At 38.2% G+C, this 50,817-nt stretch carries 44 protein-coding genes, 2 tRNA genes and 1 rRNA gene (1 of these 47 only partly in view); 25 read left to right on the plus strand and 22 right to left on the minus strand.

What is annotated here, in order from left to right; all coding sequences use genetic code 11:
• From miaB to BUA72_RS23720, 8 genes are all read right to left on the minus strand, one after another.
• Window positions 1-590: the start of a tRNA (N6-isopentenyl adenosine(37)-C2)-methylthiotransferase MiaB gene (gene miaB, locus BUA72_RS23685; protein ID WP_072925819.1), read on the minus strand. 847 nt of this gene lie to the left of the window's left edge; only the first 590 of its 1,437 coding nucleotides appear in the window; it begins with the start codon at window positions 588-590; the stop codon falls past the left edge of the window.
• 115 nt (window positions 591-705) lie between these two features.
• Window positions 706-1,446 carry a hypothetical protein gene (locus tag BUA72_RS23690; protein WP_139259673.1) on the minus strand — a complete coding sequence of 247 codons (741 nt, stop codon included), beginning with the start codon at window positions 1,444-1,446 and terminating at the stop codon, window positions 706-708.
• A 117-nt stretch (window positions 1,447-1,563) separates the two neighbouring features.
• Window positions 1,564-2,049, minus strand: coding sequence for a hypothetical protein (locus tag BUA72_RS23695; protein ID WP_072925736.1), 486 nt, complete (start codon window positions 2,047-2,049; stop codon window positions 1,564-1,566).
• 232 nt (window positions 2,050-2,281) lie between these two features.
• Window positions 2,282-3,520 carry an MFS transporter gene (locus tag BUA72_RS23700; RefSeq protein ID WP_072925739.1) on the minus strand — a complete coding sequence of 413 codons (1,239 nt, stop codon included), beginning with the start codon at window positions 3,518-3,520 and terminating at the stop codon, window positions 2,282-2,284.
• On the minus strand, window positions 3,520-5,253 hold the full coding sequence (locus tag BUA72_RS23705) for a thiamine pyrophosphate-dependent enzyme (protein ID WP_072925741.1): 1,734 nt from the start codon (window positions 5,251-5,253) through the stop codon (window positions 3,520-3,522). The genes BUA72_RS23700 and BUA72_RS23705 overlap by 1 nt, the downstream gene beginning before the upstream one ends.
• A 339-nt stretch (window positions 5,254-5,592) precedes the next feature.
• Window positions 5,593-6,792 (minus strand): diaminopimelate decarboxylase, encoded by a 1,200-nt coding sequence (gene lysA, locus BUA72_RS23710; RefSeq protein ID WP_175548931.1) that lies wholly within the window; start codon window positions 6,790-6,792, stop codon window positions 5,593-5,595.
• Between the two features lie 236 nt (window positions 6,793-7,028).
• The gene (locus tag BUA72_RS23715; RefSeq protein ID WP_072925743.1) at window positions 7,029-8,252 is read right to left on the minus strand and encodes a 3'-5' exonuclease; all 1,224 of its coding nucleotides are present in this window, start codon (window positions 8,250-8,252) and stop codon (window positions 7,029-7,031) included.
• Window positions 8,253-8,646: 394 nt separating this feature from the next.
• Window positions 8,647-10,173 (minus strand): helicase HerA-like domain-containing protein, encoded by a 1,527-nt coding sequence (locus BUA72_RS23720; RefSeq protein WP_047452836.1) that lies wholly within the window; start codon window positions 10,171-10,173, stop codon window positions 8,647-8,649.
• Window positions 10,174-10,552: 379 nt separating this feature from the next.
• Between BUA72_RS23720 and BUA72_RS23725 the strand changes: the two genes are divergently transcribed.
• The 3 genes from BUA72_RS23725 to BUA72_RS23735 all read left to right on the plus strand — a co-directional run bounded on the left by BUA72_RS23725 (window position 10,553) and on the right by BUA72_RS23735 (window position 12,702).
• On the plus strand, window positions 10,553-11,962 hold the full coding sequence (locus BUA72_RS23725) for an MBL fold metallo-hydrolase (RefSeq protein ID WP_072925746.1): 1,410 nt from the start codon (window positions 10,553-10,555) through the stop codon (window positions 11,960-11,962).
• Window position 11,963: 1 nt separating this feature from the next.
• The gene (locus BUA72_RS23730; RefSeq protein ID WP_072925748.1) at window positions 11,964-12,341 is read left to right on the plus strand and encodes a rhodanese-like domain-containing protein; all 378 of its coding nucleotides are present in this window, start codon (window positions 11,964-11,966) and stop codon (window positions 12,339-12,341) included.
• Window positions 12,342-12,402: 61 nt separating this feature from the next.
• Window positions 12,403-12,702, plus strand: coding sequence for a thioredoxin family protein (locus tag BUA72_RS23735; protein ID WP_034726850.1), 300 nt, complete (start codon window positions 12,403-12,405; stop codon window positions 12,700-12,702).
• A 60-nt stretch (window positions 12,703-12,762) separates the two neighbouring features.
• On the opposite strand, the gene BUA72_RS23740 is transcribed toward BUA72_RS23735, so the two are convergent.
• A complete protein-coding gene (locus tag BUA72_RS23740; RefSeq protein ID WP_072925751.1) occupies window positions 12,763-13,515 on the minus strand; it encodes a nitrilase-related carbon-nitrogen hydrolase in 753 nt (250 codons plus the stop codon).
• A gap of 105 nt (window positions 13,516-13,620) precedes the next feature.
• Between BUA72_RS23740 and BUA72_RS23745 the strand changes: the two genes are divergently transcribed.
• The 7 genes from BUA72_RS23745 to BUA72_RS23775 all read left to right on the plus strand — a co-directional run bounded on the left by BUA72_RS23745 (window position 13,621) and on the right by BUA72_RS23775 (window position 23,729).
• Window positions 13,621-14,061: a DUF6646 family protein gene (locus BUA72_RS23745; RefSeq protein ID WP_072925753.1), complete on the plus strand. Its 441-nt coding sequence runs from the start codon at window positions 13,621-13,623 to the stop codon at window positions 14,059-14,061.
• 103 nt (window positions 14,062-14,164) lie between these two features.
• Complete coding sequence (gene rseP, locus BUA72_RS23750) at window positions 14,165-15,646, plus strand: RIP metalloprotease RseP (RefSeq protein WP_072925756.1); 1,482 nt, start codon at window positions 14,165-14,167, stop codon at window positions 15,644-15,646.
• Between the two features lie 81 nt (window positions 15,647-15,727).
• A tRNA-Asn gene (locus tag BUA72_RS23755) sits at window positions 15,728-15,804 on the plus strand.
• A 116-nt stretch (window positions 15,805-15,920) separates the two neighbouring features.
• Window positions 15,921-19,091, plus strand: coding sequence for a S41 family peptidase (locus BUA72_RS23760; protein WP_072925758.1), 3,171 nt, complete (start codon window positions 15,921-15,923; stop codon window positions 19,089-19,091).
• A gap of 136 nt (window positions 19,092-19,227) precedes the next feature.
• On the plus strand, window positions 19,228-19,947 hold the full coding sequence (locus tag BUA72_RS23765) for an AAA family ATPase (protein ID WP_072925760.1): 720 nt from the start codon (window positions 19,228-19,230) through the stop codon (window positions 19,945-19,947).
• 136 nt (window positions 19,948-20,083) lie between these two features.
• A tRNA-Asn gene (locus BUA72_RS23770) sits at window positions 20,084-20,160 on the plus strand.
• Window positions 20,161-21,200: 1,040 nt separating this feature from the next.
• Window positions 21,201-23,729, plus strand: coding sequence for a DUF5686 family protein (locus BUA72_RS23775; RefSeq protein WP_228407941.1), 2,529 nt, complete (start codon window positions 21,201-21,203; stop codon window positions 23,727-23,729).
• 430 nt (window positions 23,730-24,159) lie between these two features.
• On the opposite strand, the gene BUA72_RS24870 is transcribed toward BUA72_RS23775, so the two are convergent.
• The 4 genes from BUA72_RS24870 to rplU form a co-directional block, all read right to left on the minus strand.
• On the minus strand, window positions 24,160-24,327 hold the full coding sequence (locus BUA72_RS24870; protein ID WP_165571884.1) for a bacteriocin-like protein: 168 nt from the start codon (window positions 24,325-24,327) through the stop codon (window positions 24,160-24,162).
• A 42-nt stretch (window positions 24,328-24,369) separates the two neighbouring features.
• Complete coding sequence (locus BUA72_RS24580; protein ID WP_175548932.1) at window positions 24,370-24,534, minus strand: bacteriocin-like protein; 165 nt, start codon at window positions 24,532-24,534, stop codon at window positions 24,370-24,372.
• Window positions 24,535-24,734: 200 nt separating this feature from the next.
• Window positions 24,735-24,992, minus strand: coding sequence for a 50S ribosomal protein L27 (gene rpmA, locus BUA72_RS23780; protein WP_034726841.1), 258 nt, complete (start codon window positions 24,990-24,992; stop codon window positions 24,735-24,737).
• 12 nt (window positions 24,993-25,004) lie between these two features.
• On the minus strand, window positions 25,005-25,580 hold the full coding sequence (rplU, locus tag BUA72_RS23785; protein ID WP_072925762.1) for a 50S ribosomal protein L21: 576 nt from the start codon (window positions 25,578-25,580) through the stop codon (window positions 25,005-25,007).
• 373 nt (window positions 25,581-25,953) lie between these two features.
• On the opposite strand from rplU, the gene BUA72_RS23790 reads away from it, so the two are divergent.
• The 8 genes from BUA72_RS23790 (at window position 25,954) to BUA72_RS23825 (ending at window position 35,890) form a co-directional block, all read left to right on the plus strand.
• On the plus strand, window positions 25,954-26,841 hold the full coding sequence (locus BUA72_RS23790; RefSeq protein ID WP_072925764.1) for a neutral zinc metallopeptidase: 888 nt from the start codon (window positions 25,954-25,956) through the stop codon (window positions 26,839-26,841).
• Window positions 26,842-26,957: 116 nt separating this feature from the next.
• Complete coding sequence (locus tag BUA72_RS23795; protein WP_072925766.1) at window positions 26,958-28,046, plus strand: acyltransferase family protein; 1,089 nt, start codon at window positions 26,958-26,960, stop codon at window positions 28,044-28,046.
• Between the two features lie 75 nt (window positions 28,047-28,121).
• On the plus strand, window positions 28,122-28,700 hold the full coding sequence (locus tag BUA72_RS23800) for a MiaE family protein (RefSeq protein ID WP_034726838.1): 579 nt from the start codon (window positions 28,122-28,124) through the stop codon (window positions 28,698-28,700).
• Between the two features lie 23 nt (window positions 28,701-28,723).
• The gene (locus BUA72_RS23805) at window positions 28,724-29,341 is read left to right on the plus strand and encodes a DUF502 domain-containing protein (protein WP_034726837.1); all 618 of its coding nucleotides are present in this window, start codon (window positions 28,724-28,726) and stop codon (window positions 29,339-29,341) included.
• Between the two features lie 91 nt (window positions 29,342-29,432).
• Complete coding sequence (locus BUA72_RS23810) at window positions 29,433-30,809, plus strand: tryptophanase (protein WP_047452799.1); 1,377 nt, start codon at window positions 29,433-29,435, stop codon at window positions 30,807-30,809.
• A 243-nt stretch (window positions 30,810-31,052) separates the two neighbouring features.
• The gene (locus tag BUA72_RS23815; RefSeq protein WP_072925767.1) at window positions 31,053-32,132 is read left to right on the plus strand and encodes an FAD-dependent monooxygenase; all 1,080 of its coding nucleotides are present in this window, start codon (window positions 31,053-31,055) and stop codon (window positions 32,130-32,132) included.
• A gap of 5 nt (window positions 32,133-32,137) precedes the next feature.
• Complete coding sequence (locus tag BUA72_RS23820; RefSeq protein ID WP_072925769.1) at window positions 32,138-33,295, plus strand: pyridoxal phosphate-dependent aminotransferase; 1,158 nt, start codon at window positions 32,138-32,140, stop codon at window positions 33,293-33,295.
• 162 nt (window positions 33,296-33,457) lie between these two features.
• Window positions 33,458-35,890: a TonB-dependent receptor plug domain-containing protein gene (locus tag BUA72_RS23825; RefSeq protein WP_072925770.1), complete on the plus strand. Its 2,433-nt coding sequence runs from the start codon at window positions 33,458-33,460 to the stop codon at window positions 35,888-35,890.
• Window positions 35,891-35,935: 45 nt separating this feature from the next.
• Here the strand turns inward: BUA72_RS23825 and BUA72_RS23830 are convergent, their stop codons facing one another.
• Window positions 35,936-37,153 carry a PQQ-dependent sugar dehydrogenase gene (locus BUA72_RS23830; RefSeq protein WP_072925772.1) on the minus strand — a complete coding sequence of 406 codons (1,218 nt, stop codon included), beginning with the start codon at window positions 37,151-37,153 and terminating at the stop codon, window positions 35,936-35,938.
• A 106-nt stretch (window positions 37,154-37,259) separates the two neighbouring features.
• Between BUA72_RS23830 and BUA72_RS23835 the strand changes: the two genes are divergently transcribed.
• The 3 genes from BUA72_RS23835 to uvrB all read left to right on the plus strand — a co-directional run bounded on the left by BUA72_RS23835 (window position 37,260) and on the right by uvrB (window position 41,550).
• On the plus strand, window positions 37,260-37,631 hold the full coding sequence (locus BUA72_RS23835; RefSeq protein ID WP_072925775.1) for a BlaI/MecI/CopY family transcriptional regulator: 372 nt from the start codon (window positions 37,260-37,262) through the stop codon (window positions 37,629-37,631).
• Between the two features lie 2 nt (window positions 37,632-37,633).
• A complete protein-coding gene (locus tag BUA72_RS23840; RefSeq protein ID WP_072925778.1) occupies window positions 37,634-39,406 on the plus strand; it encodes a M56 family metallopeptidase in 1,773 nt (590 codons plus the stop codon).
• 152 nt (window positions 39,407-39,558) lie between these two features.
• Window positions 39,559-41,550, plus strand: a complete 1,992-nt coding sequence (uvrB, locus tag BUA72_RS23845) for an excinuclease ABC subunit UvrB (RefSeq protein ID WP_047452806.1) — start codon at window positions 39,559-39,561, stop codon at window positions 41,548-41,550.
• 79 nt (window positions 41,551-41,629) lie between these two features.
• On the opposite strand, the gene BUA72_RS23850 is transcribed toward uvrB, so the two are convergent.
• From BUA72_RS23850 to BUA72_RS23865, 4 genes are all read right to left on the minus strand, one after another.
• Entirely contained in the window at window positions 41,630-41,857 is a 228-nt protein-coding gene (locus BUA72_RS23850; protein ID WP_072925780.1) for a DUF3820 family protein, read from the minus strand.
• 1 nt (window position 41,858) lies between these two features.
• Window positions 41,859-42,950 carry an AI-2E family transporter gene (locus BUA72_RS23855; protein ID WP_072925783.1) on the minus strand — a complete coding sequence of 364 codons (1,092 nt, stop codon included), beginning with the start codon at window positions 42,948-42,950 and terminating at the stop codon, window positions 41,859-41,861.
• A gap of 6 nt (window positions 42,951-42,956) precedes the next feature.
• Window positions 42,957-43,694 carry a beta-carotene 15,15'-monooxygenase gene (locus BUA72_RS23860; RefSeq protein WP_034726827.1) on the minus strand — a complete coding sequence of 246 codons (738 nt, stop codon included), beginning with the start codon at window positions 43,692-43,694 and terminating at the stop codon, window positions 42,957-42,959.
• A gap of 72 nt (window positions 43,695-43,766) precedes the next feature.
• Window positions 43,767-44,489, minus strand: coding sequence for a DUF2189 domain-containing protein (locus BUA72_RS23865; RefSeq protein ID WP_072925784.1), 723 nt, complete (start codon window positions 44,487-44,489; stop codon window positions 43,767-43,769).
• Between the two features lie 47 nt (window positions 44,490-44,536).
• Between BUA72_RS23865 and BUA72_RS23870 the strand changes: the two genes are divergently transcribed.
• Together BUA72_RS23870 and BUA72_RS23875 are read left to right on the plus strand one after the other, a co-directional pair.
• Window positions 44,537-45,514 carry an aminodeoxychorismate synthase component I gene (locus tag BUA72_RS23870; RefSeq protein ID WP_072925787.1) on the plus strand — a complete coding sequence of 326 codons (978 nt, stop codon included), beginning with the start codon at window positions 44,537-44,539 and terminating at the stop codon, window positions 45,512-45,514.
• A complete protein-coding gene (locus BUA72_RS23875; RefSeq protein ID WP_047452811.1) occupies window positions 45,498-46,124 on the plus strand; it encodes an aminotransferase class IV in 627 nt (208 codons plus the stop codon). Before BUA72_RS23870 ends, BUA72_RS23875 begins: the two co-directional genes overlap by 17 nt.
• Here BUA72_RS23875 and menD read toward each other — a convergent pair.
• The gene (menD, locus tag BUA72_RS23880) at window positions 46,121-47,797 is read right to left on the minus strand and encodes a 2-succinyl-5-enolpyruvyl-6-hydroxy-3-cyclohexene-1-carboxylic-acid synthase (protein ID WP_047452812.1); all 1,677 of its coding nucleotides are present in this window, start codon (window positions 47,795-47,797) and stop codon (window positions 46,121-46,123) included. The genes BUA72_RS23875 and menD overlap by 4 nt on opposite strands.
• Window positions 47,798-47,881: 84 nt before the next feature.
• On the opposite strand from menD, the gene BUA72_RS23885 reads away from it, so the two are divergent.
• Window positions 47,882-48,832, plus strand: coding sequence for an isopenicillin N synthase family dioxygenase (locus tag BUA72_RS23885; RefSeq protein WP_072925790.1), 951 nt, complete (start codon window positions 47,882-47,884; stop codon window positions 48,830-48,832).
• 98 nt (window positions 48,833-48,930) lie between these two features.
• Here BUA72_RS23885 and BUA72_RS24290 read toward each other — a convergent pair whose 3' ends face one another.
• Complete coding sequence (locus tag BUA72_RS24290) at window positions 48,931-49,119, minus strand: bacteriocin-like protein (RefSeq protein WP_139259674.1); 189 nt, start codon at window positions 49,117-49,119, stop codon at window positions 48,931-48,933.
• A gap of 176 nt (window positions 49,120-49,295) precedes the next feature.
• A complete protein-coding gene (locus tag BUA72_RS23890) occupies window positions 49,296-49,568 on the minus strand; it encodes a bacteriocin-like protein (protein WP_072925792.1) in 273 nt (90 codons plus the stop codon).
• Between the two features lie 264 nt (window positions 49,569-49,832).
• On the opposite strand from BUA72_RS23890, the gene BUA72_RS24585 reads away from it, so the two are divergent.
• The gene (locus tag BUA72_RS24585; protein WP_165571882.1) at window positions 49,833-49,994 is read left to right on the plus strand and encodes a bacteriocin-like protein; all 162 of its coding nucleotides are present in this window, start codon (window positions 49,833-49,835) and stop codon (window positions 49,992-49,994) included.
• A 659-nt stretch (window positions 49,995-50,653) separates the two neighbouring features.
• On the opposite strand, the gene rrf is transcribed toward BUA72_RS24585, so the two are convergent.
• Window positions 50,654-50,761: ribosomal RNA gene (gene rrf, locus BUA72_RS23895) — 5S ribosomal RNA — on the minus strand.
• Between the last annotated feature and the right edge of the window lie 56 nt (window positions 50,762-50,817).

The raw sequence follows: 50,817 nt of genomic DNA on the forward strand, positions 1-50,817 counted from the left end.
CTTCTTTCTCTTCCTCTGGTAAACGGAACCACACAGAACGTGCACATATTATCGCAGCCTCTGGTGATGGTTACAAATGCCGTAACGCCGTTTCCGCCTAAACGGACCGGATTGATATCTGCATACGTTTCTTCTTTGGAAAGTATTACGTTGATCGCGTCTCTTCCGTCTTCCGTTTCCTTAAGCAGGTTCGGAAGGTCTCTGTACGCATCAGGGCCTACGACAAGATCTACCAGCTGTTCTTCTTCTAAGAATTTGGTTTTCAGTCGTTCTGCCATACATCCTAAAACCCCAACCGTCATGCCTGGTTTTTCTTTCTTCAGTCTTTTGAACTGAGCAAGGCGCATTCTTACGGTCTGCTCCGCTTTTTCACGGATAGAACAGGTATTTAAAAGGATAAGGTCTGCTTCTTCTACTTTCAGCGTGGTATTGTACCCCTGCTCATTAAGAATAGATGCAACAATCTCAGAATCAGAAAAATTCATCTGGCAGCCGTAGCTTTCCAGAAAGAGCTTTTTAGAATTCTCAGGACGTTCAGCGATGGCAAAAGCTTCTCCCTGTTTTGTTTCGTCTATATATTTTTCCTGCACAATGATCAATTTAAGTTCAATGTTTAAGAGGTGAAGTTCAGTCTTGATTCATGAATTTTCACTCCTAAACAGATTAGTCTGCAAAGATACAAAATATTGTGACAGAATGGCAGGACTATCTTTGTATAAAATTTACAGAAAATTCCATAGGATATACAATTTTCTGTTTGACCGGAATATTAGAATAAAGTGCTGGTTTCCAAACTTTTTTAAGTCTGGAAAGAGTTCTCATAAAGTTGATATTAAAATTTTGATTATCTATTTCAGGATAGATTCTGGGATTGGTGATATAGCCTTTATCATTTACATAAAATTCTAAACTGAAAGCTCCTCTGATTTGATAATCTGCAAAAAGGGTCATAAAATTATCATGGAAATCCGAATTCAGTTTTTTGTTTCCTCCCGGATACTGTGCATGGATTACAAAAGAATTGGCATTATATCCCTGTTTATAGTTGCTCATCAGATCTTTAGGATAAAAGATAAATTCTGTAATAGCCCCTATCTTCACTCCTTTTACATCAGCAGTTTTCCAGTGCTTCAGGTTTTTGAGAACTTGCATTGAAAGATCAAAGGCACATTTGTTTTTTGCAATATTCGCGGTGTCATTATCCTTTACCTTCTTGACAGCTCCATCTTTTGTAATCATAATTCTGGGCTGATAAATTTCTTTTTCACCACATTCTTTGAATTTATTCTGGGTAAGATATTCATGGGCCTGCTTATAAAACTCAACCGCTCCGCCTTCATAAAAGTCCTGACCTTTGGGATAATCTTCTAGAACATTCATTTGTGCATAAAACACTTGGGAAATAGTGGTCAATAGGAAAAAAAATAAAAATTTTATCGTGTTCATTTATGTGTTTTTAATTTTGCTAAGATCATGAATAATGATTTTAATACCCTTTGAATCTGAAAATTATTTTGAATGATGGAAAGTCAGCAATAAAAGGTATTTTTTCATGTAATGAGTTTAGAGATCTGTGGCAATGGAGGAGAAACTCATCTTAAGTTTGATTTGTGAAGAAACGGGCTGTCCGTTGCATGAAGCAGGAACCCAGCTTTTTTTGATCCGTCTTACCACATATTTCATATCATCAAAAAAGTAAGCGCTGTTCGATACTTTAGGGCTTCCTTCAATGTTGGTAACTTTTCCCTTCTGATCTACGGTAAGGGTAAATGTAAAATCTCCGTTCAGAACATAAAAATCTGAATTCAGATAATCATACATGAATTTTCGCAGTGTTTCTTTGTAAACCGCGACACCGCCTTCAAATGCGGCAGGTTTAAAATCATTACAGTTTTTCACGGCAACCTGTAAAAGAGGTTCCCTGATATCTATCTTCAATAAGTTTTTATTGATCTCCGTGATCGGATTATCATCTCTGTCCTCAACGTCCTGCTGGGCCAATGCAAAATTGGCAACAAGGAGTGCTATAAATAATGTAAAAGCTTTCATAGATCCGTATTCATTGATTATTAATACAAAGTTAATTATTTAAATTCTTTGTTAAAAAGAAAAACTTCAGGCTTTCACCTGAAGTTGATTAATTATTACATGTAACCAGAGTTCCGGATAAGAACTTTTTGTTTCAATGATGACAACAAAACACGTAACCGGATGATTACAGGCGTACTTTATTAACATTATCCCTGTCAAGGTTTTGAACCTTGACAGGGTTCAATAATATTTAAGCATTTACAGCCTGTGCCTTACTTCCCGTTTCTTTTAACATAAATGAAATCAAAACAGCCAATACAATTCCTGCGATCCAGAATAATATGGAATACTGAAAATGCATCTCTCCAGATGAATCTGCCAGGCTTTTCCCAAACCACATACTGAATAGCGGGCTCACCAAGGTCGTTACTCCGAAAGTAATAAAATTAATAGCACCGGTAGCACTTCCTTTTACATAATCCGGATTGGCTTCTTTAATGATAGAATACGGAATCATCGCAGCTCCGGAACCAAGCCCGAAAATAAACATACTGATCTTCGCCGGATACAATTCAGGAAAGTAGATCAACTGCAGAAAGCTTAAAATCATCAGAATTGCTCCGCCCATCAGAACGGGTTTTCTTCTTCCTATTTTATCTGTAATAAATCCTAAAAGCGGACATCCGAATACCCAACCAAAGGCCACCATAGCACTGGTGATCGCGGCATCATGAAATACGAAGCCTTTGTCCTTTTCAAAGAAGGCAACACCCCAGGTCATGGCAAATATCGTGGTTGGTGCAAACAGAAGCCCAGAAATAATTCCGCACAGCCAGGATTGTGGATTTTTAAAAACGATTTTATATGGTTCTAAATATCCTATTTTCTTAACTACTTCTCCAGACTGTACCTCAGATTGCTTTTCGCTAGGAATGACCAGAAACAGACAGAACGCTGTAATTACGGTAATAATCCCGGACCAAAGCCAGAAAGTATCGATATTAATACCTTCCTCAACCCATGGTCCTACCACAAATTGTCCCGCAGTTCCACCCAGCATTCCGATGCATTGTGTAAATCCAACGGCCGTTGCCAGAGATTTAGAAGAAAACCCTTTGCTTGCCAGATAGACACATCCCGGAAATGCAAAAGCACATCCTGCTCCCTGAAGCAATCTTCCCGCTACACCGCCGGAATAAGCAGACGCGAGAAAAAGCAAACAACCGATTCCCAGGATTAAAGCTCCGGCAAAAAGAGATCTTTTCCCTCCGAATTTATCCAGAGCTATTCCCGCAATCAGGCTACAGGTGGAATAGGTATAGTAATAGGTTCCGATCAGGCTGACCAGTTTCAGTTCCGTTGTACTGAAATTGCTGACCAATTCCGGGATCATCACTGCTGGTGCCGAACGGACCACATAGTCCAGAAAGTAAAACACCAGCCCGAATGCCCAGGCGATAATATAAAATCTTTTTAAGGAGGTACTCATTACAGCAGTCCTTTAATATGTTTATAATTCGTTTTAACCGTATCCAGAACTTCTTCCATTTTTCCACCCAACATGAGCTGAGCCATAGATTTCGTCATGCCTAATACCTGATCGAAATCTATTTTCGGAGGAAGAGCAAGTGCATTCGGATTCGTAAAGATATTGAGGAGGTAAGGTCCGTTATAAGCCAGACATTCTTTTATTGCGTCTTCCACTTCTTCCGGCTTGTGAACGTTTTTCCCGGGATAGCCCATCGCCTGTGCGACCATGGCAAAATCCGGATTGATCATATCCGTTTCGTTATCCGGCATCCCACCTACTTCCATTTCCAGTTTTACCATTCCGAGAGTACGATTATTGAAAACAATTAATTTAACCGGAAGTTTATATTGGAAGATGGTTGCCATATCTCCGAGAAGCATAGACAATCCGCCATCTCCGCACAAAGCAATTACTTCTCTGCCCGGATGAGCCAAAGACGCTCCAATTGCCATCGGCATAGCATTCGCCATAGATCCGTGATTGAAAGATCCCAGCATTTTTCTTTCGCCGGTTCCTGTAATAAATCTGGCTCCCCAGACACAGCACATTCCTGTATCTACCGTAAAAATGGCGTCTTTTTTAGCCAGCTGGTCTAAAGTATGCGCTACATATTCAGGCTGAATAGCATCTTCCTTTCCGGAATCCTTCACATAGGTAAGCTGACTTTCTTTTACTTTTTCATAAAATGCCAGCTGTTCATTCAGGAAGTGGATATCCGTTTTTTCTTCAAGTAACGGCAGCAAAGCTTTAATGGTTTCTTTGACATCTCCCGCCAGTCCAAGTTCAAGTTTCGCTCTTCTACCCAGTCTTTCAGGGCTTTCGTCGATCTGGACAATTTTATTTTTTACCGGCATGAATTTCTGATACGGAAAATCTGTCCCCAACATGATCAGAAGATCGGCCTCGTGCATCGCATGATAAGCGGATGGAAATCCCAGAAGACCTGTAAGTCCAACTTCATTGGGATTATTGGGCTGAATAGCCATTTTTCCACGGAAAGAATACCCTACCGGAGCTTTTAAAAATTGTGACAACTCCACCACCTCAGCATTGGCTTCTCCTGCCCCTATTCCGCAATACAACGTCACTTTTTTGCTTTCATTAATCAAAGCTGCCAGACGTTTCAATTCGTCATCAGAAGGTCTGATCACCGGGTTTGTTTTAAATATCTGGGTAGAAGTAGATCCTTCTTCGGCATCAAGCTCTGACACATCTCCCGGAAGTCCGATCACGGCTACTCCTTTTTTTGAAATGGCATGCTGGATGGCCGTCTGCAATGTTCTCTGTACCTGTTCAGGCCTTGTGATCATCTGATTGTAATGGCTGCAGTCATCAAACAGCTTTATGGTATTGGTTTCCTGGAAATAATCCATTCCCATTTCGTCACTTGGAATCGTGGACGCGATAACCAGCATCGGAACATGAGATTTGTGCGCTTCATAGACTCCATTGATCAAATGAACGTGTCCCGGACCACAGCTTCCTGCGCAAACCGCAAAACCATCGAGCTCAGCTTCTGCCGCAGCGGCATAGGCACCTACTTCTTCATGTCTTACATGGATCCATTCGATGCTGCTTTTTTTAACGGCAATATTAAGATGATTAAGACTGTCGCCGGTTACTGCATAAATTCTTTTCACATTGGCATTTTCGAGCATTTCAACAATCTGCTCTGCTATGTTTTTAGCCATAATTACTATTTTTTGGTGGTTATTTTAGTTATAGAATACTGAAGAAAATATAGATGGGCAGGCATTTTAAGCATGAAAAAATCCTTACCTCTCTCAAATTTAGCTAATAAATTACAATTCTAAGGCTTGGATAGTATTAAAATTTCAACAGGTTTAAGAGAAATTAAAATTGGGAGGTTAATTGGTTGTCAGTTGCTGGTTGCTAGTTCATCATCATTAAGTTGATGAGTTATTGTTTTATCTTCATCACTAAATTCTAATGTCTAGCTTCTAGCTTCTAACTTCTAAAACAAAAAACTCCGCATTAATCTGCGGAGTTTTTGTTATTTATAGTTGATATTAAATTACTTCTATCTGATTTCTTAACAGATCTTCAAATTCATCTCTTTTACGGATCAGGAGTGCTTTTCCGTCTAAGAACAGCACCTCAGCCGGCTTTAGTCTGGAATTGAAGTTTGAACTCATTTCAAAACCGTAAGCTCCCGCATTATGGAAAGCCAGGATATCTCCTTCTCTTACCTCATTCAGTTTTCTGTCCCAAGCAAAAGTATCGGTTTCACAGATGTTTCCTACTACCGTATAAATTCTTTCCGCTCCTTTTGGATTGGAAAGGTTTTCGATCTTGTGATAAGAGTCGTAGAACATTGGACGGATCAGGTGATTAAATCCTGAATTTACCCCTACAAATACAGTAGCTGTCGTTTGCTTAATGACATTAGCTTTTACTAAAAGATATCCGCTTTTTCCTACTAAGAATTTCCCAGGTTCAAACCAAAGTTCGAATTTTCTTCCTGTAGATTTTGTGAAATCGGATATTACTTTTTCCACCTTCTTACCTAATGTTCTTACATCTGTTTCTTCTTCGCTGTCCTGATAAGGAATTTTGAAACCGCTTCCCATATCCAGGTATTTAAGATTAGGAAAATGCTCGGAAAGTTCCAGCATGATATCCAGTGCCTGAAGGAAAACGTCCGGATCTTTGATCTCGCTTCCTGTATGCATGTGAAGACCTTCCACATTAAGGTTGGTACTTTTCATCACTCTTTCGATATGACGAACCTGATGGATAGAGATACCGAACTTGCTGTCGATATGTCCCGTTGAAATTTTATAGTTTCCGCCTGCGAAAATATGCGGATTGATTCTTACAAGGATAGGATACGTATTTCCATATTTATTCCCGAACTGCTCAAGAATAGAGATATTATCTATGTTAATATGAACTCCGAAAGCCATTGCTTCTTCTATTTCAGCCAGATCTACACAATTGGGAGTAAACAGGATTTTCTCTTTCGGGAATCCTACCTTCAGTCCTAGTCTGACTTCATTAATAGATACACAATCCAAAGAAGCACCCAAGTTCTTGACGTACTTCAAAATGTTGATGTTGGTCAGCGCCTTTGCCGCGTAGAAAAATTTGGTATGTTTTAAAAAAGAGGATGTAAGTTTCTCGTATTGAACTTTGATGGATTCAGCATCATAAACATACACCGGGGTGCCAAAATCATTGGCAATCTTTAATAATTCTTTTGAATTCATAATTTCATTTTAACATAAAAAAAGGCAGATTCTTAGATAAAGAACCTGCCACATTGATTATTTTTATGCAAGACAAGTCTTTTAAATATTCCAAACCTTAGAGAACTTTACAGTTCCCTTCTTTCCAGTTTTAATTTGTTTAAAATGTTGCATTGCTTCTATTTATTTTTTACAAAAATACTATTTATTTTTTATTTCAGGAGAATTGATTTGAAACCGTCTTCTTTTGATAAAAATTATTTCGGTAATGGTAGTGTCTCAAAATCACCGCGAAGCAGCGCCAGCTGAAGATCATTATGCAGATCTGTAGAAGGCAACGGAAGATCAATTTTCAGTTTCGCAAGCTTGCTCATGGTTTGAATCTGCGTAAACAAATCATAAAAACCGTAAGACATAATTTTACCGTTTTCAATGATCATGAACATTTTTTCTCCTAATTTTTTCCCCTGTCCCAGCCACAATTCATTTCTCTTTCTGAAATCAATCTTTTTCATGAAAACATTGACATCATTAAATTCTTCTTGCAGATTGATAAACTGAACGGCTTTTGTGCCCTGCGTAAATGATTTGAATTTTAGGATAGGCTTTTCGCCTTTGTTGAGCTTATTTTTTTCAACAATGTATTTATTGTTTTTGAAATACAATCCGAACTGAAAGGCTTCTTTTTTCTTGATATTTTTGGAGTTCAGGATAAGTTTAGCAATAATATCCGTACCTGTAAGCTCATAATTGATCTGCTCAACCTCTCTCTGAACATCTTCCCACCTCTTGGACTTAGAATTAAAGACTTTCTTTGAAAATTTATTGATATCCTGAACGTAATCCGATAAAATGATTTTCCCCGCTTCATTCTGGAAGTAGACAAAACCTTTTTCATTCGGAAGATCCTGAGTCAGGATTTTGATTTTATTAATGTAGGTCTTGGCATTGCTTTCGTCATGCTGCTTCTGAATGATTTCATTCTCTGTATCTTTTGAGATCAGCAACTTGAACAGTTCCAATGTTGCTCGCGCATCACCATCGGCTCTGTGGTGATTCGTTAACGGAATTCCAAGCGATTTCACCAGTTTCCCCAATGAGTAACTTACCTCATCCGGGATCATTTTCTTCGCTAAAGGAATAGTATCTAAAGTACTGGTCTGAAAGTCATACCCCAGCCTTTTGAAAGACTGACGCAGCATTCTGTAGTCAAAATCAATATTATGCCCTACGAGGATGGTGTTCTGAGTGATTTCAATGACTCTTTTGGCTATTTCATGAAATTTAGGAGCGGTTTTGACCATTTTAGGCGTAATACTTGTCAGTTTCTGCACAAAAGGAGTAATGTCGCTTTCAGGATTTACGAGAGATATAAACTGGTCAGTAATTTTCTGACCATCGTACCTGTAGATGGCTATATCTATAATGCATTCATTTCTATAACCTGCACCATTACTTTCTATATCTATAATCGAATACATTGAATTGTAGTTATACTGCTATTTTTTGATTAATATTAATAATTACCGTCATCATCAGCCCATAGCTTAAACCTATGAGGCTTAATACATAACCCATGCCATCTGTCTATCCAGGCTACGATTGTATCTTTTGCCAGTCTTTGATATTCAATAAAAATACCATAGAAATTACCTACAGATGATTTCTGAAATTATTCTTCCAAATAGCTGACAAAGCCATTTTTTATCCACCGGCAAAGGTAGTCCTGCTAAAATAACAAAAAATATGTCAAAAAAAAGTAAAATGGCCATTGATCCACTTCATCATCAGATTCAAAATAACCAGTATGACCCATTAAAAAGCTGATACTCTTCCCTTAGCAGGATTATTTTTTATATAATTAATTTTAAAACCCTATCTCCTTCTTCCTCCCAATCCGAACATTCCCAGGATGGCTTTTGCCCCTTCGCGCATCAAAGTGCTGGTAAAAGTTCTTCCGGCCTTACTTTGAAGCACCTGTTCAAACATTCCCGGCTCTTCTTTCACCGGTTTTGTCTTTTGAGTCGGTGCAGAGTTTTGGGCTGCCTGCTCCATTCTGTTCGTTAATATTTCGTAAGCTGATTCTTTATCAACAGGCTGTTCGTATTTGGCTACCAAAGCAGAATTTCCTGTTAATTCTGAAATTTCAGCATCACTTAAAACGTCCATTCTGGATTCCGGAGAAATCAGATAGGTGTGAACAAGCGGCGTAGGAATCCCTTTTTCATCCAAAGCGGTCACAAATGCTTCTCCGATTCCCAGATTCTGAATCAGGCTTGATGCATTATAAAATTCCGTTGTCGGATAGTTTTCAACGGCTTTCGTGATTTCTTTTTTATCTTTTGCTGTAAATCCTCTCAAAGCATGTTGGATCTTTAACCCGAGTTGAGACAAAACATTTTCAGGAACGTCACCCGGAATCTGTGTGATAAAATAAATCCCCACTCCTTTGGAACGGATTAGTTTTACCATCGTCTCAATTTGTGAAAGCAGTGCTTTTGAAGCTTCATCAAAAATCAGGTGGGCTTCGTCTATGAAAAGGACCAATTTTGGTTTTCCGCTGTCTCCTTCTTCCGGAAAAGTCATATAAATTTCAGCAAAAAGTGACAGCATAAATGTAGAGAACAACTGTGGCTTACTCTGAATCTCAGCCACTCTTAAAATATTCACCACTCCTTTTCCATCTCTGGTTTCAAGAAGGTCATGAACATCAAAGCTTAATTCACCAAAGAAATCAGAAGCTCCCTGCTGCTCAAGCGCAACGATAGATCTTAAAATCGTTCCTAAAGAAGCCGAAGCTATGGATCCGTAGTTGGCCGCCAGTTCAGCTTTTCCCTGTGCATTATCTGTTACGTACTGCAGAACTTTCTTTAAATCATTTAAATCAATTAATGGAAGACCTTTATCATCACAATATTTGAAAACGATAGACATAATACTCTGCTGAGTATCATTCAGTTCAAGAATTTTACTTAATAAAACCGGTCCGAATTCGGTTACAGTCGCTCTCAGCTTTACCCCTTTTCCTCCGGAAATACTCATCAGCTCTACCGGAAAAGCCTGTGGATTGTATGGAAGCTGCGTTTTAGCATACCTTTCTTCAATGATGGGATTCATCTGCCCCGCTTCCGCAATTCCAGAAAAATCTCCTTTAATATCTAAAACCAAAGAAGGAATTCCGGCGTGAGAAAGCTGCTCTGCAAAAACCTGCAGCGTTTTCGTCTTACCTGTTCCTGTAGCTCCTGCAATAAGTCCGTGTCGGTTGATGGTTTTCAAAGGAATCGTTACGTTTACGTCCGGGACAACTTCCCCGTCCAGCATTCCTTTTCCCAGTATAATGTGTTCTCCTTTCGGAGTATATCTTGCATTCAGTTCTTCAATAAATTGTGTTTTGTCTGCCATCTGATCTTTTTTTAACATATAAATATAAAATTTTTTGTAAAATATTCGGGTATTAAAGTCATATTCCACAATAATCTTACTTAATACACCTGGAAAAATACTTCAAACCCATCCTCTGCAAATTTTAAACCATGAAGTGAAATACACTGCACACAATGTCTTTAAACAAAGGCACTACATAATTATTTTCACTTCCGGAGCATGATAAAAAACAGTCTGGAAAATACCAGTTGTTTTCGTTAGGTTTTTTGTTTGAAAACAAAGGCCTTTAAGGCTCACAGCCGTATAATATTGAAATAAACTATCGTCCGGATTTAACATTTCGTTTACAATTCATCTAATACTTTGTATCTTTATCTAAAATTTAAAAAAGACCCCAATGAAAATTGAACAAATATATACGGGCTGTCTGGCTCAGGGTGCCTATTATATTGTATCAGAAAATGAAGCTGTGATTATTGATCCGCTGAGAGAGGTAAAACCTTATCTGGATCGTCTTGACAAAGACCATGTAACTTTAAAATATATTTTTGAGACCCATTTCCACGCTGATTTCGTTTCAGGACATTTGGATCTGAGTAAAAAAACAGGAGCTCCTATTGTTTACGGGCCTACTGCACAGCCTGCATTTGAGGCTATCATCGCTGAAGACAACCAGATCTTTGAGATCGGAAACATAAAAATCAAAGTACTGCACACTCCCGGACATACGATGGAGAGCACCACTTACCTTTTAATTGATGAAAACGGAACTGAAACCGCTATTTTTACCGGTGATACTCTGTTTTTAGGAGATGTTGGAAGACCGGATCTTGCACAGAAAGCAACCAATCTTACTCAGGAAGATCTTGCAGGAATTCTGTATGACAGTCTTCATAGCAAAATTCTTCCATTGGATGACAGCATTACGGTTTACCCTGCGCACGGTGCCGGTTCAGCATGCGGAAAGAATATGCAGAAGGAAACGGTGGACATTCTGGGAAATCAGAAAAAAACCAATTATGCGCTTAACCAGCCGGACAAAGAATCATTTATCAGAGAAGTTCTTGACGGCCTTACCGCTCCACCGAAATATTTCGGAATGAACGTTGCGATGAACAAAGGTGGATATGAAAGCTTGGATGTAGTAATGAATAAAGGATTAAGTCCTATTGCTGCGGAAGATTTCGAGGATTTTGCTGAAGAAACAGGCGCATTGATTTTAGACACAAGAAGCCCTGCAGAATTTCACAAAGGATTTATTCCTAATTCTGTCAACATAGGTTTGAAGGGAGATTTCGCACCGTGGGTTGGAAATATGATTGTAGATGTAAAACACCCTATTCTTCTTGTTGCTGATGAAGGAACTGAAGAAGAAGTGATTACCCGATTAAGCAGAGTCGGATTCGACAATGTGGTAGGATATTTGGACGGAAGTTTTGCATCATGGAAATCTACCGGAAAAGAAACTGACGAAATTAAAAGGATAACTCCTGCTGAGTTTGCAGAACAGTTTACAGAAAACGCCAAAGTAATTGATGTAAGAAAACTGACAGAATATTCTGCTGAACATGTTGACAATGCATTCAATAAGCCATTGGACACCATCAGCGACTGGGTAAAAACCATTGATGATTCTGAACATTTCTTCCTGCACTGTGCCGGAGGATACAGAAGCATGATCGCTGCAAGCATCCTTAACGCACACGGAATCAGGAATTTTACTGAAATAGAAGGAGGCTTTAACGGCATCAAAAAAACAGAAAAATTACCGACAACTGATTTTGTTTGTCAGTCCAAAACATTATAGCATGCTGAAAGGAAGAATCTTCGGATATATTCTGATTTCCGCTTTAGCGTTAACAGCCTGTAAAACAACAGCTACGGCTGACTATTCAAAAGCAGACATCAAACAAATTGTTAACAGTTCTGATGTCACGTTGGTAGATGTAAGAATTCCGGAACAGTATGAAGCAGGAACCGCTAAAGGTGCTGTCAACATTCCTTTAGCTGAAATACAGAACAATATCGGTTCGCTGAAAGGCAAAAAGGTAGTTGTTTTCTGCAATAAAGGAATTCAGGCTGACCAGGCAATGGAAATCTTAAAGAAAAACGGTGTGGAAGCTTACGACGGCACCAGCTGGAAAAATGTAAAAGCTATTCAGGACGAAGCAACATCCGGAAAATAAAGTATAATGAGCCATCAGGATTGATCTTATGAAGCCTGATGGTTTACAAAAAACCATAACTATGTCACAAAAATTTCAGGAAATCATCAATTCGGAAAGACCGGTACTTATTGACTTTTTTGCCACGTGGTGTCAGCCATGTAAAGTACAGTCATCCGTTTTAAATACCGTAAAGGAAAATATAGGCGAAGGAGCCAGAATCATCAAAGTAGATGTGGACCAATATCCGGCTTTGGCAGCTCAGTACGGAGTGAGAGGTGTTCCTACCCTTGCGGTCTTCAAAAATGGTGAACTCTTATGGAAAGAAAGCGGTGTCCACGATGTGAATTCACTTACGGAACTGCTTAAACAATATGCTTAATTAGGCTGAGGCTAAGGTTTAGGCTCCTATTAAAGTCTAAACCTCAGTCTCAATCTACTCCTATAATTCTATTGAAAACCGGTCTCTGTCGTTCAGAAACTGGAAATGCTGCCTGAAATCTTTTAATTCTTCCATATTCAGCTCTGCAGAGATGATATTTCCGTTCTTTTGAGAAATTTCTGTTCCATCGGCAAAAAAGCAGTGTGAACTTTCCTGATAAAAAAGATCATTCCCGTCTGTTCCAATTCTATTTAAACCAAAAACAAAAGACAGGTTCTCTATTGCTCTTGCTTTTAAAAGATGCTCCCAGGCTCCTACTCTTTTTTCAGGCCAGTTGGCAATATATAAGATGGCGTCATAATCGTCATTATTTCTTGCAAAAACAGGAAAACGAAGATCATAGCACACCTGCAACAGGATTCTGAATCCTTTATAATTCACAATCATTCTTTTATATCCCGGGCTATACACTTTATCTTCTCCCGAAAATGAAAACAGGTGTCTTTTATCGTAGAAAAAACTTTCAGAATCAGGTTGCACAAAGTACATTCTGTTGTAAAAATGTCCACCTTGTTCTACAGGTGCACTCCCACAGAAGGCTGCATTTTTTTCTTTTGCCATTTTCTTCAGAAACTCCAGAGACTCTTCATTTCGGTCCGAAACTTCAGCCGCATCCATACAAAAACCGGTAGAGAACATTTCAGGAAGCAGGAAAATATCAGCCTCTACTTCTTTAAAATGTTCTTCGATCAGTTGAAAATTTTTGTCTTTATTTTTCCAGACAATATCTAAATTAAGTCCTGCTATTCTCATAAACTTTGTTAAATAACTTCAATAAAAATACGATTTTCCAATGATTTCGGTTCTATTTTTGATGAGGATATTTTTCATTATTATCATTTAATAAAAGTAAAGTTTATGAAGAAATTGTTTTTTGTGTTGATGATCGCTTTTTTTGGAACTGCAGCCAACGCTCAGGCTTATACAGGAAAAGGTGACCAGAAAATTCAGCTCGGACTGAGTGCATGGGGGTATGGAACAGGAGTTACGGGAACTTATGACTATGGGTTGAACAAGCTTATATCGGTAGGTGCGGGGCTTAATGCGTATTTTGGTGACTATAAAGATAATGACAAAGACAACCGTGTTTTTGTATTCGGGAGACTGAATTTCCACCTTCAGGAAGCGCTTGATCTGCCTTCCAAATGGGACATCTATCCGGGTGTAGATGTAGGAGTGCTAGGTAAGGATTTTGGAATCGGGGCGCACATTGGAGCCCGTTACTTTTTCACAGAGAAAGTGGGCGTTTTTGCAGAAGTAGGCAACAACGGCAGTATCGGTGTTTCTTTCAATCTGTAATATCGGCTAAATATATGACAAAGCTTCTCATTTAGAGGGGCTTTTTTATTTGGCATAGTTTTGATAATTGTTACCTTTGCAAATTAAAATCTAAAATTTATTAATGGAATTAGCAATCAAGATTTTCCAGTTCATACTAAGTATTTCTATTTTAGTGGTTCTTCATGAGCTTGGACACTTTTTACCGGCAAAATGGTTTAAGACCAGAGCTGAGAAATTCTTCCTGTTTTTCGATCCATGGATTTCGATCTTTTCAATGAAGAAGATCAACGGAAAATGGCAGTATAAATTTCTTTCCAAGAACCTTCCGGACACAGAAACTATCGTGGTAGACGGAAAAGAGAAAGAAGTTCCTATCGATATATCAAAACTTCCTGACAACGACTGGAGAAAACATCCGGAGCAGACGAAATACGGAATCGGATGGCTTCCTTTCGGTGGTTACGTAAAAATCGCCGGAATGATTGACGAAAGTATGGACACCGAGCAGATGAAGAAACCTGCAGAGCCATGGGAATTCAGATCAAAACCGGCCTGGCAGAGACTGATCATTATGCTTGGAGGGGTTACGGTTAACTTTTTCCTGGCGTGGATTATTTTCGGATGTCTTTCGTATTTCAACGGGGAAACCTCTTTTGACACCACAAGAGTTGAGGCACCGATGCATTATACCAGTATTGCAAAAGCAATGGGCTTTGAGGATGGTGATAAGATCTTAAAAGTAGACGGAAAAGTTCAGAACAACCTGGATAAGTTGTCTTTAGATATTTTACTAAGTGATCAGGTAACGGTTTTAAGAAAAGGTCAGGATGTTACTTTTAACACGAATGACGATGGAAAAGCACTTGCTTTCAAAGACGAAAACCCAAGAGCATTCCTTACGCCGAGATATGCACCGGTAATTGACACCATCGTGAATCCTAAAACGGCTGAGGCAGGTTTAAAAATAGGAGATCAGGTGGCTTCGGTAAACGGTCAGAAAATCAGTTATTATGACGAGCTGCAAGGTGTTGTTGTAAAAAATGCCGGGAAAACTATTAATATGGAGGTAATAAGAGCTGGCGCAGTGCAGCCTTTAAGCCTTGAAGTTTCTAAGGAAGGTACTTTAGGGATCGCTTCTTATAAGCAGCTTCAAAAATATGCTAATACGCAGCATTTCACTTTCGTGGAGTCTATCGGAAGAGGATTTACGAGAAGTATCGAAAGTTTGACGTATCAGGTGAAGCAATTTAAACTGGTATTCAACAAAAAAGTTCAGGGATATAAGAAAGTGGGAGGTCCTTTAGCGATCATCAAAAATATGCCGGTAGAGAAGTCGAAAGACGGATCGGTATCGGTGAACTGGAGCATGTTCTGGAGTTTTACCGCGATGTTCTCTGTATGGTTGGCATTCCTTAACCTGATTCCTATCCCGGGTCTTGACGGTGGTCACGTATTATTTACGCTATGGGAAGTGATTACGGGGAAACCTGTACCTCAGAAAGTCTTGGAAAACGCACAAATGATCGGGGTTATCTTCCTGTTAGGATTGATGGTACTGATCTTCGGAAGCGACATTTTCAAAGCAGTGACCGGCAGTTTATAATTTTTTTGAAATTTTTTCTAAAAAATATTTGTAAGGTATAAATATTCGTCCTATATTTGCACCACTTAAAACAAAGGACATTCCTCCTTAGCTCAGTTGGTTAGAGCATCTGACTGTTAATCAGAGGGTCGCTGGTTCGAGCCCAGCAGGAGGAGCCAAAAAGACTTACAGAAATGTAGGTCTTTTTTTTGCTTTAAACTTTTCAGATTTGATAAATCAATTATATATTAGCCATAAATTAATCTATAATCGGGTATAAATATCAAATTGCTTCATGAAAAAACTTTATATTTCATTATTAACAGCCTTTTCTATCATCCAGATTTCAGCACAGGAAAAATCTTACTTTTTATCAAGCCCTTCACTTAGCCCCGACGGAAATACAGCCTACTTCGCTTATGACGGAGACATTTGGAAAGTAGATTCTAATGGCGGAAATGCTTCAAGAATTACAGCTTTAGACGGAGAAGAAATCAATCCGCGTATTTCTCCCGACGGAAAATGGCTGGCATTCAGTTCCAATCAATATGGCAACTATGATGTTTATGTAATGCCTGTAGAAGGCGGAACGATTAAACAACTCACCTTCCATACCGGAAAAGATGAAATAGAAAACTGGGGATGGGACAGCAAAACACTTTATTTTACTTCGAACAGGAATAATAATTTTGGAAGTTTTAAAACAACCATTGAAGGAAAAACTCCACAAAAGCTTTTCAACAATTACTTTAATAACACCAGTGGGCTCGCTGAAACCCCTGCAGGAGAATATCTTTTCACCAACTCTTCGGAAGCTGCCAATCAGACACACCGCAAGCGTTACAAGGGAGAAAACAACCCTGATATCCTAGGGTACAACCCACAGAGCAGCGCTTTCAAACAATACACGAATTACGAAGGGAAAGATTTCAACCCAAGCGTCGATAAAAATGGCGTCATTTATTTTATCTCTGATGAGAATAACAATGAATACAACCTTTATCAAATTGAAAACGGCAAAAAGATACCACTGACTCAATTTGACTCTTCTATAAAAAAACCTTCTGTTTCCGCAAACGGATCCAAAGTCATATTCGAAAAGGATTATCAGCTCTATATGTATGACGTTGCCACAAAAAGCACAAAAGCTCTTAACGTAAGTCTTAACACCAATAAAACACTGGAAAAAGAGCAAAATTTCGGTGTGGAAAATAACATTTCCTATTACGATGTTTCACCGGATGGTAAAAAGATGGCTTTTGTAAGCCGAGGCGTTCTGTTCGTTTCTGATATTGAAGGAAAATTCACTCAGCAAATTTCCAATGGAAAGGAACGTGTCATGGAAGTGAAATGGCTGAAAGACAATCGTACCCTACTTTTCAACCAGACGGATAAAGGCTATCAGAACTGGTTCAGTATTGCTGCGGACGCAAAGGGTCAACCCAAACAATTAACCCATGATTTACGCAACAATCGCAGCATTACCCTTAATCATGATCTTTCAAAAGCGGTTTATCTAAGCGGTCGTGATGAAGTAAGAATAATGGATCTGAAAAGCTTCAACTCTACAACGATTGTAAAAGATGAAATCTGGGCTTTCCAAAATTCAAGACCGTCTTTTTCTCCTAACAGCGAATATGTATTATTCTCCGCAAAAAGGAATTTCGAGCTGGATATTTTTATTTATAACATCAAAAAAAAACAGACCATAAACCTTACCAATACCGGCGTTTCGGAGGAAGACCCTTTCTGGTCTCCTAATGGTAAATATATTTATTTCAGCAGCGACAGAACCAATCCATCCTACCCTTTAGGCATGCAAAAATCCAACATTTACCGCATGGCACTGGACTGGTTTGATGAACCTTATAAATCTGAGAAATTCGACAAGCTTTTCATTGAAGAGAAAAAAGGCAAAAAATTCTCCGATACAGCTAAAGACGATAAAGATAAAAAAGACGAAGGCAAAGAGAAAAAGAAAGAGAAAGAACCCGTTATAAAGGAACTCAAAGTCAATCCGGAAAATACGCTGGAAAGGATAGAATTGGTTACCGATAGATACGGATATCAGGACGATCCTATCGTTTTTGCTGATGACAAGAAAGAGATTCTATTGTTTAATTCTAATCAGGATAATGGAAAAAAGCAACTGTTCAAAAAAGTTTTTACTGATTTTGAGCCTGCAAAATCTGAAAAAGTCTTCGATAAGGAAGCTTCCAATATCACCCGGATTGAAAAAAATCTTTTTGCTTTAATAGAAGGGAATATTTACAAAATGACCCTTGAAGCATTAAAGCCGGAAAAAATTAATATTCAATATACTTTTGATAAGGATCTGGCATCCGAATTCATCCAAATGTATGATGAAGCCTGGACGGGAGTTGAAGAAAATTTCTATGATGAAAACTTTCACGGTATCAACTGGAAAGCAAAGAAGGAACAGTATGCCAAATATCTCCCGTATGTAAACAACAGAAACGATCTGCGAATTTTATTGAATGATCTTTTGGGTGAACTTAATTCTTCACACACCGGGTTTTCTTCATCCGGAAAAGAGGAAACCAGATATCTAAACTATTTTACAAACGAAACCGGAATCATATTTAAAACAGATCAGCCTTATACTGTAGAAAGTATTGTCCGAAAATCTCCGGCATTCCGAACGGATGTTGATATCAAGCCCGGAGATCAGCTTATTGCCGTGAACGGAAAAAAAATTGATTCCAGTGAAAACCGTGAATCCTATTTTACAAGTCCGAAAAAACAGGATGAGCTTATTCTTACTTTCAGCCGTAATGGGAAAAATGTAACAACAAAAGTACATCCGATTGCCAATACAGATCTAAAAGGACTGCTTTATGATGACTGGATATTCAACAACCGCCAACGCGTGAATAAGCTTAGCGACAACCGTATTGCGTATTCTTACATGAAAAACATGACCACTGACGAACTGGATCGCTTTCTTCTGGACATGGTTGAACAGGAAAACAGAAAAGATGCCGTCATCCTTGACCTACGATACAACACCGGCGGAAATGTTCATGATAAAGTATTGAATTTCCTGGCTCAGAAGCCTTATCTGCAATGGAAATACCGTGAAGGAAAAATGACGACACAACCCAACTTTGCTCCTGCCGGAAAACCTGTCGTTTTGTTGATTAACGAAGCCTCATTAAGCGACGCTGAATTGACCGCAGCCGGTTTTAAAGCATTGAAACTAGGGAAAATCATCGGCCAGGACACCTATCGATGGATCATCTTCACTTCGGGAAAAAGCCTGGTGGATGGCTCTTATTACAGACTGCCTTCGTGGGGAACCTACACCCTTGATGGGCAGAATCTTGAAAAAACAGGGGTAAAACCGGATATTTACATTAAAAACACCTTCATAGACCGCCAAAAAGACAATGATCCTCAACTGGAACGGGCTGTTCAGGAAATACTGAAAGACTTAAAGAAATAGAAACCTAGGAATCAGGTTGTGGATTGCACAGACCGTAAATGAGATTCTATAAAAAAATAGAGGCTGTCTTTTGAACAGCCTCTATTTTTTTGCATATATTTTGCATGATAAAAAATCATTTAATCAAATAAACATCATGCCTTATCTGTCCAGGATTTATTTAAAAGACGAACATCCTAAAGATTATCCTTTTAATCTTCCTTTTCTGAGCAACGGCTTAGATCTGAAACTTAAAAGCAATGTCACCTTCTTTGTGGGAGAAAACGGAATTGGCAAATCCACTCTGATGGAGGCTATTGCAGAAAAGTGTGACTTTAATGCAGCGGGAGGCAGCCGGAACCACCGGTATGATTTCCACAAAACCGAATCCGGCCTGTCCGATTATCTTACTCTTTCCTGGAAAACCAAGACCGCTCAGGGATTTTTCATGAGAGCCGAGAGTTTTTTCAACTTCGCCACCTATATTGATGAAGTCGCTAAGGAAGATGCAAGAGTTCTGGACGCCTATGGAGGCAAATCTCTGCATCAACAATCGCATGGCGAGGCATTCCTGTCATTATTCCACAATCACTTCCAGAATGGGCTTTATATTCTTGACGAGCCTGAGTCAGCACTTTCGCCCCAAAGACAGCTTTCATTATTATCTATCATTCACAAACTGGAGAAGGCCGGAAAAGCTCAATTCATTATTTCAACCCATTCACCGATTCTGATGTGTTATCCCGGCTCAGAAATTTATTTATTAGATGATCAAATTCAATCGATCCATTACAAAGAAACCGAGCATTATCAACTAACAAAGAATTTTTTAGAATCTCCGGAGCACTATTTCCGGCATTTATTTGAAGATTATTAGAGTTAAATAAAAAAGAGTTGAAATATTTCTAACTGAAATTCAACATTTTTGGTTAAAATTGACGGTAAATTGGGGATAAAATTTGCCTGATATTAATATTCCTTTTATATTTGCAGCACCTTAAACAGAGGAAAATTCCTCCTTAGCTCAGTTGGTTAGAGCATCTGACTGTTAATCAGAGGGTCGCTGGTTCGAGCCCAGCAGGAGGAGCCAAAAGACTTACAGAAATGTAGGTCTTTTTTTATGCCCTGAATTCAAACAACCGATCATTATTAAGGATCAATTTCAAAACTTAGGGAGCAGGCTTTTTTAAACATTAAGAAATTAAGATCTTAAGCGATGGGCGCTTAAAGAACTTAAAAAAAATCAATTTATTGATTTCTTCATTCATAACAATAAGCATACTTCTTAAATCCTTAATGTTTAAATTAAGAAATAAACTAAAGTTTATTGAGGTTAAAGAAATTAAGGTCAATTTTAAACAGATTGTAATTATTTTACTTCCCAAGTTTTGAGATTAATCTATCATTAACGAGTCTCAAAAATTGAAACGTAAACGAAAATTTACTGCTCTCGTTGATTATACGAAAGCATAAATCTGCATCATCTGATTAATCCGTGTGAGATATTTAATCCTCCCACTCTTTTCATGAGAATCAATAAAATTAATTTCTTCATAGCTTCCTTTATAAACCTGCTGTAAAAACATCCCCATTTTTATACTTTTCCACAAAACAGCAAAAACGTTAGTTATTTCTTCTTATTTACAACAACTAGGAAATCCACAATCCAAGACCCATATTTGTGGAAAAAGATTTCATAACAAAATAATCAGCTGAAAATAAAACAATTACCATTGTTGATAACCTGTGGAAAAACTATTAAGAAGATATGAGTACATTATGAAGAACACTTTATAAACTTGTGGACAAATTGTGAATAGCGTGTCAGAAACCTGTGAAAAGCCCATTAATAAGTGAATTTAAAGTGTAAAGAAACTGTGGAAAACGATGTGAGTAGTAAAAATCAAGTCTATCAGTTAATCCTCATTTTTACCTTTTTTGTATTACGCTTTACGGGTGCTTATTTTGTTATGAAATGCATTCCTATTAAGTAATTAAAGATCACAATCTTTTACTGTTATTTTCGTTACATTTGTAGTTTTGTGATTTTTCATAGAAAACGTTAAAAAATATGATCTTTTTTAAATAAACAGCACGCTTTTTGTTTGTGCTAATTGCCTGAAGAACCAAATGATGTTAAATAACAACTCTAAATATTATAACCTTTTTTTCCTGCTTTTTATATCCACTCTTACGTATGCCCAAAACACAGCAAACGGTAGAATTACAGATGCGAAAACGAACAAGGAAATTACGGGTGTAGATATATTTATCAATGACCATACTGAACCTCTCCTGAAGACCACTTTGGGAAGTTTTACAGTTCAATCCGACAGTCTTATTACTAAACTAAAATTTTCGAAAAAGAACTATTCCTCAGAAACAGTTACAGTTACTCCGGAAAATGCTCAAAATATTTTCGTGAAGCTTTCACAGGAAAAGGTAAGCAGCATTGATGAAATTGTAATCCATAACGAAAAACCTAAATATAAAAATAAGAAGGAAAACCCTGCTTACGCGATTATGCAGGAGGTGTGGAAAAGAAAAAGGAATAACGGGTTAGAGAAATTTGACACGTATACTTACAAAGAATACGAAAAGATTCAGTTTGACGCCAATAATCTGGACAGTGCTTTCATGAGCAAGAAGATTTTTAATAAACTGGATTTCATTTTTGAGTACGCAGATTCTACAGCGAGTGGGAAAATAGGACTTCCCATTTTCCTGAATGAATCGATTTATGAAAACTTTGGAGAAAACAAACCCGGAAAAAAGACCAAAAGATTACTGGTCGCTCAGAAAACCTCAGGATTTCAGGACAATCAGGTGATCACTATTACCGCCAAGAACCTTTACAGGGATATTAATATTTACGACAATACCTTAAATTATTTTGACATCGGGTTTCCGAGTCCTGTTGGCTCGAACGGTTTCAGCACTTACGATTATAATTTAACGGACACCATCTCCATCCACGGGGAAAATGCTTATAAAATCAGATACCAGCCAAAAAGAAAAGAGGTTCTGGCTTTCCAAGGCTATCTTTATATAGACACAGACAGTTATGCGGTTTTGGGCGCGACTTTAAAATCCACACAGAAAATCAATGTCAACTTTATCAACAGTATTTCCACAGAGCTGGAATATGACAACCCGGACGAAAATACATTCCTTCCTAAAAAATTTATCACCGAAATAGAACTTACTCCTTTTGCAAAAAAGAGAACCTCGAAAAGTATTATTGCAAAACGATCGGTAGACTATTCACAATATGAATTCAACAAACCTATCGACGATAAAACATTTAACCGAAAAGCAGAAGAATACGACGCAAAATTCGTGGATAAAGATGATGCGTATTGGGTAAAAGCAAGACCGGACTCATTATCCAAAGCTGAGCAGGGAGTTTATGAGATGCTTGACAGACTTCAGCAGACTCCAAAATTCAACCGTATTGTTAAACTGTACGAAACGCTAGCATCGGGATATTACAACGCATTTAAAGGCATTGACATCGGTCCTATCTTTTCAATTTACGGTAAGAACGAAGTAGAAGGTGACAGAATAAGATTGGGAGCAAGAACTTATTTCGGGCAAAATGATCCCTGGAGAGTTCAGTTTTATACTGCCTACGGATTCAAGGATCAGCAGGTCAAATACGGCGCTGAAGCACGCTATATGTTTAACAGAGTCAACAGATTCATGATCGGAGCAGGAACCAAAAGAGATATTGAGCAGTTAGGAGTACAGCTTACTACTGATGACGGAATTATGGCGCGTACTTTTGCCTCTTCTACTCTTTTTGCAAGAGGAGAAAATGCTTCTTTAAGCTCGATTAATAAGACCAATATTTTCGCTTCCATTGAACCATGGAAAAACTTCCAGGTAAGAGTGGACGGAACTTTACAGAGCATCAAATCTGCCAATCCTGAGAAATTCAGCCTGATGTATTTCCGTGATGGTGATTTACGTAAAACACTTAATGACTCTCACGTCACCCTTAGTTTAATCGCAAGACCAGGTGCTAAATTCTCACAAACCGGAGTAGACCGCTACGAGCATGGCACATTGGCACCAACTATCATATTGAAATATACGCGTGGAATTGAAGGCCTTTTTAATGGAGACTTTAATTATAACAGACTTCAGTTTATGTTCTATAAACCTGTACTGATCGGAAGCTGGGGGAAAACCCTTGTAAGTTTTGAGGCAGGAAAAACTTTTGATACCGTTCCACTGGGACTTCAGAACGTGATTCCAGGAAACCAGTCTTATAGCCTCGCACAGAATACTTTTGCACAGCTTAATTACTATGAATTTGTAGCCGATACGTACACAACGCTTCATCTTGAGCACCATTTCAACGGAAAGATCCTATCATATATCCCATTGATCAAAAAACTGAAGCTGAGAGAAATTGCATTTATCAGAAGTGCCTACGGAACGCTGAGCGATGCTTCTAAAGCCATCAATGTAGATGGATTTAAATATTCCGCGCCAAGCGAACAGATCTATTTTGAATACGGATTCGGAATTGAAAACATTGGAATCGGAAACCTTAGGATATTCAGGGTAGATTTTAACTGGAGAGGAAATTACCTTGACAGACCGGATATCTCCACATTTGGAGTAAAAGCCGGATTCCAGGTAGGATTTTAAAATATAAAATGGGCTGTTTCACTTGTGAGACAGCCCATTTATTTTGGTATCAACTATATTTATCTATTAAAAAACGCTTCATGATAGAAGCTTTATTATTAGGATATTTTAGCAAACTTCGCAAAAATCAATAACCATATTCATACATTTTCTCTTTTGCTGATCAGTCCACTGGCACCATTCTGCACACCATGTTGCCGGAACAGGACAATCTGAACCACGTCCCCCATTAATGTTTTTTTAAATCTCTTTTTGCTAATTTTCTTAAGTTTTTCATAGGATATTGTTTTAATTTACTGTTTAGTTTTATTCGTGATTTTCAGATAAAAAATTCACTACCATTAAATATTGGCGAAATATTTTACCATCAGACATATAAAAGATCTCCAGCTAAAACTGGAGACCTCCTTTTTCAATAACTTTATTTATGTTAACATCCGCATGGATCTGGATCCATAACCATGTTAGGACATCTAAGTCTCTGCTGCGGCGTCCAAGAGCACCATTCTCCGCAGGTAGTTGCAGGCGGCGGACAAGCTAAAGCACCTCCTTCTATTGTTCTCAATTGTTTTTTAGATAATTTTCTCAGATTTTTCATAATAGTTTTGTTTTAAATTGGTTGTGATTTTTTGAAAAAGAATTAGCAGTCACAAGGCATATCAAGCACAGCATTTAAGCAATGCGCCTTTTGCCATGCGCTCCATGAGCACCACTCTGAGCACCAGCTGGCCATAGGAGGACATCTTTCTGCACCTCCGTTGATGTCTTTTAGATTCTTCTTCGTCAATTTTTTCAAATTTTTCATAGTAATTTGTTTTAATTTGTTGGCCTACTCTATACGCTTTTCGGCATCCGCAAATGATTTGTTATTTGATAGTTAACAAATATATAAATATTTCACAATAATTGGAATATTAACGAAAATATTTTTACATTCGGCACATATGGACATAAAAAAACCTCAGCAAATGCCGAGGTTTAGTTTTTTATAAAACGCTTAAATGATTATGCGTTCGCTTCTACAGATACGAAAGATCTGTTGTTTGCTTTCTTTCTGAAAACTACTTTACCGTCTACTAGTGCAAACAAAGTATGGTCTTTACCCATTCCCACGTTTTCACCTGGGTGGTGCTGAGTACCTCTTTGTCTGATAATAATATTTCCGGCAATAGCTTCTTGTCCACCGAAAATCTTCACACCTAATCTCTTAGAGTGAGACTCTCTACCGTTCTTGGAACTACCGACTCCTTTCTTGTGTGCCATTTTATTACTGGATTATTTGTTAAGTGCTTTAAATGTATCAATATTCTTAACGATAGCAGCATCTACTTCTTCGTGAGTAAGAATAGTTTTTTCTAATTCAACTTTAACTGCTTTACCTAAAGTAATTAAAGTTTCTCTGTTTTCTTTAGACTGAGACAAGTTGTTTTTCTTCAAGTGATAGTTCAGCTCGTGATCTTCACTAAAGTTAACAGTTGCGTTGTCTGAAAGAACTTCAGCTTTCACAGTTTCTTTTTTAGCAGCTTTCTTAGAACCTCCTTCAAAACCAGTGATACCAGTGATTTTAATTTGAGTTAAAGATTGTCTGTGACCGTTCTTAACTTGGTAACCTTTTCTTCTTTTCTTCTTGAAAACGATTACTTTATCAGCTTTTACGTGGTCTAGGATCTCTGCATCTACAGTGATTCCGCTTACAGCTGGGGCGCCAACAGTGATTGAACCGTTTACAGTAAGAAGAATTTTATCAAAAGAAACTTTGTCTCCTTTTTCTCCTTTTAAACGGTTTACAAACAACTTCTGGTCTTGCTCAACTTTATATTGAAGCCCTGCTATTTCTACAATTGCAAACATTGTTTATAAATTTTTAGTTATTTCGAGGTGCAAATATATGAATAAATTTCTAAATAGCTTGCAATCAGATCTGTATTTTTTAATAAAAACAATTTACTGTCTTTTGAAAAATTTCCTCCACTAAAATATTCATTGGCAGACAGACCCTTAAAAGGTTCTTACTTTCTACAAACAGTTCATAACCACTAGTTACTTTAACACATAAACAAAAATTAATTAATAATTTTCTACACAATAATCTAATTAAGTTTATTTTTTTTATCAAAAGCATGATGAAAATACAAATTCACTATGGTTTGAATAATTTTTCACATCAAAGTACTGATAATTAAAAGATAATTTTATACCTTCGTTATCACCAAAAATATTTTATATGAAAAGAAACTTCAAATTCTGCCTGTTGGCGGGAGCCATTGCCGCTTTCTCACTGTCAGCGTGCCGTGATGACAAAATGGAGGAATCTATTCTTCCTGAATCTCAATCTGCAAGCGCCAAGCTTGAACAACCGGGAGACCTCGAAAAGAGTTGCTCCTACGTAGACCAATACTGGAGCTCATCTGCAGTTCTTAAAACGACTCTCTCAAATTCTACAGACACAAACTTCATGAATGCTCAAATGACTAAGATTGCAAGTCTTTGGGGAAGAAGTAATCCAACGCTTCGTTTTGTAGATGATCCATCCAATTTCAATTCCACTTACAATGCAATCTCGTATTCTACAGGGAAAATTTATTACGGTTATGCCATCTATGCTGATGCCAAAAACAAAGGCGGAGATATTGTTAATGCCATGATTCTTGCTCACGAATACGGCCACCAACTACAGTACATCTTTAATCTTCCTACCGTAAATGAATCCACCGCAAGACCGAACGAACTGGAAGCAGACGGTTTCGCAGGATATTACTTAAGAAGACCAAACGGGTACAATAAAACAAATTTTGCAGAAATTGCTGCTGCATATGAATTCGCACAGAGCATCGGAGATTACCAGACTACGAGCGCCAACCACCACGGAACTCCTCCACAAAGAAGATCTGCGGTACGTTTAGGCTTCCTTTTGGGACAGTATGATCTTAATGCTGCCAATTTCGATTATAACTTCTTCTATTATTATCAAGGTGTATTAAACGGAACATATAAAATGGGCAAAAACTCTGTAAATCCAGAGATCGATGCTTATATGAGCCAGTACATGGATGAACTTAGAAAAATCCAGACCGGAGAAATTTCCGCAGAAGAATTTAAGCAGCTTAAATAATAAACATTCATTTTTAGCATATTTAACAAAGGAGGCAGGCAGCGATGTCCTGTCTCTTTTATTTTTATGAATAAATCTCCTAAAGTTTATTTACTTTTGAACCATATCCTACAACAATGAACAGAGACCTCTACATTGATTTTGCCAAGGGAATGGCAACACTTTCCATCATATTCATCCATACCGCTTTCTGGTCGGGACAGTTTTATATTCCTACGGAGATCAGAGTCTTTTCTCTGGTATTTGATGTCGCTCTTTTTTATGCTTTAAGCGGAATCACTTCCGGATCGAATGTAGAAAAAACATTCTACAGGCTTTTAAAACTTCAGATCACTTATATGATATTTGTGACCTTCCTGTTCTTTATGGATTACTTTTTCAAGGTTTTCGGATTAACATTCTTTTCCCTGGAATGGCTTCAGAACTTCTATTCAACCTTCGGATCAAAATATGCCACGACCGGCGTTTCTGATATCCCTCAATGGCAAAACCTTGGAAACTGGTACTTACACCAATACACCAACGCGGATACTTTCCCGGTAGTCATGGGAAGTTTCTGGTATCTAAAAGTCTATTTTATTCTGGCTGTTTTTGGAGTTTTGATCTTAAGATTCTTTCCAAAACATGTCGACTGGTTCATAGGACTGTGCATCGCTCTCACTTTACTATTCAATATTTTTCCGGAAATATATCCGGCTGGCCAGGTAGGCTATGTCGCTTTTTACCTTGCTATCTTTTTAATTGCCAACAGAATGCGGGGGAAACAAATTCCGGTTAAAATGATTCCTGTATTATATGCTATCGTTGCTGCAGCTTTGATCTGGATGTTCTGGTATTACGGAAGTGAAATATTTTACAAAATCAACAAAAATAAATTTCCACCAAAAATTCCTTATATTATTTGGTCATTATTCTCTCTGACCACCTTATTTGTTCTTTACAACAGATTAAAAATCACAAAAGAAAACTTCGTCACCCATATCGGGAAGAATGCCATCTTTTTTTACTTTGCCCAAGGAATAAGTTCATCGCTGGTGTATTTCATTGTCGTTGCCTTAAAGGAAAATATGCCCTGGTGGATGCTGATGATTTTCATTTATATCATTAATATTATTCTTGCTTTCATCATCGCTGCAGGATTGAAAAAAGTGGACGATTTCGGATGGAAAATTTTAGAGTTTTTAAGGCAAAAAACGGCTTCTTAACAGTTTAACAGCCAATTTGAAATAAAATAATCTTTATTATCGCAATTTATTTTAATTTTACAAAAAATTCAAAACATGTTTAAGTTGAAACTTCCTACCGATCCAAGGTGGGCAAATATTGCAGAAGGAAACATAGGAGAAATTTTAACGGATCATGCGTGGTGCGAGCAGAAAGCCACAACCAATGCCATCAGTTTAATCAATATGCTCCCAGAACACCCGGAAATCGTCACGGAACTGATTGCCATTGCGCAGGAAGAGCTTGACCATTTCAGCCAGGTGCACGAAATTATCAAGAAGAGAGGATATGTTTTCGGAAAAGCAAGAAAAGATGATTACGTCAATGAGCTGGCTAAATTTGTTGTTCAGGGAAGCAGAGAAGACTTAATTGTTGACAAACTCCTTTTTGCTGCCATGATTGAAGCAAGAAGCTGTGAAAGATTCAAAGTGCTTACGGAGAACATCAAAGACGAAGAACTTAAAACTTTTTATAAAGAACTCATGATCTCGGAAGCCAATCATTATACCACTTTTATTGGTTTCGCAAGACAGCTGGGCGACATCGAAAAGGTAAACAAGCGTTGGGAAGAATGGTTGGAATACGAGGCTAAAATCATTCAATCTTACGGAAACAAAGAAACCATTCACGGCTAAAATAAAAAAGTAAAAAATCCACGTTGAAAAAACCGACCTTCGAAAATATTGCCAATTTTTTCCTGAAAAATTTCTTTCAGGGACTGGTTATTATTGGTCCCATCGGGCTTACCATTTTTGTGATCTGGTATATTGTAAGTGCTATTGACAATATCATTCCATCCGTCGCAAAGGAAATCCCGGGTCTGGTTTTCGTTTCAACCATCCTGATGACTGCGATCCTGGGCTATCTGGGAAATAAATTCGTAGTCGGAAGGTTCTTTTTTGACACCATGGACAGCCTGCTGGAGAAAACTCCGGGGGTGAAACATATATATACGCCTACAAAAGACGTCATGTCTTCATTTGTAGGAGACAAAAAGAAATTCAACGATCCTGTCTGGGTAAAAACCAATGAAAATCCGGAAATCTGGAGAATCGGGTTTCTTACCCAAAAAGAGATGTCGGACGTTGACAAGCACAATTACGTTGCGGTATATCTGCCCCATTCCTACGCTATTTCAGGATGGGTAATTGTTACTGAAGAAAAAAACATCAAACCTGTAGTGGGAATGACTGCGGCTTCTGCCATGAAGTTTGCCGTAAGCGGCGGTGTAGCCGGGTTCCATTCTGACGACAATATATTTAAAGCTCCGGAGTAATTTCTTCTGCTCCATTTAAATATACATTGATGAATTTGAAATTTTTTCAAACAAATTTTCTTTAAAAACAATCCAAAAAATATTTTAACGCATGAAATTACCGTACGCGGAACCATTCCGTATCAAAATGGTGGAGGAAATCCGCCAGTCTACAAGAGAGGAAAGAGAGCAGTGGCTTAAAGAAGCCAATTACAATCTTTTCAACCTGAAATCATCACAGGTGTTCATTGATCTTCTTACCGATTCAGGAACAGGTGCTATGTCCGACAGACAGTGGGGCGCATTGATGACCGGAGATGAAAGCTACGCAGGATCCCGTTCTTTCGAACAGCTTCAGAATACCGTTGAAAAAATCACCGGATTTAAATATTTATTGCCAACTCACCAGGGAAGAGCTGCAGAAAACGTTCTTTTCTCAGTTTTGGTAAAGGAAGGTAATGTAGTTCCAGGAAACTCTCATTTCGATACTACAAAAGGCCACATCGAGTTCAGAAAAGCACATGCTGTGGACTGCACCATCGACGAAGCTTTTGACATCAATGATCTTCATCCGTTTAAAGGAAATATCAATCTTGAAAAACTGGAAGAGATTTATAAAAGTCACCCAAAAGAAAACATTCCTTTCTGCTTAATCACCATTACCTGTAATTCTTCAGGAGGACAGCCTGTTTCTCTAGAGAATATGAAAGCGGTAAGAGAACTTTCCAACCGTTATGGAATTCCAGTTTTCTTTGACTCTGCAAGATTCGCTGAAAATGCTTATTTCATCAAAAAAAGAGAAAAAGGCCAGGAAAACAGAAGCATCAAGGAAATCTGTAAAGAAATCTTCTCATACGGAGACGGAATGACGATGAGTTCTAAGAAAGACGGATTGGTAAACATCGGAGGATTTATTGCTTTAAACAGCGAGGAAACCTTCAGAAAAGCATCTAATTTCACGATTATCTACGAAGGTTTCATCACATACGGTGGTATGGCCGGCAGAGATATGGCTGCATTATCGGTTGGACTTGACGAGGCTACAGAATTCGCTTACCTTGAAAGCAGAATTTCTCAGGTAGAATACCTTGGAAACAAACTGATCGAGTATGGAATTCCGGTTCAGAAACCGATCGGAGGACATGCTGTTTTCATCGACTCTCTGAATTTCCTTCCCAATGTATCCAGAGCGGAATATCCTGCACAGACTTTAGGACTTGAGATCTATAAGGAAGCCGGAATCAGAACGGTAGAGATCGGGACTTTACTGGCCGACAGAGATCCTGAAACCAGAGAAAACCGTTATCCGAAACTGGAACTGGTACGTCTTGCCATTCCAAGAAGAACCTACACGAACAATCACATGGATTATATCGCTGCGGGAATCAAAAACGTTTATGAAAGACGTGATGAAATCTCCAAGGGATACAAAATTACCTGGGAACCAGATTTACTACGACATTTCACAGTACAACTTGAAGAAGCATAAAACAAAACCGGGATTTATTTCCCGGTTTTTTGATGTATTTAGTTTGGTTAAAAATATCTTAGTCGCTCTTTTTCAGAAACATAGGAAACTTTATATGTTTCGTTTTATTGTCAAACAGTTTTAAATCATATTCAATTATTTTTTTCAATTAATGAGTGTTTTTAATTTACATTTGCACTTATCAAAATAATAGTTTACATGATGTAAGCTAAAACACTAACTGAAAAAATCCACTATTCCGAAATGAACAAAATTGCTGTCGTGGGCGCCGGCATCTCCGGCTTAAGCATAGCGAATTACTTAGAAAAACACCAACTGGATTACCACATTTATGAGAGAAGAAAAAAAGATGATCTTACAGGCCACGGCTTTCTCCTTCCCAAGGAGGGAATAGAATATCTTTCACAGATTGTTGATCCTTCTGAGCTTTTCAAACAGGGTAATTTTTTAAAGAAATACATCCGGTATTCACACAAAGGGAAAATACTGGCAGAAAAAGATCTTCATGACGTTTTCGTTATATCAAGAAGTTCTTTGATCAACATCCTTGCCCGGAATATTCCTCCTGAAAAAATCACCTATGAGGAAACGGTTACTCCTTGTACGACTCAAAAAGGAAAGCTGAAAAAGCAGGACGGAACTTATATTGATTCTGACCTGGCAATTGTTTCAGATGGTTCCAAAAGCCGTATCAGAAGAGAAATTTTCAAGGATGAAACAATGAATACCGTTCAGGAAAACGAAATCGTCAATATCATTCACTGCAAAGATATTGCGGCCCGTTTAGAGAGTAATTTTATGAAGTACCATCATGAAGACGGAGGATTAACATTCGGCATTCTGAAGCTTTCTGAAGATACAGTCTTATGGTACTCCCAGCTTGATAACCAAAAATACAAGATCAGTGAAAAGTCTTCTGTTGAGAGCCTTAAAAATTATATGTTTGACATTTTTGAAGACTGGGATCCCATGGTTTCTTCCATTGTAAAAGGATCAAATTATGAAAACGTACATTTATGGCGGGTTTATGAGTTGGAAACACTTAATCCTTTTTACAAAGACAATATTGTTTTCATCGGTGACGCAGCCCATCCGCTCATCCCTTTTACAAGCCAGGGCGTTACCTCAGCATTAAAGGATTCTTTTACCCTTACCCAATATTTAACATCAGAAGAAAACATCACTGATGCTTTCAGAAAATATGAAGCTGAAAGAAAGCCGGAAATAGAAATCCACATCAGAAACGGAAGAATTCTGCTGGACCAGTTTCTAAAACCCCTTGACCAGCAAACCGAAAATATTTTACCCATATCATATAAATAGAGACCATGTTTAGCAATAACGATATCAATTTTGACGCATTAAAAAGAAAAGCCTACAACGGAAGATGGGCAGCTATAGAAGAAGGCATTATCCCGCTTACGGCAGCAGATCCCGACTTCAGGACCGCTCCGGAAATCGAGCAGGGAATCATAGAATACATCAAAGACGGCTACCTCAGCTATGGACCTTTTTCAGGGCTTCCTGAGTTCAAAAAAAATGTGGCAGAACATTTTAATACAGATAAGCACGGCAGTTTTTCACCCGAAAATATCCTTGCCATCAACAGTGCGGCTCAGGGAATGTTCCTGATTGCATCCTATGTTTTAAAACCGGGAGATGAAGCCATTATTTTAGATCCCGTAGATTTTCTGTTCAAAAGATCCGTGGAAGCAGCCGGCGGAACGGTGAAATTATGTCCTGTAGATCACACAACAGGAGCTATTGATTTCGAGAAAATGGTTCAGCTGATCAATCCGAAAACCAAACTGATCAGCATTTGCAATCCGCACAATCCATTAGGGAAAGTATATTCGAAAGAAGTCCTGAAAAAGATTTCTGAAATTGCTTCGGCCCATGATCTTTGGGTGATGAGTGATGAAATATGGAGTGATATTATTTACGACAATAAAGATTTCCACACCTATTCATCCGTTTCGGAGGAGGCGAAGAAGAAAAGTTTTACGGTGTATGGCTTTTCGAAATCATTTGGAATTGCAGGCTTGAGAATCGGGGCTGTTTTGTGTAATGATCAGGATATTTTGGATGATTTTACAGAGAAATCAAATTTCAATTCGACCATAGAAGGAGTTTCTACCCTGTCACAGATTGCAGCAAGTGTCGCTTTGGAAAGAGCAAAGCCATGGTACAAAGAATTTCTGAGTCATTTGCAGAGCAATAGAAATCTCGCCTTCGATATTCTGAAACGTTCAGAGATTTTAAGCCCGAACTTACCGGAAGCCACTTTTGTCCTGTTTCCTAAGATCAAAAACAATCTGACCAGTGATGAATTCACCCAACATGTCCTGCAGCACGGAAAAGTAGCCGTTGTTCCCGGTTCCGAACGATGGTTTGGAAAAGGGGCGGAAGGTCATATCCGGATTTGTTTTTCCACTTCTCAGGAAATTTTGGAAGAAGGTCTCGATCGAATTATTAAAAGCTTTTAAGGTTAATAAAATTCTTTATTTTCAATTAAATAATTAATATTTTTCTTAAATTAAACAAAATCAACGTTCATTTAAATAATTCATACACAATACTTCATTTTCACATTGATTTGAGAATAAATTTCAATATTTTTGAAACAATCACCAAATCCGATATGAAATATGAAAATAATATACACAAGTGTTCTTTTTTTAGGGTCTGTATCGATGTTTTATTCGCAAAACACCAATGATACTATTTCCAAAGAATCCAGAATAGACGAGATTTCCGTTACCGGAAGCCGGAATAAAAAAAGAACCGTTACCAACACTCCTGTTCCTGTTGACGTTATTGACATTAAGCAAGTAAGCCAGTCAACGGGGCAGATAGAGGTAAACCAACTTCTTCAGTTCAGCGCACCTTCATTTAACTCCAATAAACAGTCGGGGTCAGATGGAGCTGATGCGGTAGATCCCGCCACTCTTCGTGGACTTGGACCGGATCAGACACTTCTTTTACTCAATGGAAAAAGATACCATCAATCTTCACTGATCAATCTCTTCGGGACAAAAGGCCGGGGAAATACCGGATCAGACATGAACACAATCCCCATCGGTGCGATAAAAAGAATTGAAGTTCTCCGCGACGGAGCTTCGGCTCAATATGGCTCTGATGCGATTGCCGGGGTCATCAACGTTATTCTTAATGATCGGAATCATGGCTTTGAAGGGAATGCTTTTTACGGAATGAACCTGTTTAAAAGCCCGGGAGATAAAGATGTCGTATCTGAGCGTAAAATAGACGGAACCACCTTCAATTTCAATGGAAACCTGGGAACGAAAATCGGGAACAAAGGAGGCTTTGGAAATTTCACGGTGGAATTTGTCAATAAAGAACGCACCATACGAAATGCCAACCCGGAAAAATATTCGTCTCCAAGAGAAAAGTTCGGAGATGCGAAGTCCCAGAATATTTATTTCTTCGGAAACGTAGAACTTCCATTATCTGACGGTTTGAAGTTTTATTCCCGTCAAGGATTTTCTCACAGAAAGACCAATGCTTATGCGTGGACAAGATCAGCAGATGCAGACGGAAACATTCCGGAAGTTTACCCAAATGGATTCAACCCGATGCAGAACACCAGCATTACAGATTTTACTTTTGACAATGGACTTAAATTTAAAGTTGCTGACTGGGATGTAGATTTTTACAATGCTTTCGGGAGCAATAGATTTACTTATGACATTGACAATACCATCAATGCTACTTTAGGAATACAATCACCGAGAGGTTTTAATGCCGGAGGTCACTCTCTTCTGCAGAATACAACAGGATTTAATGCTTCCAAACCGTTTAAAGTACTGGAAGGATTAAACGTGGCCTTCGGATCTGAATTCAGGTATGAACAGTTTGAAATCATTAAAGGAGAAGAAGCGTCTTACGCGATGTATGATATCAATGGAAATATTGTAACGCCCAATACGCCTCAAGGTTTGCTCGTTACTAATCCGATTTCGGGAGATGTGCGTCCAGGCGGCTCACAGGGTTTCCCAGGTTATTCGCAGGCAGTCGATAAAAACAGGAATAATTTTGCCGCTTATGTAGACACAGAGCTTGACATCACTAAAAAATGGATGATCAGTGTAGCCGGAAGGTTTGAAAACTACAGTGATTTCGGCAGTACACTGAATGGGAAATTTGCCACACGATATGCTTTCACACCCCAGTTTGCTTTCAGGGGTTCGGTTTCAACGGGATTCAGAGCACCATCCCTAGCACAGAAATATTACAGCCTTCAGTTTACCAACTTCCAGGGAGGAAATCTGGTGACTATTCAATTGGCTTCCAATGACAGCGATCTGGCAAAAACTGTGGGAATTCCACAGCTAAAACAGGAAACCTCTTTAAACGGAAGTGCCGGATTTACTTTTAATACCGGAAAATTTACCGCAACTATAGATGGCTATTACATCAAAGTAAAAGACAGAATTGTACTGACCGGTAACTTTTCACAGGACGATGATGCGATAGGCGGAATTCTGGCTGAAAACCATATCGATCAGGCGCAGTTCTTCACCAATGCTATTGACACCAGAACGAAGGGAGTAGATGTTATTTTAAGCTACAATGAAAATATTGGTTCGGGAAGACTGACCGCTACTTTAGCCGGAAACTATAATGAAATGGAGATTACCAAAGTCAATACATCTGATAAACTGCAAGGAAAAGAAGAGGTCTATCTGAGCCCAAGAGAAAGAGCATTTATCTTAGCTTCGGCTCCGAAAACAAAAATCAATCTGAATTTAAACTATAAAATTGATAAGTTCAATGCCAATCTTCAGTTAGTCAGATTTGACAAAGTAAAACTGATAGGTTATGGAGGTGCAGATGACTACCAACTTTATGGCGCAAAAGTAACTACCGATATCTCTTTCGGTTACGAGTTTTCTAAGAGTTTCAATCTAACTATTGGAAGTAAAAACTTATTTAACCGTTACCCGACTCTGCAAAAAGCTCATGTAGACGGCAACACAGAGTCCGGAGGGATTTTTGATCCGGTGCAGATGGGCTTTGCGGGAAGACAGGCTTTCGCAAGACTAAACTTTAAGTTTTAAATAAATAGTATTAAAAATCTCCAGAAATATATCTGGAGATTTTTTTTATTTTTTAGAAATCTTATACAGTTTTCCACTATCGGTTACAGCGTAAAGATTACCATCCATTCCATCCAGAACATCTCTGAAACGTTCCTTCTGATCAGCAAGAAGACGTTCCTCACCTACTACTTTATTATCCTTCATCACGATTCTGTTAATGTGCTCTCCACTCAGACATCCAATGATTAGGTTTCCTTTCCATTCTTCTACGTTTCCTGTGTAAAAAGTGACTCCACTTGGAGAAATTACAGGGTCCCAGTAATAAACAGGCTGTTCTGTTCCTGCTTTTTGAGTGATTCCGCTTCCTACTTTGGCTCCGGAATATTCAATTCCATAGGTTACATCTCCCCAACCGTAATTCTTTCCGGGCTGTATCAGATTGATTTCATCTCCGCCTCTTGGTCCCATTTCCACGTCCCAAAGTGTTCCGTTCGGATCTATAGCCAATCCCTGTGGACTTCTTATCCCGTATGCATAGATTTCAGGTTTATATCCCTGTTTCCCAATGAAAGGATTTCCGGGAGCCGGTTTTCCGTCTTTGGTAATTTTCAATATTTTACCTAAATAATTATCTGTTTTCTGAGCGTAAACCCGGGTTTCCTTGTCTGATCTTTCGCCGGTACTTACAAATAAGTTTCCGTCCTTGTCAAAAACCAGCCTGCTTCCATAATGCTTATCTCCGTCATAGGAAGGCTCTGCACGGAAAATAACTTTTACTTCTGAAATATTTTTCAGGTCTGCTGAAAGTTTTCCTTTGGCTACCGAAGTCAGATTTCCTTCTCCAAATGGCTCTGAAAAGCTGAAATAAATGATACTGTTTAATTTAAAGTCGGGATCAAGAGCTACATCCAGCATTCCGCCCTGTCCTTTTGCATCTACTTTTGGAAATCCTTCGATTTTAGAAACCTGTTTTCCATCTGTAGAAACGACGTTCATATGACCGTTTTTATCGGTTATCAGAAACTTGCCGTCCGGAAGGTTGATGATTCCCCAAGGTCTTCCGAGATCTTTATTGAGGACTTCCACTTTATAGGCAGCTGTAGTTTTTACGGCTTTAATTCTGGTCTGTCCTTTAAAAGCCGGTTGGTAGTCAGTATTCGGTTTCTCAGTTTCCACACTGCCGTCGTTTCCTGTCTTCTGGGCGCTGGCACTGTTCTTATTACACGAAGATAAAAACAAAAACACACTGAGCGCCGGTACATAAAAATGATTGAATTTCATAGAGTTGTGATTAGTGGTTAAAAGATAAATAGAAAAATAATGCCATAAAAATTTGTGAGTATAAATTTTTATTCTACATTTGTAGAACAAATTACAACATTGTAGAATGAAAGATATAAAATTAACCGGTTCCGAGAAAAATCTTATGGAAATCCTTTGGGAAAAGAAACACACTTTCATGAAAGATATTCTTGATGCCTATCCGGAACCTAAACCTGCCGCAACTACCATCGCCACGCTGCTGAAAAGAATGCAGAACAAAGATCTGGTAGGATACAAACTGTATGGAAATTCCCGTGAATACTATCCGAAAGTAGAAAAAGGGGAATATTTCAACGAGGAAATGACCTCCATGATTGACCGTTTTTTCAACAGCTCAGTGACTCAGTTCGCTTCGTTTTTTACTTCCAATGCAAAATTCAGTCAAAAGCAGCTGAAAGAACTCCGTGATATTATAGACGAACAGATAAAAGAATAAAAATGCTGACCATTATTCTAAAAATCATTCTGTGTTCTTCCGTATTCATTGCTGTTTATTATCTCTTTTTGGAAAGGGAGAAGATGTATCGGTTCAACAGGTTCTACTTACTGTCTTCCCTGGTTCTTTCTTACGTGATTCCGTTTATAACAATCACAGTACAGCAGCCAAGACCTGAGAATAAGCCTGAGATCATCTTTGAAGAAACGGCCCAGCAGATCATATACACTCAACCTGTGCAGGCAAGTTTTGACTGGATGAATGTATTATGGATGGTCTACGGAGCTGTCACACTCTTCTTCCTGATAAAAAGTATCCTGTCCATCCGGGCTGTTAAAAAATTGCAAGGGGAAAAACATATGTATCAGAATCACAGGGTGATCATAACGAAAGAAAATCTTGCGCCTTTCAGCTTTTGGAATACGATTTATTTAGGCGAAGATTATATAAAAGATAATACAATCGATCCTAGAATCTTTCTTCATGAGAAGAGTCATCTGGATCAGAAGCACAGTATCGATCTTATCTTAATGGATCTCTTAAAGATTTTTACATGGTTCAATCCGGTTTTATTTCTTTATAAAAAAGCAATTATGACCAACCATGAATTTCTGGCAGATGAAGCTGTTCTGAAAAGCAGATACAACGTAAAAGACTATCAAAGCTTAATCCTTGAGGAGATTATAGCCGGACAAAGTTTGCACCTAACCCATTCATTTAATTTTAACAACACCAAAAAACGATTTATTATGATGACCGCAAAAAAATCAAAATTCATTGTATTGAAAAAAGCAGCCGGCCTTACAGCCCTTGTTGCAGCTGCAGCTTTATTTGCAGAACGAACGTATGTTATTGAGCCTGTTTTGGCAACAGAAACTCAAAAAGTAAGCAGTATATCAACAGGCCATTCATCGACAACGGATCCTTATAAGGAGTTCAGGAGTATTTTAAGTAAATATTCCGATCTTTTAAACAGTGGAAAATATGCAGAATTCTCTAAAAAGATCTCTGAAAGTGATAAGAAAAGACTGGAAGAGCTTTACCCACAACTGACCGATGTACAAAAAGGGGAACAGAAAATCACATTCTTCAAAACTCCTGACTTAATAAAAAGAGTTCCTACTGAAAATGAACTGAAATCATTCCTGGATAAAAGCAATTATGCGGTGTGGATTGATTCTAAAAAGATAGATAACAGCAGCCTGAACAACTACAAAACATCTGACTTTGCCAGTATTATTATCAGTGGAGTTGGTAAGAATGCAAGAACAGCAAAAAATCCTCAGCCTTATCAGGTGAGTTTAATGACTCATGATTATTTCGAGAAAAAGAAGGAAGAAAAACCTCATACGGCCATGGGAATTAAAAAGGAAAGTATCAAAGAGATTACAGATGCTATTCCTCTTAAAGAAACAACTCAGACAGATAACAATGAAGGTAAAAACACAAATATCAACACCAACATCAACCAAAATACTACTGAAGCAGAATATCCGGGTGGAAAAGCCGCTTTAAGAAAAAAAATAGGTATAACAGTAGACACCAGTCTGTTCAGTTCTAAAAATGGAACACTCAGCTCAACGGTTTACATTCACATTGACGAAAACGGAAAAGGAACAAAGGTAACAGGATCAGGAAATAATGAGGTGTTTACCAACGAAATCATAAAGACCGCCGAGCTCATCAACAATGAAACGGTATGGAAGCCCGCCACTAAAGACGGAAAAGCAGTAGCCTCCATCTACAAACTGCCGGCAACCATGACTTTTCAGTAAAATCAATTCATAAGAGCGCTACTATTTCAGCGCTCTTTTTATTTTGTATACATTCCAAAAAGGTGAAAATTTTACTAACAAAATATTCATCTTCAAATACTTTATGAAGGCTAAAAATTTCTTTCGTATTTTTGTTGTATACATCATTTCCTATGAACTTTAATCTTCAATCAGAATATAAACCTACCGGCGACCAGCCACAAGCTATTGAAAAACTTACCAAAGGAATAGAAATTGGTGAGAAGTATCAAACCCTGCTGGGTGTAACAGGGTCCGGGAAAACTTTTACCGTTGCCAATCTTGTGCAAAATGTGCAAAGACCAACGATTGTCATGGCTCACAACAAGACATTGGCCGCACAGCTTTTCATGGAATTTAAAGAATTTTTTCCTGATAATGCCGTAGAATATTTTGTAAGTTATTACGACTATTACCAACCGGAAGCATACATTGCCACCACCGGAACCTATATCGAAAAAGATCTGAGCATCAACGAAGAGGTTGAGAAACTGCGTCTTTCCGCCATTGCAAGTTTACTGTCCGGAAGACGGGACGTTTTAATTGTTGCCTCCGTATCCTGTATTTATGGGGTAGGAAACCCTGCAGAGTTTCACAAGTCATTGATATCAATTTCTACCGGAGAGAAGGTAACGAGAACCGCTTTTCTTCACTCTTTAGTTAATGCTTTGTATTCAAGAACCTTAAGTGACTTTCAAAGAGGTACATTCCGGGTAAAGGGAGATGTGATAGATGTATTTCCTGCCTATGCAGATAATGCGGTCAGGATTCAGTTTTATGGTGATGAGATTGAAAAAATTCAGAGTTTTGATCCGGTTTCGGGAAATGTAACGGCTAATTTTGACCAAATTCAGATCTATCCTGCTAACCTTTTCGTTACGTCAAAAGAAACATTGAACGGCGCCATAAAAAATATTCAGGATGACATGGTAAAGCAGGTAGATTTCTTTAGCGAAATAGGAAAACCTTTGGAAGCTAAGAGATTACAAGAAAGAACCGAGCTTGATCTGGAAATGATCAAAGAGCTGGGATATTGCTCCGGAATTGAAAATTATTCACGTTACTTAGACGGCAGACTTCCCGGCTCAAGACCGTTCTGTTTATTGGATTATTTTCCGAAAGATTATTTGATGATTATTGATGAAAGCCATGTTACAGTCCCTCAGGTACATGCGATGTATGGTGGCGATAGAAGCCGAAAAGAAGCTTTGGTAGAATATGGATTCCGACTTCCTGCTGCAATGGATAACAGACCATTGAAATTTGAAGAATATGAATCTATTCAAAATCAGGTCATTTATGTTTCTGCAACGCCAGCTGATTATGAACTGGAGAAAACCGGCGGAGAGTATATAGAACAGATTATCCGTCCGACAGGTCTTCTGGATCCTGTCATTGAGGTGAGACCCAGCTTAAACCAGATCGATGATTTGATGGAAGAGATCCGAAAAAGAGCAGATCTAGACGAACGGGTTCTGGTAACGACTCTAACGAAAAAAATGGCTGAGGAGCTGACCAAATATTTTATGAAGTTCGGGATAAGGACGAGATATATCCACTCGGATGTAGAAACACTGGAGCGTATCCAGATTATGCATGATCTGCGTGTGGGTCTTTTCGACGTATTGATTGGGGTCAATTTATTGAGAGAAGGTCTGGATTTACCTGAAGTTTCTTTGGTAGCCATATTAGATGCAGATAAAGAAGGAATGCTCAGAAGCAGAAGATCAATGATTCAGACGGTGGGTCGTGCTGCGAGAAACCTTAACGGGAAAGCTATTTTATATGCTGATAAAATGACAAAATCTATGCAGGCGACGATAGACGAAACAAACTACCGTCGTGAAAAGCAAATCAAATATAACACAGACAATAATAAGGTTCCTACCGCTCTAAATAAAAAGATCTCTGAAAATCTTGTGGGAAGAAGCAAGGATTTCCCTGATCCGAAATATACCCAAAAAGAAATCCTTCAGAAAGCAGCCGAAACCAAAGCTAACTATGGAGATGCAGACATTGAAAAAATGATCGGTGTTAAGCAAAAAGAAATGGAAGCCGCAGCTAAAAATCTTGACTTTATAAAAGCAGCCAAGCTGAGAGATGAGATTGCTGCCTTAAGAGAATAATTTATTTATAAAATAGTTTCGGGGCGGCATCTGCGATGCCGCCCCGAAACTTATATCAATCTTCGGAAAAACTCAGTGTCTATCTTAAAGATGCCCTGATCGGAATCAGAAGCTCCATCAGCCCATTCAGTTTAATTTCATAAACCGTAGCAAGCTGCATTCCCAGTTTCCCTGGAGGCATTCCTTTCCTGTTAAACCATTCAAGATAGCTGACAGGAAGGTCAGCAAGCACTGTTCCCTTGTATTTTCCGAAAGGCATCTTCATGATGCAGATCTCTTTTAATATTTCTGAATTGACTCCTTCCACTTTATACAATTAAATTAACTTTATTTCCCTGATCATTATCTTTATCCGGCAGTTCAAGATCTGGCGGTGTATCTTCATCTGAAAATTCATTTCTGTACACCTGAATAAGCAGTAAGGTAAACGAAATAAGGATGGGTCCGAAAATAAGTCCCATAAAACCAAATAAGTTCATCCCCATGATAATTCCGAATACGGTATTCAGCGGATGGATATTTTCCAGCTTTTTCAGGAGCGTAAAACGAAGCAGATTATCTGTAAGACCTACAACGATCAAACAGTAAGCCGCAAGACCAAGTCCCTGTCCTGTATTCCCTTCCGCAATCATAAAGATACAGACCGGCACATAAACAATAGCCGCTCCTACAACCGGGACCATGGAAGCAGCCGCCGTTAAAGCAAAAAGAAGAACCGCGCTGGGTGCTCCAAAGATGAAGTACCCTATAAGTGCTACAATCCCCTGCCCTAATGCTACTACAGGAATCCCGATGGCATTGGCCATAATCAGTTTTCTAAGTTTTTCGCCGATCAAAGAGATATTCGCTCTTTTCAAAGGTGCAGATGAACTCAGAATTCTCTCAAACAGTCTCGGACTGGCCAGCATAAAATAAAGAATAAAATACATAGACATCACCACCGTAAGGGTATTGAATGTCCCGCTTAGCGCTGATGTGGAAACTCTTCCGGCAGAACTCTTTAGTTTATCCATATTTTCTTTGCTCAGAAAATCGAAATTTGTCTTTGAGTAAACATAGGAATGAATTTTATCCAGAAACACATTGAATTTGGCCATATACGCCTGGGCATTTCCTAATTTCTCGATCAGAAGGTCCGCAATAAAATAGATAGGAAGAATAAGGATGACAAGACTCGCCAGCATCAGCACAAGCACTGCAAGCCAGGGTTTCCACTTTCTCTGTTCCTGCAGGTAGAAATTATATCTTCTGCAGACCACATAAATCGTGATGGCCCCAAGTACCGACGGTATGAATAGCGAAAGGTTAAAGCAGATTAACCCGGCCAAAACCAAAATGATGGCCAGCAGGGCGACCTGTTTTATCGCAACGCTGCTTATCTGTTTATCCTTATTTATCATTTATAATTATTTTTTAAATTCAATCTGTCTTGGCTTTCCTAAAAAAGCACAGTATGCAGAATACATCACAATCATCATGAATGGAGCGGTTACAAGAATACCGATACCACACAGAATAATTCCTGCAAAGGAGATTAGTGCTCCCAATACTGTCACACCAAGAAACGTTCCATAATTTTCTTTTGCAATATTGAAAGACTTTCCTAAAGCTTCAGTTGCTGATGCATTTTCAAATAATAAGATGGGATAACCCAATAAAAGAAATGGATAAACAAAAATAATAGGGAAGAAACACAATGACATCGCAACAGTGGAAATAATCCCTGAAATAACTGCATAGATCAGAATATTCACAAAATTCTGCTTGTATCCAATGAATAGATCAGCAAAATCGATCTGGCTTTTGGTATTGTATTTATTAACAATGTAGATCAAACCTACATACAAAGGAGCCAGCAAAAGCCCCAATAGACCTGATAAGGAAAGATACAATGAAAACCCCGGAACATTCCAGTAGCTGAAGTTAGAGTAATCTCCGCCGGCATCTTTCATTTCCTCCATCATGGAAGCAGAATTGAACCCGGTAAGAAACTGGATCGCAAAACCTGCTATCATGTAAATTACCATCGCTACGATTCCGTAAAGGAAAACTCCTTTAAACATTTCAAAGGAATGCGAAATGATGGATCCCGTATCTCTGTTTGGAACGGACCCCTGTTGGTCAAATTCGTTAAATTCTGACATAGTTTAATATTTAATGATTTTTACCAAAATTAACTTTTTTTGGCAGAAAAACATATTAAACCTTTTTAAAATTTAGCTTTTTTCAGAGAAAACTGTTTTATACAAAGAATAAATCATAGCGTTCCAGAAAGGAAATGTAAACAGACCTCCAATAAAAAATAAGGTGAAACCTATATATTTAAAGAAAACAGCCACGATAGTGCATACCAATATCTCCATAAAATATCTTCTCAAGGCCTGCACACTCAATGAAATAGCTTCAAAAATCCTTTTATTGTTAAAAAACATAAGCGGAGCCACGAAGACTGTGACAAAAACCCAGACAATAGCGAGAATGATCGTCTGAAGGGTGTACACATAAACAAACGACCAGAAAATATAATAACCGATGTATTTGAAGAAATTAAATCCATTGTAGCCTACAAGAAGATCTCCCAATTCCAGCTTTTCATTCAGGTCAATTTTCTTATATATCTGGAAAAAACCAATATTTAATGGATACAGGAAGATAGAAGTCCCCATAATTGCCCACGAGAAATACTGAAATCCTGGCGTGGACTGCATTTTTACAACCTGTGCAGAATAGGCTTCCAAGCCGTCTTTTGCATATTTTGCAGCTTCTGCATATTGTCCTAAAATTCCATACCTCCCATCAAAGAAGAAAAGCACGGTGAAAAAAATTCCAAAATAAAAGATTGAAAATACTAACTGAAAGAAAAGTGTCTTGTTCCAATAGAAAAAAGCCTGCTTCAATATAAAATCTATTCCCGGTTTCTGTGGATATTTACTCTGCATCAAAAAAATTTTACACAAAAGTAATCATCATTAATTATTTTTGCAGGATGTTTTCAATGAATCATCAAAAATTTCTGGAAATGGACGAACTTTCCCTTCAGAAGGTACCGTTCTTTTTCATGATCGATTTCCTTGCGGAAAATGTACAGGTATATAAAGAAAATGAAATTAGTAAATCAGGTTTGTTGATTGATTTTCAAAGCTTTTCGAACTCACAACAGGCGTACGGTCTTAACAAAAAGATTGAATGGAAACCGCTTCCTGAATCTCTGGAAAGTTTTAAATATGGATTTGACAAAGTTCAGAAAAATATTCGCCTCGGAAATTCTTATCTTACCAATTATACCCGAAAAACAGAAATTCAGACGAATTTAAGCCTTGATGAAATTTTTTATCATTCAATTGCGAAGTACAAAGTGTATTCTAAAGATTTTTTTGTATTTTTTTCTCCTGAAACTTTTGTAAAGATTATAGACGGCAAAATTTTAACGTATCCAATGAAAGGCACTATTGATGCGTCCTTGGAAAATGCGGCCGAAGTTTTGAAAAACGATAAAAAAGAAAAGGCAGAGCATTATACAGTCGTTGATCTTTTGAGAAACGATCTCAGTATGGTGGCCAACGATGTGAAAGTGGATCAGTTCCAGCATATAGATCTCATCAGAACGCAGCAGAAAGACCTGTATGCGATGAGTTCTGAAATTTCGGGAACGGTAAAACCTGAATTTGCAGGAAAAATCGGAAGTATCATGAAAAAACTGCTTCCCGCCGGATCTATTCTTGGGGCTCCAAAGCCTAAAACGCTGGAAATAATCTTAGAAGCAGAAGGATACGACAGAGGATATTATACCGGAGTATGTGGCTGGTTTGATGGTGAAAACCTGGACAGTTGCGTCATGATACGCTTTATTGAAAAAGAGGGAGATCAACTTTATTTCAAAAGTGGCGGTGGTATAACACACATGAGCAGGTTAGAAGACGAATATCAGGAAATGAAAAATAAAATCTATGTCCCAATTCATTGAAAGCATAAAAGTAGAAGATAAGGAGATTTTCCTTTTAGATCTACATCAAAAACGTGTCAACCAGACATTTGCCCATTTCGGAAAGGAAGGGTCTATTGATCTGGGGAAGATCTTCAAAAACCTTGAACATGACGAAGACGGCTTGTTTAAGCTGAGACTTTCCTATGATCTTGATAAAAGAATCCGTACCCAGATGATTCCGTACGCCATTCCTGAAATACAGAGCTTCCAGCTGGTGGAAAACAACAGCTTCGACTATTCTTTTAAATTTGAGGACCGTAAGGAACTGGAAAAGATGAAGATGAAATCTAAAGCGGAGGAAATCATTATTGTCAAAAACAATCATATTACCGATACCTCTTTTTCCAACATTCTTTTCCTTAAAGGTAAGGATTGGTTCACGCCGAATACCTATCTTCTGAACGGAGTACAGAGACAGAACCTGTTGAAAAACAAGAAGATAAAAGAAACGGAAATCACCCTTCAGAACATTAAGCAGTTTTCTCATTTCCAACTGATTAATGCCCTGAATGATTTTGATGATATGTTTATTTACCCGATCGACAGAATTAACAATCTGCCGGGGAATGAAGAATATCTGGATCTTTAATTTCCTTTCATGAATTCGAAGTAGGCCTTCTGAACATCTGCGCTGTTTTTCCCGTAAGTATTTACTTCCAGGATTTTCGGCTGCAGATCAGGCTTGAAGAAATTCTCAAGAACTCTGTCCAATGTAGGTTCGTCTTCCACTTTGATGTAAGAGAATCCGAAATGTTTGGCTAAATGTTCAGCATGTTTGCGGTGTTTGGTCGCAATAAATTCATCCAGCGTATTTGGATTGGCATTTCCAGGTCCCGGAATGATCTTAAAGATATTCCCTTCCCCATTATTGAAAATGATGATTCTTACAAATGGCGGAATATATTGGTTCCAAAGTCCGTTGATATCATAGAAAAAACCTAAATCTCCGGTGATAAGCAACGTTGGATTCGCATTCTTAATAGCAAAGCCCATCGCCGTAGAGGTTGAGCCATCTATCCCGCTGGTTCCTCTGTTACAATAGATTTTCCTCTTTCCGAAATCAAACAGCTGTGCATATCTGATCGCTGATGAATTACTGAAATGGATATTATAGTTTTCAGGAATGGTTTGCGAAGCTTTATTAAAGAAATAAAAATCTGAAAACTCAGCTTTATTCAGGAACAATTCGTGTTTCGCATCTTTTTTATCCCTTAAAACATCCCAAAGATTAAAATAAGGTCTCGGTTCAAGATTGATGAACTTCAAGAGTTTGGAAAAGAAAACTTCGGGCTTCACCTCGATCTTCTCCGTCAGAGAAAAATAGGTATCCGGCTGCCATACTTCATCCAGATGCCAGTGCTGTTTCGGGCGTGCATTTCTCAGAAACTGTTTTACTTTTTTGGAAACGACGTTCTGCCCTACAGTGATCAGAAGATCCGGAGCATAGGTCTTGTAATCTTCCTCTGTAAAATTAAAGATATAACGGTCGATATGTCTGAAAAACTTTTCATGATACAGATTGGAATTGGCTTCACTCAATACGACCACAGAATGGTTTTTCACCAGTTGTGTCAATTGATTTTCCAGTTCCGGACTGTAGTCTCTGGTTCCGACCAAAAGCATAATTCTTTGCGAAGTATGCCAGTCTGCAATTAAGTTAGACGGAATCTCGTATTCCTTATGTCTGATCGTTTTTTCAACAGTCGGGAAAGAAGGAAGTTCTGAAACCAAGTCGTACAGTGGTTCTTCTAAAGGAATATTAATATGCACCGGTCCCTGCTTTTCAAAACAGAGCTCGATTGCTTTTTTAATGATGTCAAAATTAATGTCTTCTGCATTCTCCTTACTGTCTTCTATTAGCTGGAAGTCACCGTAAGAATGCTGATGAAAAATATCTTTCTGTCTGATGGTCTGCCCGTCAAAAATATCTACAAAATCTGTAGGTCTGTCGGCCGTCAGGATCAAAAGCGGAACATTCTGGTAAAAAGCTTCAGTCACCGCAGGATAATAATTGGCCACGGCAGAACCGCTTGTACAAGTTATCGCCACAGGTTTTTTCTCACTTATAGCCATTCCTATTCCTACAAAAGCTGCGCTTCTTTCATCTACAATACTATAACAGTTGAAGGCATCAATTTCTGAAAGATGAATCGCCAGAGGTGCATTTCTGGATCCCGGGGAAATGATGACATCTGAAATTCCGTACTGCTGAAGAAGATGGGCAAGTATCTGAATACTTCTCTTAGAAGAATATTTTTTCATACAGCAAATTTAACGGATAAATACCTATTTTAAAATCATTTCAATCAAAAAAAATGTAATTTTGTAATTCGTAAATTTCTAAAAATGGATAAAATACCTAGTGTAGACCTGCGTGATTTCCTTTCGGACAACCCGGAACGCAAACAGAAATTTGTAAATGAAATCGGAAAAGCTTATGAAGAAATTGGTTTTGTAGCCTTAAAAGGCCATTTTCTTGATGACAAACTAGTAGATGAACTCTATGGAGAGGTTAAAAACTTTTTTGACCAGCCTGTAGAAACGAAGCAGAAGTATGAAATTCCAGGAATCGGTGGCCAGAGAGGTTACGTAGGATTCGGTAAAGAAACCGCCAAAGGTTTCAAAAAAGGTGATTTAAAAGAATTTTGGCATTTCGGACAGTATGTATCTGATGATTCAAAGTACAAATCAGAGTATCCGGACAACGTCATCGTTGATGAACTTCCAAAATTCAATGAAGTAGGAAAAGAAGCCTACCAGATGCTTGAAAAAACAGGCCAGTCTGTATTAAGAGCTTTGGCTATCTATCTTGGTCTGGATGAATTTTATTTTGATGATAAAATCGCAGAAGGAAATTCTATTTTGAGACCTATCCACTATCCACCCATCACTCAGGAACCAGATGACGCAGTAAGAGCTGCTGCTCACGGTGACATTAACCTGATTACCCTTTTAATGGGATCTCAGGGGAAAGGCTTACAGGTTCAGAACCACAATGGAGACTGGATCGATGCTATCGCAGAACCGGATGAATTGGTGATCAACGTCGGAGATATGCTGTCAAGACATACCAACAACAAATTGAAATCTACGATTCATAGAGTGGTTAACCCGCCTAGAGAATTATGGGGGACTTCAAGGTACTCAATCCCGTTCTTTATGCATCCCGTAAGCGGAATGTCGCTAAATGCTCTTGAAAACTGTGTTGACGAAAACAATCCTAAGTTATATGAAGATACAACGGCGGGAGAATTTTTACATGAAAGACTTATTGAATTAGGACTTATCAAAAAGTAACATAAAAAAGTCAATAATTGATCTGTATTTTGGTTATCAGCCTGATGTTGATACCTTCAGATTAATTATTGACTTTCATTTTTTATCGTGGAAGCAGGTTAAAAACCAAGCCCGCAAGACATTCTCTCACATGAAAGACTACAGCTGTTAAAACGGTAGCATCCTGTTCCCATACTATTCAGTTCTGCACAGGGATCTTCGAAAGTATCTCTTATTTCAAAACAATTTCTTGATCCTCCACTAATCTCTTTCAGATCTTTTCGATCAATTTTCTTTAGATTCTTCATAGTTATAGTTTGTATTAATTACTGAAGACATCGGAAACCGTTAAAACAGGTTGAAAAGCTATATTCTAACGGTTATTTTAATTTTAGACATCCCAACCATCAAAATAGCTGTAAAGCTGTTTAAAATTGTTCTTATAACTCTCTCTTTTATCTTCAGGTTTCATTACATTTTAAAATTATCCAGTTATACAATAAAACTCCGGACATGGAGTGGTCTGCGTAACAGTTCCCCATGGGCAAATACATGTATAGGTATCACCCCCTTGTCCAGGGCCTCCACCACCAGTTCCAGGATCTACATACGGTACACATCTACCCCCTGAGCAGATATGTCCTGCCGAACATCCTCCAGTTCCTGGTCCTTCGCCTTCAAAACAGAAAGATGGATTTAGATTTCCGGCAGAAATTCTCTTTTGATCTACACGGGAAAGTTTTTTTAAATTTTTCATAGTTCTTTGTTTTTGATGTTTCCTACTCTATAAGCTTTTCGGATATCGCTTTGATTTATCTAAAATTAAATATTTTTAGTTAATAACCAAAGACTTAACTTAATTTATTCACTATATGATGAAATTTTATGCATCAACTTCACATTTATGTTGACTAATATTTATAGTCCCATAAAATTTAATACTAAAACCTACCATATTTTATTTTAGTTAATAATATTTTAATTATATTTACTTTACTATCAAATTTTTAATTAAAACAATATGAAAAATCTAAAAAAACTAGACAAAGGCCAATTAAAAAGCATCTCCGGTGCAGGAGCAATTAAACTTCCTGAACCTGAATTCTGTATGTATTACTGTAACGGTACCGTAGTTTGCGCAACTTGCAGTGATGACTTCAAATGTCCGGACAACACTATGTAAGATTGAAAAATCAGAAAGAATAAGAAAACCGCCCTTTTTAGAGCGGTTTTTTGTTTTATGGAGACTTGATCCATTTATACTGAATAAAACTTCTCATATGACACCGTAATGTCTTAACCAAGTTGAAATAATAAGTTACACAGTAAAGATTAATATGAGAAACACTTACTACCAGGTTATATAGAATCCTTTAAGTTAAAATAATCCAAGGCTATCATTAACTGATAATATAAACTCTCGCAAATTAAACGGATTGAGCAGATACCTTTTAATTGTGAAAAAGAATAGATGGAAAATCCTGAAGTATAGGTTTTGGCTAAAGCCTTTTTGCAATGGTTAGTGGTAAGCGGGCTAAAGCCCGCTCCTATTGAATATAATAGGGTAAATATAGAATCAGTGTATTGGGAACTGTTAGTCTAAGGGTTCGGGAGGATTCAACCAGGATGGATGGTATTGGAATCGTGTTTAGCTATAAGGTATAGATTATAAATGATCACATGGATCACAACGACGTGCTTATTGCTTATTGCTTATTGCTTATTGCTTATTGCTTATTGCTTATTGCCAAGGTAGTTGGTATAGATATGGTTTGGATATTGGTTGATATAGGTATAAAACAAAAAAGTCTCACACATTGCTGTATGAGACTTTTTAATAAAAACTGGCGGCGGCCTACTCTCCCGCTTTCGCAGTACCATCGGCGCTGGTGGGCTTAACTTCTGTGTTCGGAATGGGAACAGGTGAGCCCCACCGCTAAAACCACCCTAAAGAAGGTATATAAGATATCAGAAGATAGATTTCAGATATCAGACTTTAAGTCTGG

It is taken from the genome of Chryseobacterium sp. OV279 (assembly GCF_900128945.1).
Classification (GTDB): domain Bacteria; phylum Bacteroidota; class Bacteroidia; order Flavobacteriales; family Weeksellaceae; genus Chryseobacterium.

Bases quoted from the DNA above. Each gene is read 5' to 3' on its own strand.
- BUA72_RS23820 (WP_072925769.1), top strand. From the start codon at position 32,138: ATGTTTAGCAATAACGATATCAATTTTGACGCATTAAAAAGAAAAGCC.
- BUA72_RS24870 (WP_165571884.1), bottom strand. From the start codon at position 24,327: ATGAAAAATCTGAGAAAATTATCTAAAAAACAATTGAGAACAATAGAA.
- BUA72_RS23735 (WP_034726850.1), top strand. From the start codon at position 12,403: ATGTCACAAAAATTTCAGGAAATCATCAATTCGGAAAGACCGGTACTT.
- BUA72_RS23870 (WP_072925787.1), top strand. From the start codon at position 44,537: ATGTTTTCAATGAATCATCAAAAATTTCTGGAAATGGACGAACTTTCC.
- BUA72_RS23740 (WP_072925751.1), bottom strand. From the start codon at position 13,515: ATGAGAATAGCAGGACTTAATTTAGATATTGTCTGGAAAAATAAAGAC.
- BUA72_RS23725 (WP_072925746.1), top strand. From the start codon at position 10,553: ATGAAAATTGAACAAATATATACGGGCTGTCTGGCTCAGGGTGCCTAT.
- BUA72_RS23795 (WP_072925766.1), top strand. From the start codon at position 26,958: ATGAACAGAGACCTCTACATTGATTTTGCCAAGGGAATGGCAACACTT.
- BUA72_RS24585 (WP_165571882.1), top strand. From the start codon at position 49,833: ATGAAAAATCTAAAAAAACTAGACAAAGGCCAATTAAAAAGCATCTCC.
- lysA (WP_175548931.1), bottom strand. From the start codon at position 6,792: ATGAATTCAAAAGAATTATTAAAGATTGCCAATGATTTTGGCACCCCG.
- BUA72_RS23825 (WP_072925770.1), top strand. From the start codon at position 33,458: ATGAAAATAATATACACAAGTGTTCTTTTTTTAGGGTCTGTATCGATG.
- BUA72_RS23775 (WP_228407941.1), top strand. From the start codon at position 21,201: ATGATGTTAAATAACAACTCTAAATATTATAACCTTTTTTTCCTGCTT.
- BUA72_RS23865 (WP_072925784.1), bottom strand. From the start codon at position 44,489: ATGCAGAGTAAATATCCACAGAAACCGGGAATAGATTTTATATTGAAG.
- BUA72_RS23885 (WP_072925790.1), top strand. From the start codon at position 47,882: ATGGATAAAATACCTAGTGTAGACCTGCGTGATTTCCTTTCGGACAAC.
- BUA72_RS23690 (WP_139259673.1), bottom strand. From the start codon at position 1,446: ATGAACACGATAAAATTTTTATTTTTTTTCCTATTGACCACTATTTCC.
- BUA72_RS23800 (WP_034726838.1), top strand. From the start codon at position 28,122: ATGTTTAAGTTGAAACTTCCTACCGATCCAAGGTGGGCAAATATTGCA.
- BUA72_RS23715 (WP_072925743.1), bottom strand. From the start codon at position 8,252: ATGTATTCGATTATAGATATAGAAAGTAATGGTGCAGGTTATAGAAAT.
- rplU (WP_072925762.1), bottom strand. From the start codon at position 25,580: ATGTTTGCAATTGTAGAAATAGCAGGGCTTCAATATAAAGTTGAGCAA.
- rseP (WP_072925756.1), top strand. From the start codon at position 14,165: ATGGAATTAGCAATCAAGATTTTCCAGTTCATACTAAGTATTTCTATT.
- uvrB (WP_047452806.1), top strand. From the start codon at position 39,559: ATGAACTTTAATCTTCAATCAGAATATAAACCTACCGGCGACCAGCCA.
- BUA72_RS24290 (WP_139259674.1), bottom strand. From the start codon at position 49,119: ATGAAGAATCTAAAGAAAATTGATCGAAAAGATCTGAAAGAGATTAGT.
- BUA72_RS23705 (WP_072925741.1), bottom strand. From the start codon at position 5,253: ATGGCTAAAAACATAGCAGAGCAGATTGTTGAAATGCTCGAAAATGCC.
- BUA72_RS23790 (WP_072925764.1), top strand. From the start codon at position 25,954: ATGAAAAGAAACTTCAAATTCTGCCTGTTGGCGGGAGCCATTGCCGCT.
- BUA72_RS23860 (WP_034726827.1), bottom strand. From the start codon at position 43,694: ATGTCAGAATTTAACGAATTTGACCAACAGGGGTCCGTTCCAAACAGA.
- BUA72_RS23700 (WP_072925739.1), bottom strand. From the start codon at position 3,520: ATGAGTACCTCCTTAAAAAGATTTTATATTATCGCCTGGGCATTCGGG.
- BUA72_RS23875 (WP_047452811.1), top strand. From the start codon at position 45,498: ATGTCCCAATTCATTGAAAGCATAAAAGTAGAAGATAAGGAGATTTTC.
- BUA72_RS23810 (WP_047452799.1), top strand. From the start codon at position 29,433: ATGAAATTACCGTACGCGGAACCATTCCGTATCAAAATGGTGGAGGAA.
- BUA72_RS23830 (WP_072925772.1), bottom strand. From the start codon at position 37,153: ATGAAATTCAATCATTTTTATGTACCGGCGCTCAGTGTGTTTTTGTTT.
- BUA72_RS24580 (WP_175548932.1), bottom strand. From the start codon at position 24,534: ATGAAAAATTTGAAAAAATTGACGAAGAAGAATCTAAAAGACATCAAC.
- BUA72_RS23760 (WP_072925758.1), top strand. From the start codon at position 15,921: ATGAAAAAACTTTATATTTCATTATTAACAGCCTTTTCTATCATCCAG.
- BUA72_RS23890 (WP_072925792.1), bottom strand. From the start codon at position 49,568: ATGAAAAATTTAAAAAAACTTTCCCGTGTAGATCAAAAGAGAATTTCT.
- rpmA (WP_034726841.1), bottom strand. From the start codon at position 24,992: ATGGCACACAAGAAAGGAGTCGGTAGTTCCAAGAACGGTAGAGAGTCT.
- menD (WP_047452812.1), bottom strand. From the start codon at position 47,797: ATGAAAAAATATTCTTCTAAGAGAAGTATTCAGATACTTGCCCATCTT.
- BUA72_RS23835 (WP_072925775.1), top strand. From the start codon at position 37,260: ATGAAAGATATAAAATTAACCGGTTCCGAGAAAAATCTTATGGAAATC.
- BUA72_RS23730 (WP_072925748.1), top strand. From the start codon at position 11,964: ATGCTGAAAGGAAGAATCTTCGGATATATTCTGATTTCCGCTTTAGCG.
- BUA72_RS23695 (WP_072925736.1), bottom strand. From the start codon at position 2,049: ATGAAAGCTTTTACATTATTTATAGCACTCCTTGTTGCCAATTTTGCA.
- BUA72_RS23765 (WP_072925760.1), top strand. From the start codon at position 19,228: ATGCCTTATCTGTCCAGGATTTATTTAAAAGACGAACATCCTAAAGAT.
- BUA72_RS23815 (WP_072925767.1), top strand. From the start codon at position 31,053: ATGAACAAAATTGCTGTCGTGGGCGCCGGCATCTCCGGCTTAAGCATA.
- BUA72_RS23855 (WP_072925783.1), bottom strand. From the start codon at position 42,950: ATGATAAATAAGGATAAACAGATAAGCAGCGTTGCGATAAAACAGGTC.
- BUA72_RS23840 (WP_072925778.1), top strand. From the start codon at position 37,634: ATGCTGACCATTATTCTAAAAATCATTCTGTGTTCTTCCGTATTCATT.
- BUA72_RS23745 (WP_072925753.1), top strand. From the start codon at position 13,621: ATGAAGAAATTGTTTTTTGTGTTGATGATCGCTTTTTTTGGAACTGCA.
- BUA72_RS23720 (WP_047452836.1), bottom strand. From the start codon at position 10,173: ATGGCAGACAAAACACAATTTATTGAAGAACTGAATGCAAGATATACT.